Origin of the sequence: Streptomyces sp. NPDC000075 (assembly GCF_040301925.1) — a bacterium.
Lineage (GTDB): Bacteria > Actinomycetota > Actinomycetes > Streptomycetales > Streptomycetaceae > Streptomyces > Streptomyces polychromogenes.
In genome coordinates, this window is the sequence record NZ_JBEPFL010000003.1 from 110,501 (window position 1) to 166,691 (window position 56,191).

The 56,191-nt window shown below is 71.2% G+C and carries 52 protein-coding genes and 1 pseudogene (2 of these 53 cut by a window edge); 25 read left to right on the plus strand and 28 right to left on the minus strand.

Translation table 11 applies throughout. The annotated features are described in order from the left end of the window. The 4 genes in view from ABT403_RS04715 to ABT403_RS04730 are tightly spaced (at most 15 nt apart) and all read right to left on the minus strand, a layout consistent with a single transcriptional unit that may run on beyond the window. A protein-coding gene (locus tag ABT403_RS04715; RefSeq protein ID WP_344160483.1) for an ABC transporter permease crosses the window boundary here: on the minus strand, positions 1–487 show its 5' portion. It extends 233 nt beyond the left edge of the window; 487 of the gene's 720 nt are visible here — the first part of the coding sequence; its start codon is at positions 485–487; its stop codon lies beyond the left edge, outside the window. A 15-nt stretch (positions 488–502) separates the two neighbouring features. Further along, positions 503–1,414: an ABC transporter ATP-binding protein gene (locus ABT403_RS04720; RefSeq protein ID WP_344160480.1), complete on the minus strand. Its 912-nt coding sequence runs from the start codon at positions 1,412–1,414 to the stop codon at positions 503–505. Continuing rightward, positions 1,411–2,298, minus strand: a complete 888-nt coding sequence (locus ABT403_RS04725) for an ABC-2 transporter permease (protein ID WP_344160477.1) — start codon at positions 2,296–2,298, stop codon at positions 1,411–1,413. The genes ABT403_RS04720 and ABT403_RS04725 overlap by 4 nt, the downstream gene beginning before the upstream one ends. Beyond that, a complete protein-coding gene (locus tag ABT403_RS04730; RefSeq protein WP_344160474.1) occupies positions 2,288–3,283 on the minus strand; it encodes an ABC transporter ATP-binding protein in 996 nt (331 codons plus the stop codon). Before ABT403_RS04730 ends, ABT403_RS04725 begins: the two co-directional genes overlap by 11 nt. A gap of 223 nt (positions 3,284–3,506) precedes the next feature. Between ABT403_RS04730 and ABT403_RS04735 the strand changes: the two genes are divergently transcribed. The 4 genes and pseudogenes from ABT403_RS04735 (at position 3,507) to ABT403_RS04750 (ending at position 7,225) form a co-directional block, all read left to right on the plus strand. Next, positions 3,507–4,382: a M24 family metallopeptidase gene (locus ABT403_RS04735; RefSeq protein ID WP_344160471.1), complete on the plus strand. Its 876-nt coding sequence runs from the start codon at positions 3,507–3,509 to the stop codon at positions 4,380–4,382. 5 nt (positions 4,383–4,387) lie between these two features. Beyond that, positions 4,388–6,163, plus strand: coding sequence for an SDR family oxidoreductase (locus ABT403_RS04740; protein WP_344160877.1), 1,776 nt, complete (start codon positions 4,388–4,390; stop codon positions 6,161–6,163). After that, positions 6,139–6,300, plus strand: a pseudogene (locus tag ABT403_RS04745) (metal-dependent hydrolase); the annotation flags it as partial. The gene ABT403_RS04740 and the pseudogene ABT403_RS04745, both read left to right, overlap by 25 nt. 10 nt (positions 6,301–6,310) lie before the next feature. Next, positions 6,311–7,225: a MerR family transcriptional regulator gene (locus tag ABT403_RS04750; RefSeq protein WP_344160465.1), complete on the plus strand. Its 915-nt coding sequence runs from the start codon at positions 6,311–6,313 to the stop codon at positions 7,223–7,225. A 115-nt stretch (positions 7,226–7,340) separates the two neighbouring features. On the opposite strand, the gene ABT403_RS04755 is transcribed toward ABT403_RS04750, so the two are convergent. Beyond that, entirely contained in the window at positions 7,341–8,126 is a 786-nt protein-coding gene (locus ABT403_RS04755; protein ID WP_344160462.1) for an aquaporin, read from the minus strand. 144 nt (positions 8,127–8,270) lie between these two features. On the opposite strand from ABT403_RS04755, the gene ABT403_RS04760 reads away from it, so the two are divergent. After that, positions 8,271–8,810, plus strand: a complete 540-nt coding sequence (locus tag ABT403_RS04760; protein ID WP_344160459.1) for an RNA 2'-phosphotransferase — start codon at positions 8,271–8,273, stop codon at positions 8,808–8,810. Between the two features lie 54 nt (positions 8,811–8,864). On the opposite strand, the gene ABT403_RS04765 is transcribed toward ABT403_RS04760, so the two are convergent. Next, positions 8,865–9,767, minus strand: coding sequence for an LLM class flavin-dependent oxidoreductase (locus tag ABT403_RS04765; RefSeq protein WP_344160456.1), 903 nt, complete (start codon positions 9,765–9,767; stop codon positions 8,865–8,867). A gap of 93 nt (positions 9,768–9,860) precedes the next feature. Between ABT403_RS04765 and ABT403_RS04770 the strand changes: the two genes are divergently transcribed. Then, positions 9,861–10,751 carry a Cof-type HAD-IIB family hydrolase gene (locus ABT403_RS04770; protein ID WP_344160453.1) on the plus strand — a complete coding sequence of 297 codons (891 nt, stop codon included), beginning with the start codon at positions 9,861–9,863 and terminating at the stop codon, positions 10,749–10,751. A 7-nt stretch (positions 10,752–10,758) separates the two neighbouring features. On the opposite strand, the gene ABT403_RS04775 is transcribed toward ABT403_RS04770, so the two are convergent. The 4 genes from ABT403_RS04775 to ABT403_RS04790 are packed head-to-tail and all read right to left on the minus strand — an operon-like array spanning position 10,759 to position 18,654. Beyond that, a complete protein-coding gene (locus ABT403_RS04775) occupies positions 10,759–12,495 on the minus strand; it encodes a sensor histidine kinase (protein WP_344160450.1) in 1,737 nt (578 codons plus the stop codon). A 37-nt stretch (positions 12,496–12,532) separates the two neighbouring features. Next, on the minus strand, positions 12,533–16,084 hold the full coding sequence (gene cydD / locus ABT403_RS04780; protein WP_344160447.1) for a thiol reductant ABC exporter subunit CydD: 3,552 nt from the start codon (positions 16,082–16,084) through the stop codon (positions 12,533–12,535). A 44-nt stretch (positions 16,085–16,128) separates the two neighbouring features. Further along, entirely contained in the window at positions 16,129–17,130 is a 1,002-nt protein-coding gene (gene cydB / locus ABT403_RS04785; RefSeq protein WP_344160444.1) for a cytochrome d ubiquinol oxidase subunit II, read from the minus strand. Between the two features lie 18 nt (positions 17,131–17,148). After that, on the minus strand, positions 17,149–18,654 hold the full coding sequence (locus ABT403_RS04790) for a cytochrome ubiquinol oxidase subunit I (protein WP_344160441.1): 1,506 nt from the start codon (positions 18,652–18,654) through the stop codon (positions 17,149–17,151). 216 nt (positions 18,655–18,870) lie between these two features. On the opposite strand from ABT403_RS04790, the gene ABT403_RS04795 reads away from it, so the two are divergent. Further along, the gene (locus ABT403_RS04795) at positions 18,871–19,239 is read left to right on the plus strand and encodes a cyclophilin-like fold protein (protein ID WP_344160438.1); all 369 of its coding nucleotides are present in this window, start codon (positions 18,871–18,873) and stop codon (positions 19,237–19,239) included. Positions 19,240–19,260: 21 nt separating this feature from the next. Here ABT403_RS04795 and hisC read toward each other — a convergent pair whose 3' ends face one another. Then, complete coding sequence (hisC, locus tag ABT403_RS04800) at positions 19,261–20,340, minus strand: histidinol-phosphate transaminase (RefSeq protein WP_344160435.1); 1,080 nt, start codon at positions 20,338–20,340, stop codon at positions 19,261–19,263. A 362-nt stretch (positions 20,341–20,702) separates the two neighbouring features. Here hisC and ABT403_RS04805 point away from each other — a divergent pair, with 362 nt between their 5' ends. The 3 genes from ABT403_RS04805 to ABT403_RS04815 all read left to right on the plus strand — a co-directional run bounded on the left by ABT403_RS04805 (position 20,703) and on the right by ABT403_RS04815 (position 24,194). Next, positions 20,703–21,818 carry a LacI family DNA-binding transcriptional regulator gene (locus ABT403_RS04805; RefSeq protein WP_344160432.1) on the plus strand — a complete coding sequence of 372 codons (1,116 nt, stop codon included), beginning with the start codon at positions 20,703–20,705 and terminating at the stop codon, positions 21,816–21,818. A 217-nt stretch (positions 21,819–22,035) separates the two neighbouring features. Next, positions 22,036–23,214: a metallophosphoesterase gene (locus ABT403_RS04810; RefSeq protein WP_344160874.1), complete on the plus strand. Its 1,179-nt coding sequence runs from the start codon at positions 22,036–22,038 to the stop codon at positions 23,212–23,214. Positions 23,215–23,363: 149 nt separating this feature from the next. Next, positions 23,364–24,194 carry a hypothetical protein gene (locus ABT403_RS04815; RefSeq protein WP_344160429.1) on the plus strand — a complete coding sequence of 277 codons (831 nt, stop codon included), beginning with the start codon at positions 23,364–23,366 and terminating at the stop codon, positions 24,192–24,194. A 4-nt stretch (positions 24,195–24,198) separates the two neighbouring features. Here the strand turns inward: ABT403_RS04815 and ABT403_RS04820 are convergent, their stop codons facing one another. Next, a complete protein-coding gene (locus ABT403_RS04820; protein ID WP_344160426.1) occupies positions 24,199–25,254 on the minus strand; it encodes a hypothetical protein in 1,056 nt (351 codons plus the stop codon). 214 nt (positions 25,255–25,468) lie between these two features. Here ABT403_RS04820 and ABT403_RS04825 point away from each other — a divergent pair, with 214 nt between their 5' ends. After that, on the plus strand, positions 25,469–26,620 hold the full coding sequence (locus tag ABT403_RS04825) for a glycosyltransferase (protein WP_344160423.1): 1,152 nt from the start codon (positions 25,469–25,471) through the stop codon (positions 26,618–26,620). A 9-nt stretch (positions 26,621–26,629) separates the two neighbouring features. Here the strand turns inward: ABT403_RS04825 and ABT403_RS04830 are convergent, their stop codons facing one another. Both ABT403_RS04830 and thiC read right to left on the minus strand, forming a co-directional pair. Further along, positions 26,630–27,679, minus strand: coding sequence for an aldo/keto reductase (locus tag ABT403_RS04830; protein WP_344160871.1), 1,050 nt, complete (start codon positions 27,677–27,679; stop codon positions 26,630–26,632). Positions 27,680–27,800: 121 nt separating this feature from the next. Then, on the minus strand, positions 27,801–29,588 hold the full coding sequence (thiC, locus tag ABT403_RS04835; RefSeq protein WP_344160420.1) for a phosphomethylpyrimidine synthase ThiC: 1,788 nt from the start codon (positions 29,586–29,588) through the stop codon (positions 27,801–27,803). A gap of 210 nt (positions 29,589–29,798) precedes the next feature. Here thiC and ABT403_RS04840 point away from each other — a divergent pair, with 210 nt between their 5' ends. Beyond that, positions 29,799–31,220 carry a YibE/F family protein gene (locus ABT403_RS04840; RefSeq protein ID WP_344160417.1) on the plus strand — a complete coding sequence of 474 codons (1,422 nt, stop codon included), beginning with the start codon at positions 29,799–29,801 and terminating at the stop codon, positions 31,218–31,220. 34 nt (positions 31,221–31,254) lie between these two features. Here the strand turns inward: ABT403_RS04840 and ABT403_RS04845 are convergent, their stop codons facing one another. From ABT403_RS04845 to ABT403_RS04860, 4 genes are all read right to left on the minus strand, one after another. After that, a complete protein-coding gene (locus tag ABT403_RS04845) occupies positions 31,255–31,707 on the minus strand; it encodes an SsgA family sporulation/cell division regulator (RefSeq protein WP_344160414.1) in 453 nt (150 codons plus the stop codon). 95 nt (positions 31,708–31,802) lie between these two features. Further along, positions 31,803–32,549: an IclR family transcriptional regulator gene (locus ABT403_RS04850; protein ID WP_344160411.1), complete on the minus strand. Its 747-nt coding sequence runs from the start codon at positions 32,547–32,549 to the stop codon at positions 31,803–31,805. A gap of 181 nt (positions 32,550–32,730) precedes the next feature. Further along, positions 32,731–32,958 carry a DUF5326 family protein gene (locus tag ABT403_RS04855; protein WP_344160408.1) on the minus strand — a complete coding sequence of 76 codons (228 nt, stop codon included), beginning with the start codon at positions 32,956–32,958 and terminating at the stop codon, positions 32,731–32,733. A 179-nt stretch (positions 32,959–33,137) separates the two neighbouring features. Continuing rightward, positions 33,138–33,455, minus strand: coding sequence for a cupin domain-containing protein (locus ABT403_RS04860; protein ID WP_042810190.1), 318 nt, complete (start codon positions 33,453–33,455; stop codon positions 33,138–33,140). Positions 33,456–33,547: 92 nt separating this feature from the next. Here ABT403_RS04860 and ABT403_RS04865 point away from each other — a divergent pair, with 92 nt between their 5' ends. From ABT403_RS04865 to ABT403_RS04885, 5 genes are all read left to right on the plus strand, one after another. Next, entirely contained in the window at positions 33,548–33,928 is a 381-nt protein-coding gene (locus ABT403_RS04865; protein WP_344160404.1) for a phage holin family protein, read from the plus strand. A 59-nt stretch (positions 33,929–33,987) separates the two neighbouring features. After that, positions 33,988–34,449 carry a low molecular weight protein-tyrosine-phosphatase gene (locus ABT403_RS04870; RefSeq protein WP_425580209.1) on the plus strand — a complete coding sequence of 154 codons (462 nt, stop codon included), beginning with the start codon at positions 33,988–33,990 and terminating at the stop codon, positions 34,447–34,449. Continuing rightward, the gene (locus ABT403_RS04875; protein ID WP_344160401.1) at positions 34,446–35,612 is read left to right on the plus strand and encodes a cystathionine gamma-lyase; all 1,167 of its coding nucleotides are present in this window, start codon (positions 34,446–34,448) and stop codon (positions 35,610–35,612) included. The genes ABT403_RS04870 and ABT403_RS04875 overlap by 4 nt, the downstream gene beginning before the upstream one ends. A gap of 176 nt (positions 35,613–35,788) precedes the next feature. Further along, positions 35,789–36,697 carry a LysR family transcriptional regulator gene (locus ABT403_RS04880; protein WP_351647964.1) on the plus strand — a complete coding sequence of 303 codons (909 nt, stop codon included), beginning with the start codon at positions 35,789–35,791 and terminating at the stop codon, positions 36,695–36,697. 61 nt (positions 36,698–36,758) lie between these two features. Next, on the plus strand, positions 36,759–37,238 hold the full coding sequence (locus ABT403_RS04885) for an NUDIX domain-containing protein (RefSeq protein ID WP_344160395.1): 480 nt from the start codon (positions 36,759–36,761) through the stop codon (positions 37,236–37,238). Between the two features lie 33 nt (positions 37,239–37,271). Here the strand turns inward: ABT403_RS04885 and ABT403_RS04890 are convergent, their stop codons facing one another. After that, complete coding sequence (locus ABT403_RS04890; RefSeq protein WP_344160392.1) at positions 37,272–38,456, minus strand: globin domain-containing protein; 1,185 nt, start codon at positions 38,454–38,456, stop codon at positions 37,272–37,274. A 141-nt stretch (positions 38,457–38,597) separates the two neighbouring features. Beyond that, positions 38,598–39,248, minus strand: coding sequence for an HAD family hydrolase (locus ABT403_RS04895; protein ID WP_344160389.1), 651 nt, complete (start codon positions 39,246–39,248; stop codon positions 38,598–38,600). 149 nt (positions 39,249–39,397) lie between these two features. Between ABT403_RS04895 and ABT403_RS04900 the strand changes: the two genes are divergently transcribed. Genes ABT403_RS04900 through ABT403_RS04910 form a run of 3 tightly spaced genes read left to right on the plus strand, consistent with a single transcriptional unit; the run spans position 39,398 to position 41,998 of the window. Then, the gene (locus tag ABT403_RS04900; protein ID WP_344160386.1) at positions 39,398–40,285 is read left to right on the plus strand and encodes a GNAT family N-acetyltransferase; all 888 of its coding nucleotides are present in this window, start codon (positions 39,398–39,400) and stop codon (positions 40,283–40,285) included. Positions 40,286–40,301: 16 nt separating this feature from the next. After that, the gene (locus ABT403_RS04905; protein WP_425580208.1) at positions 40,302–40,763 is read left to right on the plus strand and encodes a GNAT family N-acetyltransferase; all 462 of its coding nucleotides are present in this window, start codon (positions 40,302–40,304) and stop codon (positions 40,761–40,763) included. A 56-nt stretch (positions 40,764–40,819) separates the two neighbouring features. Next, the gene (locus ABT403_RS04910; protein ID WP_344160383.1) at positions 40,820–41,998 is read left to right on the plus strand and encodes a winged helix DNA-binding domain-containing protein; all 1,179 of its coding nucleotides are present in this window, start codon (positions 40,820–40,822) and stop codon (positions 41,996–41,998) included. Positions 41,999–42,013: 15 nt separating this feature from the next. Here ABT403_RS04910 and ABT403_RS04915 read toward each other — a convergent pair whose 3' ends face one another. Next, the gene (locus tag ABT403_RS04915) at positions 42,014–43,399 is read right to left on the minus strand and encodes a serine hydrolase domain-containing protein (RefSeq protein WP_344160380.1); all 1,386 of its coding nucleotides are present in this window, start codon (positions 43,397–43,399) and stop codon (positions 42,014–42,016) included. Positions 43,400–43,556: 157 nt separating this feature from the next. After that, complete coding sequence (dnaB, locus tag ABT403_RS04920; protein WP_344160862.1) at positions 43,557–45,023, minus strand: replicative DNA helicase; 1,467 nt, start codon at positions 45,021–45,023, stop codon at positions 43,557–43,559. Between the two features lie 452 nt (positions 45,024–45,475). Here dnaB and ABT403_RS04925 point away from each other — a divergent pair, with 452 nt between their 5' ends. After that, positions 45,476–46,813 carry an MATE family efflux transporter gene (locus ABT403_RS04925; RefSeq protein WP_344160377.1) on the plus strand — a complete coding sequence of 446 codons (1,338 nt, stop codon included), beginning with the start codon at positions 45,476–45,478 and terminating at the stop codon, positions 46,811–46,813. 87 nt (positions 46,814–46,900) lie between these two features. On the opposite strand, the gene rplI is transcribed toward ABT403_RS04925, so the two are convergent. From rplI to rpsF, 4 genes are all read right to left on the minus strand, one after another. Continuing rightward, positions 46,901–47,347 carry a 50S ribosomal protein L9 gene (gene rplI / locus ABT403_RS04930; RefSeq protein ID WP_045945398.1) on the minus strand — a complete coding sequence of 149 codons (447 nt, stop codon included), beginning with the start codon at positions 47,345–47,347 and terminating at the stop codon, positions 46,901–46,903. Positions 47,348–47,365: 18 nt separating this feature from the next. After that, positions 47,366–47,602: a 30S ribosomal protein S18 gene (gene rpsR, locus ABT403_RS04935; protein WP_005315025.1), complete on the minus strand. Its 237-nt coding sequence runs from the start codon at positions 47,600–47,602 to the stop codon at positions 47,366–47,368. A gap of 43 nt (positions 47,603–47,645) precedes the next feature. Beyond that, on the minus strand, positions 47,646–48,236 hold the full coding sequence (locus tag ABT403_RS04940) for a single-stranded DNA-binding protein (RefSeq protein WP_060177162.1): 591 nt from the start codon (positions 48,234–48,236) through the stop codon (positions 47,646–47,648). 72 nt (positions 48,237–48,308) lie between these two features. Further along, on the minus strand, positions 48,309–48,599 hold the full coding sequence (gene rpsF, locus ABT403_RS04945; protein WP_007265254.1) for a 30S ribosomal protein S6: 291 nt from the start codon (positions 48,597–48,599) through the stop codon (positions 48,309–48,311). 252 nt (positions 48,600–48,851) lie between these two features. On the opposite strand from rpsF, the gene ABT403_RS04950 reads away from it, so the two are divergent. From ABT403_RS04950 to ABT403_RS04960, 3 genes are all read left to right on the plus strand, one after another. After that, positions 48,852–49,163 (plus strand): hypothetical protein, encoded by a 312-nt coding sequence (locus ABT403_RS04950; protein WP_344160370.1) that lies wholly within the window; start codon positions 48,852–48,854, stop codon positions 49,161–49,163. Between the two features lie 131 nt (positions 49,164–49,294). Next, positions 49,295–50,413 (plus strand): lipid II:glycine glycyltransferase FemX, encoded by a 1,119-nt coding sequence (locus ABT403_RS04955; RefSeq protein ID WP_045945395.1) that lies wholly within the window; start codon positions 49,295–49,297, stop codon positions 50,411–50,413. Between the two features lie 73 nt (positions 50,414–50,486). Further along, a complete protein-coding gene (locus ABT403_RS04960) occupies positions 50,487–51,518 on the plus strand; it encodes an alanine racemase (protein WP_344160365.1) in 1,032 nt (343 codons plus the stop codon). 41 nt (positions 51,519–51,559) lie between these two features. Here ABT403_RS04960 and ABT403_RS04965 read toward each other — a convergent pair whose 3' ends face one another. Next, a complete protein-coding gene (locus tag ABT403_RS04965) occupies positions 51,560–53,047 on the minus strand; it encodes a glycosyltransferase family 87 protein (RefSeq protein ID WP_344160362.1) in 1,488 nt (495 codons plus the stop codon). An 85-nt stretch (positions 53,048–53,132) separates the two neighbouring features. After that, positions 53,133–55,700, minus strand: coding sequence for a transglycosylase domain-containing protein (locus ABT403_RS04970; RefSeq protein ID WP_344160359.1), 2,568 nt, complete (start codon positions 55,698–55,700; stop codon positions 53,133–53,135). Between the two features lie 277 nt (positions 55,701–55,977). On the opposite strand from ABT403_RS04970, the gene ABT403_RS04975 reads away from it, so the two are divergent. Continuing rightward, positions 55,978–56,191, plus strand: partial view of a PadR family transcriptional regulator gene (locus ABT403_RS04975; protein WP_344160356.1) — the beginning only. It continues 386 nt past the right edge of the window; 214 of the gene's 600 nt are visible here — the first part of the coding sequence; it begins with the start codon at positions 55,978–55,980; its stop codon lies beyond the right edge, outside the window.

Here is a 56,191-nt window from a genome sequence, read left to right on the forward strand (position 1 = left end):
GGCCGAAGACGACCGCGTGCCGGCTGACGGTGCCCAGCAGCAGGAAGAGCGCGCTGTAGGCGATCGAGGCGACGAGCGCGGCGACGGTGTAGGCCACGGCGATCTGCTGGCCGTTGCCGTTGAGGATGAAGCCCGCGATCAGGGTGGGGACGGCCGAGAAGACCATGGTGACGGCGATGGCCACGATCAGCTTGGTCATGATGATCGTCGGGCGCTTCACCGGCTTGGAGAGCAGGTAGACGATCGAGCCGTCGTCGATCTCCGGTCCGATGGCTCCGGTGCCGGCGATGACGCCGATCAGCGGCACCATCGTGGCGAGGGCGAAGCCGCCGAGCAGCTCCGCGGCGACCTTGTCGTCCATGCCGGTGAAGAAGCGGACGACGGCGGAGATGACGATCAGCAGGGCGGGCAGCGCGAAGAGGATGGCCGCGCGGCGGCGGCCGAGGAGGGCCCGGTAGGTGAGCCGGGCGACGGTGGGGTTGTACATGGTTGCCAGCTCCTTTCAGGCCGCGACGAGGTAGGAGAAGACCGACTCGAGGGACTCGTCCGAGGGCGAGACCGTCAGCAGCCGGATGCCGTGCGCACGGGCGACCCGCGGCAGCAGCGCGGTGAAGCGTCCGAAGTCGACGGCCTGGATGCGCAGGGCGCCCTCCTTGAGGTCGACCTCGATGCCGGCGGTCGACGGGTCGGCGATCAGGGCCGCGGCGAGGGCCCGGTCGTCGGAGGAGCGGACGAGGTAGCGGTGCGGGCGGTCCGTCATCAGGCGGCGGATCTTGCGGAAGTCGCCCGACGCGGCGTGCCGGCCGGCGACGACCACCTCGATGTGGGAGGCCAGCTGTTCGACCTCCTCCAGGATGTGGGAGGAGAACAGCACGGTGCGGCCCTCGTCGCCCATGCGCCGCAGCAGGTCCATGAGCTGCATGCGCTGGCGCGGGTCCATACCGTTGAAGGGCTCGTCGAGCAGCAGCACCGACGGCTCGTGGACGAGCGCGGAGGCCATCTTCACGCGCTGGCGCATGCCCTTGGAGTACGTGGAGATCTTGCGGTCCTGGGCGTACTCCATCTCGACCGTGGCCAGCGCCCGCTGGGCCGCCGCGTCGTCGAGGCCGTGCAGCTCGGCGTTGGCGACGACGAACTCCCGGCCGGTGAGGAAGTCGTACATCGCCTCGCGCTCGGGCACGACGCCGACCTGCCGGTAGACCTGCTCGTTGCGCCAGATCGGCGCGCCGTCGAGGGTGACGGTGCCCGTGGAGGGGGCGAGGAAGCCGCCCATCATGTTGATGAGGGTGGACTTGCCCGCGCCGTTGGGGCCGAGGAGGCCGGTGACGCCGGGGCCGATGCGCATGGTCACGTCGTTGACGGCGACGACGTTCCCGAACCAGCGAGAGGCGTGGTCGATGTCGATGGTGGTCACAGCCCGGCCTTCCGGTAGCGGGCCATCAGGGCGGCGTAGGAGCCGGCGATGAGGCCGAGGATGACGAGCAGGTAGACGACGCCGGTGCCGGCCGAGGGGCCCTCACCGCCCGGGAAGGCGGAGGTCGCACCGAGGAAGGCGGTCTGCACGCCGTCGATCAGGGTGATCGGGGAGAAGAGGCCCAGCCACTCGATGGGGCCGGTGTTGCCGGTGCCGTAGGCGACGGCCTGCACGGTGGAGACGGCGCCGTAGGGGATGAGCAGCATGGCGATGACCGCGGCCACGCCGAACCCGCGGCGCGGGGTGAGGGCGGCCATGACCAGCCCGAGGCCCGCGAAGAGCAGCGACAGCAGAAGTACGGACACGAGTGCCTGCCCGAATCCCTTGGTCTGGTGACCGAAGTCGAACTTGGCCAGGAGCGAGCCGATCCACATGATCAGCAGGGGTGTGGCGGTGAGGATGAAGAGGGCCGAGGCCATCGCGGCGTACTTGGCCAGGACGTAGTCGACCCGCTCGATGGGCCGCGAGAAGTACAGCGGCACCGTCTTGAAGCGCAGGTCCCGCGAGACCGACTGGGGTGCCTGGGAGGCGAGGTAGAGCCCGATGACCACCTGCGTGGTCAGGGCGTACGTCGTGTACTTGATCGGCAGGTCGGTGGAGCCGGGCACCGCGATGGCGACCGCGACGATGATCAGCGCGGGGACGCACATCACCGCGAAGAGGATCATCGGCAGGACCTTGGACTTGGCGGAGCGGCCGAGCCCGTACGCCCCGCGCAGCGACTGCGAGAACAGTGAGGTGCGGGCGTAGGCGCGGCCGAGCCGGGGCCCGTCGTAGGACCGGTAGCCGATGTTGTGGATCTGGGTGGAGGTCTCAGGCGCCATCGGTACCGGCTCCCTTCTGCTGGATCTGGATCCGCTGCGCGGACTGGTCGCTCTCGCGGAAGACCTCCGCGATGTGGTGGCGGCGCTGTTCCATACGCACCAGGCCGACGCCGAGGTCGGCGACGGTGTCGCGGACGACGTCGTACGTGTCCTCGCCCGTCGCCTCGACGAGGAGGATGTGGCCGGCTCCGGGCAGGCCCTGTTCCTCGCCCGCGTGGAGGGTGATGCCCGCCTCGGTGAGCGCCTTGCGCAGGGCTGCCGTTCCGTCCGGGTGCGCGTCGGAGTCGGTGACCTCGACCGCGAGCGTGGTGGTGGTCTGGGTGAAGTCGCTGGTGGAGCTGGAGCGCAGCAGCTTGCCGCCGTCGATGACCACGACGTGGTCGCAGGTCCGCTCCAGCTCGCCGAGGAGGTGGGAGGTGACCAGCACCGAGATGCCGAAGTCGGTGTGGACGCGGCGGATCAGGCCGAGCATCTCGTCACGGCCCACCGGGTCGAGCCCGTTGGTCGGCTCGTCGAGGAGGACCAGTTGCGGGTCGTGGACGAGCGCCTGGGCCAGCTTGACGCGCTGCTTCATACCGGTGGAGTAGCCACCGATGGGACGGTAGCGCTCCTCGTACAGCCCGACGTGGCGCAGCGTGTCGGCGGTCCGCTCGCGGGCGGCCGTGGGCGGCAGTCCGGACATCCGCGCCATGTGGACGACGAACTCGGTGGCCGAGACGTCGGGCGGCAGGGCGTCGTGCTCGGGCATGTATCCGACGCGCTCGCGGATGGCGCTGCCGTGCGTGGCGACGTCCAGTCCGAGGACGGCGGCGCGCCCCTCGGTGGCCGGGGACAGCCCGAGCAGGATCTTGATGAGCGTGGACTTGCCGGCTCCGTTGGCGCCCACGAGCCCGGTCACTCCGGGTCCGATGTCCAGGGAGAGCCGGTCGAGGGCGGTCACTCGGGGGTACCGCTTGCTCAGGCTTTCGGTCGCGATGACAGTCACGGATTCGACGTTAGTGCCGGGGCCCGGGCGGATCGTCAGACCTGGAGCGGGATCCGGTATCCGTCTTGAGGACTACGGACCCTGACGGAAGGCTGACGCCGGCCGGGCGGGCCGGGGAGTTGTCCACAGGTCCGTGCACGACCCTTGACGTGATCTCCGGTCATTGTCACATTCATCAGTGTCAACTTTCGGCGCGTACGGCTAACAGGGACGGACGGCTGTCATGGCTGGGGACACGGACACCAGGGAACGCACCGCGCGGGGCTCGGCGCGGCGGACGGCCGAACTGAGCGGCTTCAGGGAGGTCCAGCGCCTCGCCTACGAGTGCGCCGAGACCGTGGCGGCGCAGTTGCGGGCCGGGGTGACCGAGCGCGAGGCGGCCCGGATGCAGCGCGAGTGGCTGCGCGAGCGCGGGGTGCGGGACTGGTTCCACCTGCCCTTCGCCTGGTTCGGGGACCGCACCGCCTTCGCGAACTTCAAGATCCCGCTCCAGTTCTTCCCGACCAACCGCAGGCTGGAGCCGGGGATGCCGTTCATCCTGGACATGGCGCCGGTCTACCGCGGTTTCGCCGCCGACATCGGCTACTCGGGGAGCCTGGGCCTCAATCCGGTGCAGGACCGGCTGATGTCCGACCTGCGGCCGCATCGCACGCTGATCCTGGAGCAGGTGCGCGAGCGCCGCCCGCTGCGCGAGATCTACGAGAACGTCGAACGGCTGATGACCCGCCAGGGGTACGCCAACCGGCACCGGGCCTATCCCTTCGGGGTCATCGCGCACAAGATAGACCGGGTCAAGGAGCGCCGCTGGTCCCCGACCGCGTTCGGGTTCGGCATCCAGTCCCTGAAGGGGCTGGCCTCCGACGCCCTGCACGGCCACCGCGAGGGCTGGTCCCCGCTGTGGAGCCCCTACCACTTCTCCGACCACCCGCCGCAGCCCGGCCTGTGGGCGGTGGAGCCGCACCTGGGCTTCCGCGGCACGGGTGCGAAGTTCGAGGAGATCCTGGTCGTCACCGACTCCCGGGATCCCGAGGAGAGCGCGTTCTGGCTGGACGACGACCTGCCGCACGTGCGGCGCTGGACCGAGGAGAAGGCGGCATGAGCGGGATGAGCGGCACGGCACTGGCGGGCGCGCGCGAGCGCTGGGTGAGCACGGGCGGGATCGAGCTGTGCGTCGTCGAGCTCGGTGAGGCGGACCGGCCCACCGTGCTGCTGGTGCACGGCTACCCGGACAGCAAGGAGGTCTGGTCGGAGGTCGCGGAGCGGCTCGCGGCCCGCTTCCACGTGGTGCTGTACGACGTGCGCGGGCACGGCCGGTCCTCGGCTCCGGTCCCGCTGCGAGGGGGCTTCACCCTGGAGAAGCTGACGGACGACTTCCTGGCCGTGGCGGACGCCGTCAGCCCGGACCGGCCCGTGCACCTGGTGGGCCACGACTGGGGCTCCGTCCAGGGCTGGGAGTTCGCCACGGTCGCCCGTACGGAGGGGCGGATCGCCTCCTTCACGTCCATGTCCGGCCCCTCCCTCGACCACTTCGGGCACTGGATCAAGAAGCGGATGACGCGTCCCACCCCGCGCCGCGCCGCCCAGCTGCTGAACCAGGGCGCGAAGTCCTGGTACGTCGGCATGCTGCACACGCCGGTGCTGCCGGAGCTCGCCTGGCGCGGCCCGCTGGGCAAGCGCTGGCCGAAGATCCTCGCGCGGCTGGAGGAGGTCCCGCCCGGCACCTCCTACCCGACGTCCTCGCTGCCGTCCGACGCGGCACACGGCGCCTGGCTCTACCGCGACAACGTCCGGCCGCGCCTGCGCCGGCCGCGCGCCGACGCGTACGCCCACGTACCGGTGCAGCTGATCACCCCGACCGGGGACGCCTTCCTCTCCGAGCGGCTCTACGACGACCTGGAGCGGTGGGCTCCGGACCTGGTGCGGCGCACCCTGCCCGCGAAGCACTGGATCCCCCGGACCCGCCCCGACCAGGTGGCCGCCTGGATCGGCGAGTTCGTCACCTCCCGGGAGGAGCCCACGGCGAAGGCCCCCGAGCAGAAGGCCCCGGGCAAGCACGCCGACCGGTTCGCGGGACAGCTGGTGCTCGTCACCGGCGCCGCCAGCGGCATCGGGCGGGCCACCGCCTTCGCGTTCGCCGAGGCCGGGGCCCGGGTCGTGGCCGTGGACCGGGACGGCGAGGGGGCGGCCCGCACCGCCGAGATGGCCCGGCTCGTCGGCGCCTGCGACGCGTGGGGCGAGTGCGTCGACGTCAGCGACGAGCAGGCGATGGAGAAGCTCGCGGCGAAGGTCGCAGCCGAGTACGGCATCGTCGACGTGCTGGTCAACAACGCCGGCATCGGGCTGTCGGGATCCTTCCTGGACACCTCGTCCGAGGACTGGAGGAAGGTCCTCGACGTGAACTTGTGGGGGGTCATCCACGGCTGCCGGATCTTCGGGAAGCAGATGGCCGAGCGCGGTCAGGGCGGACACATCGTCAACACCGCCTCCGCCGCCGCCTACCTGCCCTCGCGGACCCTGCCCGCGTACAGCACCTCCAAGGCCGCGGTGCTGATGCTGAGCGAATGCCTGCGGGCGGAGCTCGCCTCGAAGGCGATCGGGGTCTCGGCGATATGCCCGGGCATCGTGAACACCAACATCACCTCCACCTCCCGGTTCGCGGGGGTGGACGCCGCCGAGGAGAAGCGCCGCCAGGAGCGGTCCTCGCGGCTGTACGGGCTGCGGAACTTCCCGCCGGAGAAGGTCGCCGACGCCATCCTGCGGGCGGTGGTGGAGAACCGTGCGGTGGTGCCGGTGACCCCCGAGTCCAAGGGCGCCCTGTGGATGTCCCGGTTCATGCCGAACACGCTGCGCCGGATCGCGAGGCTGGAGCCGCGGCTGTGACGGACATACCCCGCTCGATGCGGCGGTCGTACCATCCCTCGCAGGAGGGCTCGCTGCTCACGGCGGTCGAGTACCTGGCGGCGTCTCCTGCCGCCCGGACCGCCGCGGGCGCGGTCGGCCGAGCCGCCATGTCGTAGGGAGCCGGGATTGTCCGATCAGGCGCCAGCCGAGTACCGGATCGAGGATCTGGCCCACCACAGCGGGGCTACCGTGCGCACGATCCGTGCGTACCAGGACCGCGGCCTGCTGCCGAAGCCGGAGCGGCGGGGCCGGTCCAACGTGTACCGGGACACGCACCTGGCGCGGCTGCGCCAGATCGCGGACCTGCTGGACCGCGGCTACACCCTGGCCTCCATCAAGGAGCTGCTGGAGGCCTGGGACGCGGGGCGCGGGCTGGGCGGGGTCCTCGGCCTGGTCGCGGAGGTGCACGGGCCGTGGACCGACGAGGAGGCCGACCGGATCAGCCGGGAGGACCTCAACACGCGGTTCGGCGGCCTGCCCGACGACGGTGCGGTGGACGAGGCCTGTGAGCTCGGGGTGCTGGAGCGCATCCCGGGCCGCCCGGACGAGTTCCTGGTGCCCTCCCCGCAGGAGCTGGCGGTCGCGGCCGAGCTGTACGCGGCCGGGGTGCCCCTCGCGGCGATCACCGGACATCTGCGGGAGCTGCGCGGGCAGGTGGAGCACATCGCCTCGCGCTTCCTGGAGTTCACCACCGAGCACGTCTTCGCCCGCTACCTCGGGCAGGTGCCGCCGACGGACTCGGACGCGGCGGAGGCGACGACGATGGTGCGCAGGCTCCGCCCTCTGGCCCAGCAGACGGTCGACGCCGAACTGGCGCGGGCGATGCGGCTGTTCGCGACCCGGCACCTCCAGCGGCACCTGGGCGCGCCGGGAGCGGTCCAGCCGGCGGGACCCGCGCCGGTGGCCCTGCCCGCCGGCACGGTGAGGGCGGTGCAGGAGCTGGTGGGTCCCGAGCACGTGGCGGAGTTCGTCCGGGCCGCGACGGAACGCGAGCTCCAGGCCCGGACGATGAACGATCTGGCCAGCAGGGGCGGCCGGTAATGCTCGATCGGTAGTCCACAGGCGATCCCCAGGGCGAATCGCTCAGATGGATCCGAAACCCGCCGAAACGGCTGTGGACAACTCCCTTCTTCCTGTGGGCAACACGGGCCGCAGGTCAGACGATCACCTCGAACCCGGTACCAGGGCGGGGCATATCGGCCAACGGAGTGGGCGCGTCCGGCTGCCCCGGGCGTTCGTGCCCGGCCTCCGTCCGTCCGCGCTCGGGCCCGTAGAGGAGGGTGGCCAGGGCGAGGCCGAGGACACCGCCGGCCAGCTGCGCCGCGACGAACCCGGGCAGCGACTGCGGCGCGATACCGGTGAAGGAGTCACTGAAGGCGCGGCCGATCGTGCCGGCCGGGTTGGCGAAGGAACCCGACGAGGTGAACCAGATCGCGGCGGCGATGTAGGCGGCGACGGCGACCGGGATGAGCCTGGGGCGGCCGATGCGGCCGAGGCCCTGGATGACCAGGACCAGTCCGGCGGTGGCGACGATCTCACCGATCAGCAGGTGCCCGCCGCCGCGGACCTGGGTGGAGAAGGTGCCGGGGGTGCGGCCGAACATCGTCTCGGCCAGCACGGCGCCGCCGATGGCCCCGGCGGTCTGCGCGGCCGCGTAGGCGACGGCCTCACGGGCGTCGAGCCCTTCGCCGCCCGTACGGCGGGCCCACCAGGCGGTGAGGGTGACGACGGGGTTGAGGTGGGCGCCGGACAAGGGCCCGAAGAGGGTGATGATCAGACCGAGGCCGATCGCGGACGCGAGCGAGTTGGCGACGAGGGCGACACCGGTGTCGCGGCTGAGGGACGCGGCCTGGATGCCGGACCCGATCACCACCACGAGCAGGCTCGCGGTGCCGATGAGCTCGGCAGCCGTGCGCCGCAGCAGTGAAGCCTTATTTGTCATAGTTTCTCCCTCTGAAATAAGCGTGTAGCGGAAAATATATTCCGTATCTTGGAACCTTGATAGAGGGAGTCCAGGAGCGCCCCGAGTCGGCCCGGGCGCGAAAAATCGCTGCTGACGGCGGGTCCGAGCCGTCAAGCTGGGGACATGGATGACCGACGCACCGTGAAGGTGTCCAAGTACGTCTCGAAACACCTGCGACATCAGCCGGAACGGATCGGACTGACACTCGACCCGCAGGGCTGGGTGGAGATCGACGATCTTCTACGCGCCGCGGCGGCGCACGGCTTTCCGTTCAGCCGTGCCGAGCTGGAACACGTGGTCGCCACCAACGACAAACAGCGGTTCGCCGTAGACGGCAACCGCATCAGGGCAAGTCAGGGCCACACCGTGGCGGTGGACCTGGGCCTGCCGGAAGCCGAACCGCCCGCGTACCTCTACCACGGCACCGTCGCCACCGCCCTCGGGGCGATCCGCTCCGAGGGGCTGCGCCCGATGGCCCGCAACCACGTGCACCTGTCGCCCGATCGGGAGACGGCGACCCGCGTGGGGGCGCGCCGGGGCCGACCGGTCGTCCTCGCGGTGGACGCCGGGGCGATGCGCGCGGCCGGGCACGTCTTCCTGCTCAGCGCCAACGGGGTATGGCTGACGGACGCCGTACCGCCGGAGTTCCTGCGCTTCTCGTAGCGGCTCGGGAACTCCGGCAGGCGGGACTTCGGCGGGCCGACCGGAGACCGGTCGTCAGGCGCCCAGCTGGGCGAGCGCCTCGGTGGCGATCCGCTCGAAGACGGCCTCGTCGGCCGCGAAGTCGGAGTCCGGGATCGGGGCGTGGACGACCAGTTCGGTGAAGCCCAGCTCGCGGTGGCGGCCGGCGAAGTCGACGAACGCGTCCACCGACTCCAGCATGGTGCCGCGCTCGGGGGTGAACCCGGTCAGCAGGACGCGTTCGATGGACCCGGGCTCCCGCCCGGACTCCGCCAGGGCCTTCTCCAGCTTGCCGACCTGCCCGCGCAGGGCCTCCAGGGACTGCTCGGGCGTCCCCTCGAAGACCTTGGGGTCACCCGCGGTCACCCAGGCCTGGCCGTACTTCGCCGCCAGCTTCACACCCCGGGGGCCGGTCGCGGCCACGGCGAACGGCAGGCGCGGACGCTGGACGCACCCGGGGATGTTGCGGGCCTCCTCGGCGGAGTAGAAGGCACCCCGGTGGGTCACCGCGCTCTCGGTGAGCAGCCGGTCCAGCAACGGGACGAACTCGGCGAAGCGGTCCGCCCGCTCACGCGGGCTCCACTCCTCCTGCCCCAGTGCGGTCGCGTCGAAGCCATTTCCGCCGGCGCCGATACCGAGGGTGATCCGCCCGCCGGAGATGTCGTCCAGGGACATCAGGTCCTTGGCCAGGGTCACCGGGTGCCGGAAGTTCGGCGAGGTGACCAGCGTGCCCAGGCGGAGCCGCTCGGTGACGGCCGCGGCGGCGGTCAGGGTGGGCACCGCACCGAACCACGGGCCGTCACGGAAGCTCCGCCAGGTCAGGTGGTCGTAGGTGTAGGCGGTGTGGAACCCGAGCCGCTCGGCCCGCTCCCACTGATCACGGCCCCCGTCGTGCCACGGGCGGACCGGCAGGATCACGGTGCTCAAGCGAAGACTCATGTCACCGAGCCTACGGTGCGAGCCGATTCTGCGCTGTGAGCCACGTTTCACGTGAAACATCTCTTCCCGATCATGGTGAACGGGTGGGAACCCATGGGCGAAGATGGAGCGGTGACCTCGGCTCCCCAGCGCCCGGAAGGGCCTTTCCCCGCACCCCGGCTCATCGCCACCGACCTCGACGGCACCCTGCTGCGCGACGACAAATCCGTCTCGCAGCGCACGGTGGCCGCGCTCGCCGCCGCCGAGGAGGCCGGGATCGAGGTCTTCTTCGTCACCGGCCGCCCGGCCCGCTGGATGGACGTGGTCAGCGATCACGTCCACGGGCACGGCCTGGCGATCTGCGCGAACGGGGCCGCCGTCGTCGACCTCCACGCCGGACGGGAATTCGTCCGGGTGCGGGCGCTGCCGCGGGCCACCGCGCTCACGGTCGTCGAGACCCTGCGGGCCTCCGTCCCCGGTACCTCCTTCGCGGTCGAGACGACCGACGGCATCAACTACGAGCCGGCCTACCCGCCCTTCTTCCAGGACCCGGGCGCCACGGTCGCCACCGCCGAGAAGCTGCTGCGCGAGGAAGAGGACGGCAGCGCCGCACCGGTGCTGAAACTGCTCGCGCACCACGCCGAGCTGTCCCCCGATGACTTCCTCGCCCTGGCCCGTGAGGCCGCCGGGGCCTACGCCTCGATCACCCGCTCCAGCCCCACCGCCCTGCTGGAGATCAGTGAGCTCGGGGTCTCCAAGGCCAGCACGCTGGAGCTGTGCTGCGCCGAGCGCGGCATCTCCCCGGCGGAGGTCGTCGCCTTCGGCGACATGCCGAACGACATCGAGATGCTCCGCTGGGCCGGGGCCTCGTACGCGATGGGCAACGCCCACGCGGACGTGATCGCGGCCGCCTCGGGCCGGACCGTGGCCAACGACGAGGACGGGGTCGCCGTCGTCATCGAGCGCATCCTCGCCGAACGCGCCGTCCGCAACGAATCCGTCTAGGGCCGGGCTAGAGCGGGGCCTCCCACACCAGGGCGGTCCCGCCGCCGCCCTCACCGAGGCCGGGGCCGTACCAGCTGGAGCCGCCGAGGGACTCGGCTCTGCGGCGCAGGTTCCGCAGGCCGCTGCGCCGTCCTCCCTCGGGAATGCCCACCCCGTCGTCGGCGACCTCCAGCCGCACTCCCGGCCGGCCGTCGGCCAGGCTGACGGTGGAGTCGACGACCACCTCGATCCGCGACGCGTCCGCGTGCCGGAAGGCGTTCGACAGGGCCTCGCGCAGAGCGGCGATCAGGTTCTTGCCGACCAGTTCGCCGACGGCCGCGTCGATGGGCCCGATGAACCGGTGCGCGGGCTTGAAGCCCAGCGGGACGGCGGCCATGTTGATCTCCCGCAGGACGCGGGTGCGCAGCCCCGAGGGGGCTTCGGCCGGGCCCTGCTGGAGCGCGAAGATCGCGGTGCGGATCTCCTGGATCGTCACGTCCAGCTCGTCCACGGCCTTCCCCACACCGTCGCGGACCTCCGGCACGATGGAGCGGCGCTGCGCGCCCTCCAGCATCATCCCGGTGGCGAACAGCCTCTGGATGACCAGGTCGTGCAGGTCCCGGGCGATCCGGTCACGGTCCTCGAACACCGCGAGCCGCTCCCGGTCCCGCTGGGCCTCGGCCATCATCAGCGCGAGGGCGGCCTGCGAGGCGAACTGCGTGGCCAGGGTGCGCTCGGCCTCGGTGAAGGGCCGCTTGCCCCGGGCGCGCGGGGTGACGAGCGCCCCCAGTACGCGCCCGCCGCTGTGCAGAGGCAGCATCATGCAGGGCCCGTACTGGCTCGTGAGCCTGCTGATCATGCGGGGGTCCGAGGAGGCGTCGTCCACGAAGACCGGTTCGCCCTGGAGGAGTCTGACCACCACCGGGCTCTCGGCGGGGACCACCACGCCCAGCGAGGTGGCCGGGTCGTCGGCGGAGACGGCGACGATCTCCATCCCGCCCTCCTCCGCCGGCAGCATCACGATCCCGGCCGCCGAATCGGCCAGGTGGCGGGCCTGCTCGGCGACCACCGCGAGGGCGTCGTCCGCGTCGCCGCCCGACAGCAGCGCGGTGGTGACCGCCACCGAGCCGTCGATCCAGCGCTCCCGCTGGGTGGCCGCCTCGTACAGCCGGGCGTTGCCGATGGCGATGCCCGCCTCCGTGGCCAGCACGCGGACCATGTGGACGTCGTAGTCGTTGAACTCGCCGCCGCCGTTCTTCTCGGCCAGGTAGAGGTTGCCGAAGATCTCCCCCTGCACCCTGATGGGGACGCCGAGGAAGGTCTTCATGGGCGGGTGGTGCGCGGGGAAGCCGGACGAGCGCGGATCCTTCGTCAGATCGGCGAGGCGAACCGTGTCGGGGTGGGAGATCAGCGCGCCGAGCAGCCCCCGCTTCCCGTCCGGACGATGGCCGATCCGCTCCGCCTCCTCGGGGCCGAGACCGAAGGTCACGAAGTCCGACAGTCCGGGGCCGTCCGTGTCGACGACGCCGATCGCCGCGTAGCGGGCGTCCGCGAGCTCGGCGGCCGTCTCGCAGATGCGGTCCAGCGTGGAGTGCAGTTCGAGACCCGTCCCGACGGAGCGCATGGCCTCCAGCAGTTGCGGCACCCTCGCGGTCAGCTCGGTGGACAGCCCCTGGAGGCCGCGGGTGGCCTGGGTGGCGGCCTCCACCGGGTCCTGTGCTTCCCGGGCGGGCTCCGGCGGTTCCTGGGACTCCTGCACTGACATGCCCTTGAGCCTAGTAAGTCCCGTTTAGGAGGGAAAGTCAGCTCGTGGAGTCGGCCGTGGACTCGGCCGGAATCGCACCTGCCCGACGTTCCCGCTCCAGCAGACTGCGCAGCGGACCCTCGACGGAGGCCAGATCCGCGTACGTACCCCGCTGCACGACCGCGCCCCGGTCCAGTACGAGCACCTCGTCGACCGCCTCCAGCCCGGCGAGCCGGTGCGTGATGAGCACGGTCGCCCGGCCCTCGGTCGCCTCCAGCAGGTCCGCCGTCAGCGCGTCGGCGGTCGCCAGGTCCAGGTGCTCGGCCGGCTCGTCGAGAACGAGGACGGGGAAGTCCGCGAGCAGGGCGCGGGCCAGGGCCAGCCGCTGGCGCTGGCCTCCCGAGAGCCGCTGCCCGTGCTCGCCGACCAGGGTGTCGAGCCCGTCCGGGAGTCCGTCGGCCCACTCCAGCAGACGCGCCGCGGCGAGCGCCCCCCGCAGTTCTTCCTCGCTCGCGCCGGTGCGGGCCAGGCGCAGGTTCTCGCGGACCGAGCTGTCGAAGATGTGGGCGTCCTGGGCGCACAGGCCGACGAAACGGCGGACCGCGTCACCCTCCAGGGTGCGCGCGTCCGTCCCGCCCAGGGAGTACGTCCCCTCGCGCGGGTCGAGGAAGCGGAGCAGGACCTGGGCCAGGGTGGTCTTGCCGGAGCCCGAGGGACCGACGACCGCTATGCGCCGACCCGCCTCCAGGGTCAGGTCCAGCCCGCGCAGCGCGTCCCGCTCCTGACCGCCGTGGCGGGCGGCGAGTCCGCTGAGCTTCAGCGGGAACGGCGAGGAAGGCAGCTCGCGGGGCTCGGCCGGATCGGCGACGGGCACGGGCGCGTCGATGACCTCGTACACGCGCTCGGCGCTGCGGCGTACCCGCTGCCGGTACTGGACCGCCATCGGGAGCCCGCTGACCGCCTCGAACGCGGCGAGCGGGGTCAGGACCACCACCGCCATGGCCACCCCGGACAGCCGTCCGTCCGCGACGGCGCCCGCACCGGCGAACGCGGCGCACACCACGGTGAGCCCGCACACCAGGGCGGACAGCCCGCCGCCCAGTCCGGCGGCCGCGGCCCCGCGCGAGGCGATCCGGGTGAGCACCCCGTCGGCGTCCCGCGCCCGGGCCTTCCGGTCGGTGAGGGCGCCGGCGACGGTGAGTTCCGCGGTACCCGTCAGCAGGTCGGCCACCCGGGTGGCGAGCTCGCCCCGGGCGGGCGCGAGCCGCCGCTCGGCGCTGCGCGCGCACGCCCCGCTGACCAGCGGAACCCCGATCCCGGCCACGAGCAGGCCCGCCGCCAGCGCCGCGCCCGCACCGGGCAGCAGCCAGGCCGTGAACGCCACCGATCCGGTGCCGACCAGGAGTGCGGTGCCCACCGGCAGCAGCCAGCGCAGCCAGTAGTCCTGGAGGGCGTCGGCGTCGGCCACCAGACGGGACAGCAGGTCCCCGTGCCGCTGCCCGCGCAGTCCGGCCGGCGCGATCCGCTCCAGCCGCCGGTACACGGCGACCCGCAGGTCGGCGAGCATCCGCAGGACGGCGTCGTGCGACACCAGGCGCTCGGTGTAGCGGAAGACGGCCCGCCCGAGGCCGAAGGCGCGGGTGGCCGTGACGGCCACCATCAGGTACAGCACCGGCGGCTGCTCGGACGCCCGGGAGATCAGCCACCCGGACACGGCCATCAGGCCGACGCTGCACCCGACGGCCAGCGCCCCGAGCAGCAGCCCGAGCCGGAAGCGGCCCTGCCAGGCCGAGGCCACGGCCCGCACGCGCCGCAGCGGATCTCCGCCACCCGAGTCCACGCCCCCGCCGCCGGCCCGTTCCCGCGAGGCGCCGAGGATCCACTCCCCGGGGTCGGACATGCCCGCGGCGGTACGCGGGGCGGCGCCGGCGGCCGGGAGCGGCGCCGCATCCCGCGCGGCCCCGTCCTGCTCGCCCTCGCCCACCGCCACCACCCGGTCGGCGACGGCCAGCAGCGCCGGGCGGTGCACCACGAGGAGGACGGTACGCCCGGCCGCGAGACGCCGTACGGCGTCCACGACCGCCGCCTCGGTCTCCCCGTCCAGGGCGGCCGTCGGCTCGTCCAGCAGCAGCACCGGCCGGTCCGCGAGGAAGGCCCGCGCCAGGGCCAGCCGCTGACGCTGGCCTGCGGACAGGCCGGTGCCGCCTTCGCCCAGCAGTGTCCGCGTCCCGCGCGGCAGGGCCGCGACGAACTCCCAGGCCCCGGCGTCCCGCAGCGCCGCCTCCACCGCTTCGTCACCGGCGCCGGGCCGGGCCAGGCGGACGTTCTCGGCGATGGTTCCGGCGAACAGGTGCGGCCGCTGGGGCACCCAGGCGATCCGCTCCCGCCACTGTTCGAGAGAAAGCCCGGCGAGGTCCGTACCACCGATCCGGACCTGTCCGGCCGTGGGCGTGACGAAGCCGAGCAGCACGTTCAGCAGGGTGGATTTGCCCGCCCCGCTCGGGCCGGTGAGCGCCACGCACTCGCCCGGACCGACCATGAGCGACACCGGCCCGGGGGAGGAGACGGCGCGCCCTTCGTGGCGGACCTCGACCGCGTCGAACTCGATGACCGGTCCACCGGCCGGGACGGGGGCCCCGGCGCCCGGACCGGGGGCCGGGGTCTCCAGGACGGCGAAGATCTCTTCCGCGGCCGCGAGCCCCTCGGCGGCCGCGTGGTACTGGGCGCCGACCTGACGCAGCGGCAGGTAGGCCTCGGGCGCGAGGATCAGGATGACCAGGCCGGTGTAGAGGTCCAGGTCCCCGTGCACGAGCCGCATGCCGATGGTCACCGCGACCAGCGCCACCGACAGGGTGGCGAGGAGTTCGAGGGCGAAGGAGGACAGGAAGGCGATGCGCAGCGTGCGCATCGTGGCCTGGCGATAGTCGTCGGTGATCTTGCGGATGGATTCGGCCTGCGCCTTGGCACGGCCGAAGACCTTCAGCGTCGGAAGCCCCGCCACCACGTCGAGGAAGTGCCCCGACAGCCGGGACAGCAGCCGCCACTGGCGGTCCATCCGGCTCTGGGTGGCCATCCCGATGAGGATCATGAACAGCGGGATGAGCGGCAGGGTGACGACGATGATGGCCGCCGACACCCAGTCCTCGGTGACGATCCGGGCGAGGACCGCCACCGGCACCACCACCGCGAGCCCCAGCTGGGGCAGGTAGCGGGAGAAGTAGTCGTCGAGCGCGTCCACTCCCCGGGTGGCCAGGGAGACCAGGGAACCGGTTCGCTGCCCGCCGAGCCAGCCGGGCCCGAGGTCCGCGGCTCGTTCGAGCAGCCGGCCGCGCAGCTCCGACTTGACCGCCGCGCCGGCCCGGTGCGCGGCCAGCTCGGTGAGCCAGGCGACCAGGGCGCGCCCGAGCGCCACCGCCGCGAGCAGCAGCAGTGGCGTTCGGAGCGCCCCCGCGTCGAGTCCCCGCTCGAAGGTTCCGACCACGATGTCGGCGATCAGCATCGCCTGGCCGACGACCAGCCCCGCCCCGGCGAGCCCGAGTGCCACCACCGCCCCCAGGAAGAGGCGCGTGGAGCGGGCGTACCGGAGCAGACGCGGGTCGATCGGTTTCACGTGAAACATCCCCTCGGCAGGGTCGGGCGGGGTGACGCGCGCGGTCAGTGCGCGTCGGCGATGTGCTGCGTACCGATCCGCTTGCGGAACACCCAGTACGTCCAGCCCTGGTAGAGCATCACGAGCGGAGCGGCCACACCGGCGCACCAGGTCATGATCTTCAGGGTGTACGGGGTGGACGAGGCGTTGGTGACCGTGAGGTTCCACGCCTCGTTCAGCGAGGACGGCATGACGTTCGGGAACAGCGTCAGGAAGAGCATCGCGACGGCGGCCGCGATGGTGATCCCGGACAGGGCGAACGACCAGCCCTCACGGCCCGCCAGGTTGAAGCCGATGGCGGCGACCAGGGCGGCCACGGCGACGGCCATGGCGATCAGGCTCCGGCCGTCACCGCGCGAGACCTGGGTCCAGATGAGGAAGGCCAGGGCCAGCACGGCCGTCACCACGCCCAGCCGGGTCGCCAGCACCCGCGCACGGTCCCGGATGTCCCCGACCGTCTTGAGTGAGGCGAACACCGCGCCGTGGAAGGTGAACAGGGTGAGGGTGACCAGGCCGCCCAGGAGCGAGTACACGTTGAGCAGGTCGAAGAGGTTTCCGACGTACTCCATGTGCTGGTCGATCTTCACCCCGCGCACGATGTTGGCGAAGGCCACGCCCCACAGGAAGGCGGGGATCAGCGAGGTCCAGAAGATGGCGTGTTCCCAGTTGGTCTGCCATCTGTCCTCGGACCGCTTGTGCCGGTACTCGAAGGCGACGCCCCGGACGATCAGGCAGACCAGGATGAGCAGCAGCGGCAGGTAGAACCCGGAGAACAGGGTGGCGTACCACTCGGGGAAGGCGGCGAAGGTGGCACCGCCCGCCGTGAGCAGCCAGACCTCGTTGCCGTCCCAGACGGGGCCGATCGTGTTGATCAGGACCCGCTTCTCGGCACGGTCGCGGGCGAGGAGCTTGGTGAGTACGCCGATACCGAAGTCGAAGCCCTCCAGGAAGAAGTAGCCGATCCACAGGACGGCGATGAGTACGAACCAGACGTCGTGAAGCTGCATGGTGTGCTCCTTCCTGCCTCAGTACGAGAAGGCCATCGGCCGGTCGGCGTTCGCGTCGTCCCCGCCGATCCGGGCGGGCGGGTTGAGATCGGCCTCCGTCAGCTCGGGCGGGCCGGCCTTGACGTACTTCACGAGGAGCCTGACCTCGATCACGGCGAGGACGGCGTAGAGCAGCGTGAAGCCGATCATCGAGGTGAGGACCTCACCCTGCGAGACGTTCGGCGAGACCGCGTCCCTCGTGCGCAGCACCCCGTAGACCACCCAGGGCTGGCGGCCCATCTCGGTGAAGATCCAGCCCCAGGAGTTGGCGAGCAGCGGGAAGCACATGGTCCAGAGCGCGACGAGCCAGTACAGCTGCGAGAACCTCGGGCTGAGCGCCTTCTTGAAGAGGACGAGATGGGGGACCTCGTCCTCCCCGGTGCGCAGCGCGGGCGGAAGCAGGAAGCGCTTGCGGGTCAGCCACAGCCCCAGCACGCCGATGCCGAGGGAGGCCATACCGAAGCCGATCATCCAGCGGAAGCCCCAGTAGGCGACGGGGATGTTCGGCCGGTAGTCACCGGGGCCGAACTTCTCCTGCTCGGCCTTGTTGACGTCGTTGATGCCCGGGACGAAGGAGTCGAAGTCGTTGTTGGCGAGGAACGACAGCACACCCGGGATCTCTATGGCCACCTTGTTGTGGCCCTTGTCGACGTCGCCATAGGCGAAGACGGAGAAGGGCGCGGGGGCCTCGCCGTCCCAGAGGGCCTCGGCGGCGGCCATCTTCATCGGCTGCTGCTTGAACATCACCTTGCCGAGCATGTCTCCGCTGATGGCGGTGCCCATACCAGCGATGATCATGACGACCAGACCGAGCCGCAGCGAGCTGCGCATCACGGGGACGTGCTTCTTGCGCGCGAGGTGGAAGGCGGAGATGCCGACCATGAAGGCACCGCCGACCAGGAAGGCGGCCGTGATGGTGTGGAAGAACTGGGTGAGGGCCGTGTCCTGGGTGAGCACGCGCCAGAAGTCGGTCAGCTCGGCCCGGCCCCGCTCCTCGTTCATGCGGTAGCCCACCGGGTGCTGCATCCAGGAGTTCGCCGCGAGGATGAAGTACGCGGACAGGACGGTCCCGAGCGAGACCATCCAGATGCAGGCCAGGTGGATCTTCTTCGGCAGCTTGTCCCAGCCGAAGATCCACAGACCGATGAAGGTCGACTCGAAGAAGAAGGCGATCAGCGCCTCGAAGGCCAGGGGAGCCCCGAAGATGTCGCCGACGAATCGCGAGTAGTCGGACCAGTTCATGCCGAACTGGAACTCCTGGACGATGCCGGTGACGACACCCATCGCGATATTGATCAAGAAAAGCTTGCCCCAGAACTTCGTGGCCCTGAGGTATTTCTCCTTCTCGGTGCGCACCCACGCGGTCTGCAGGCCGGCGGTCAGCGCGGCGAGCGAGATCGTGAGCGGAACGAAGAGGAAGTGGTAGACGGTGGTGATGCCGAACTGCCAGCGCGCCAATGTCTCAGGCGCCAAAGCTAGGTCCACGTCGTCTGCTCCTTGTCGTCGCCGTGGTCACAGCGGGCAGTCTGCCTGGCGGGTTCCCCCCATAACGGGAGGAAGCAGGACACGCTTGTGAACGCGTTCACATTCACAAGCATTATGTCCTACACGCTCTGACCGGAAACAGGCGGGGGTCCCCTTCAGCGGCATCACCGTGCCGGACCCCTAGCCAAGAAATTCAACAGATTGTTGAATGTGGCCATGCAGATTCGAATCTCATGGCCTGCGGGCCTGCTCACCGCGACCCTCGACCCCACTCCGACCAGCAAGGCACTGGCCGCCGCCCTCCCGATCTCCGCCTCCGCGAACACCTGGGGCGAGGAGGTCTACTTCGACACGGGCGTCTCCGTGGACCTGGAGCACGACGCCCGCCAGGTCGTGGAGCCCGGCACGGTCGCCTTCTGGACCGAGGGCAACGCGCTCGCACTGCCCTACGGCCCCACGCCCATCTCGCGCGGGGGCGAGAGCCGCCTGGCGAGCCCCTGCAACGTGCTCGGCTCGTTCGACGGCGACCCCCGCCTGCTGGCCACCGTGCGCGACGGCGACCCCATCCGCGTGGAACTGGTCTGACGACTACAGCTCCTGCACCTCCTACAGCTCCTTGAAGAAGGCCTCCGCCGTGTGCAGGAAGAGGTCATTGGCCTCGGTCTCACCGATCGTGACCCGAAGGCCCTCGCCCGCGAAGGGCCGGACCACCACACCGGCCTTCTCGCAGGCCGCCGCGAACTCGGCGGTCCGCTCCCCCAGCCGCATCCAGACGAAGTTGGCCTGCGTGTCCGGGACCGTCCACCCCTGGGCGAGCAGCGTCTCGTGCACCCGGTTGCGCTCGCACACCAGCGCGCCGACCCGGCCCATCAGCTCGTCCTCGGCGCGCAGCGAGGCGACCGCCGCGTCCTGTGCCAGCTGGCTGACACCGAAGGGCACCGCCGTCTTGCGCAGCGCCGCCGCGACCGGCTCGTGCGCCACGGCGAAGCCGACGCGCAGGCCGGCCAGGCCGTAGGCCTTGGAGAACGTACGCAGCACGGCGACGTTCGGGCGGTCGCGGTAGAGCTCGATGCCGTCCGGCACGTCGGTGTCGCGGACGAACTCGCGGTAGGCCTCGTCGAGCACCACCAGGACGTCCGAGGGCACGCGGTCGAGGAACCGTTCCAGCTCGGCGCGGCGCACCGCGGTGCCGGTCGGGTTGTTCGGATTGCAAACGAAGATAAGCCGCGTGCGGTCGGTGATCGCGGCGGCCATCGCGTCGAGGTCGTGGACGTCCCCGTCGGTCAGCGGGACCCGGACCGACGTCGCACCCGAGATCTGCGTGATGATCGGGTACGCCTCGAAGGACCGCCACGCGTACATGACCTCGTCGCCCGGGCCGGCCGTCGACTGGATCAGCGACTGGGCCACACCCACCGAACCGGTGCCGGTGGCGATGTGCTCGGCGGGCACGCCGAAGCGGTCCGCCAGCTCGTTCACGAGGCCGGTGCACGCCATGTCCGGGTAGCGGTTGAAGCGGCCGGCGGCCGCGACCGCGGTCTCCAGGACCCCCGGCAGCGGCGGGTACGGGTTCTCGTTCGAGGACAGCTTGAAAGCGACGGCCCCGCCCTCGGCGGCGGGCTTGCCGGGCTTGTAGGTGGGGATGCCGTCCAGCTCGGCGCGCAGCTTCGGGCTCTTCTCGCTCACCGCAGGTCCTCCTCGACCGTCCCGTCGACGTCTCCGTCGACTCAATACTGCTCACCTTATGAGGATTCCGCCGATCCGAGAATGGCGGGCGCCAGGAACACAGGGGGAGCGCGCGCATATATGCGCGCGCCGGTGGCCCGCGCCGTGGCGCGCGTCCCTCGTGCAGGTGAGTTGCGACCGGCCGGGGGCCACCGCGTTTTGGCATGCCCGTACCCGCCGACAGGCCCCACCTTTGGCTCAAATCACCAAATACCTTCAATTCCAAGGTCATTGGGGGTGGCGAACCAAGCAGAATCGTGCCTGTCAACCCGTGCATATGCACCTGAACCACTCTCCCCTCCGAGCCCTACTATCGGCTCGCCATGACAGCAGCAGGGAAGCATCACGTGAGCCGGGCCGAGACCACCCGGCGGGTCGGCGGCCGACAGGGCCGGGCCGGTATCAGGGATGTGGCCGCCGCCGCGGGCGTGTCCATCACCACCGTGTCCGACGCGCTCAATGGCAAGGGGCGGCTGCCGGACGCCACCCGTCGCCACGTCCGCGAGGTCGCCGACCGACTGGGCTACCGCCCGTCAGCCGCCGCCCGCACGCTCCGTACCGGAAAGTCGGGCCTCATCGGCCTGACCGTGACGACGTACGGGGATGAACCTTTCACCTTCACCGAATTCGCGTACTTCGCCGAGATGGCGCGGGCCGCCACCTCGGCCGCGCTCGCCCGCGGCTACGCCCTCGTCATCCTCCCGGCCACCTCGCGGCACGACGTCTGGTCCAACGTGGCCCTCGACGGCACGGTCGTCATCGACCCCTCCGACCACGACCCCGTCGTCAGCGAGCTCGTGCGCCAGGGCCTGCCCGTGGTCTCCGACGGCCGGCCCGCCGGCACCCTCCCCGTCACCGCCTGGGTCGACAACGACCACGAGGCCGCCGTCCTGGGCCTGCTCGACCACCTGGCCGCCGCCGGAGCCCGCCGTATCGGGCTGCTGACCGGCACCACCACCGACACCTACACCCGGCTCTCCACGACCGCCTACCTCCACTGGTGCGAGCGCGTCGGCCAGGACCCCGTCTACGAGTCCTATCCCGCCCACGACCCCTGCGCGGGCGCCGTCGCCGCCGACCGCCTCCTCGCCCGGCCCGACCGCCCCGACGCCGTCTACGGACTCTTCGACCCGAACGGCACCGACCTCCTCGCCGCCGCCCGGCGCTACGGGCTGCGGGTCCCCGAGGACCTGCTCCTCGTCTGCTGCAGCGAGTCCACCGTTTACGCGAACACCGAGCCGCCCATCACCACGCTCTCCCTCAAGCCGCGCCGCATCGGAACCGCCGTCGTGCAGCTGCTGATCGACGCGATCGAGGGGGTCGACACGGGCCGCCCGGTCGAACAGGTGGTCCCGACCGAGTTGATCATCCGTACCTCCTCGCAGCGCAGAACCCCCCGCACCACCGTCAGTCCGCCACGCTCACCGTCTCAGGACTGACCGCCGGACCGCCGTATCGGCGGGGCCCGAAGGCCCCGCCGAGGATTTCGACAAGCCTCATATCGGTCGAAAACGGCAGGAAGGTTTGGCTCCGCCCAGGATTCACCACCCCTGGTGCGTCACAGAGCGCGAGCCGCATTCCTATGATGGGCGCACGACATCACGGACCCTCCGCCCCGGAGGTGAGCAGGGTCCGCAGGTGTACGGCAGCGCGACGGTGGTGGAGGGGTCGATGACTCAGGGGGCCGGTCAGGGACCCGCGATGCGGACGGACACGCTGCGGGACTTCCGGGTGCCGGTCAACGAACCCGCACCGTACGCCGCGTCCGCCGGCCTGCCCGGGGAGCCGCCCGCGTACGGGGGGTACCCCGCGTACTACGCACCGGAGGCCGTCCCGCAGCAGCGGACCGCCTCCGCGCACGCGGAGTTCCCCGCCGCCGGCTCCGAGGACGACCTCGACGGCTACACCCCCACCCAGCGCGACCTGCCCGTCATCGGGCGCGGAGCGACGGGCGGGCCCGGCGACACCGTCCAGGTCCAGTACGTCCCGCAGGAGGCCCCGGCCGCCGGCTCCGGACCGCTCTACGTCGTGGGCGACGTACACGGCTACCTGGACGAGCTCATCCGCGAACTCCAGGCGCAGCACCTCATCGACGCCGACTGCCGCTGGTCGGCGGGCAACGCCCGGATCTGGTTCCTCGGCGACTTCACCGACCGAGGCCCGGACGGCATCGGCGTCATCGACCTCGTCATGCGGCTGTCCGCCGAGGCCGCGGCCGCCGGGGGCTACTGCAAGGCCCTGATGGGCAATCACGAACTGCTGCTCATCGGCGCCAAGCGGTTCGGGGACACCCCCGTGAACTCCGGCGCCGGCACCGCCACCTTCCAGGCCGCCTGGCTGCTCAACGGGGGCCAGCGCACCGACATGGAGCGGCTGGAGGACGTCCACCTCCAGTGGATGTCCCGGCTGGACGCGGCCACGCTGGCGGACGGACACCTGCTGCTGCACTCCGACACCACGGCGTACCTGGACTACGGCGACTCCATCGAGGACGTCAACGACACCATCCACGAGCTGCTCAACCGCCACGACGCCGACATCACCTGGGACCTGTTCCGCAAGTTCACCAAGCGGTTCGCCTTCCGTGACGAGGAGACGGGCCCGCAGGCCGTGCGCGAGCTCCTCGGCACGTACGGCGGCAGCCGCGTCGTCCACGGCCACAGCCCCATCCCGTACCTCCTCGGAGAGGTGGGCACCGAGGACGGCGACGACGGGCACGGGCCGGAGGACGTCCACGGACCGCACGTGTACGCGGACGGACTGGCCATCGCGATGGACGGCGGCGTCACCATGGCAGGCAAACTGCTGGTCCAACAACTGCCGCTGAGCGACTGAGCGTTCACCCAGCGGGGTATTTCCCGAAAGTCCCTGTCACCCCATGGCCGGGGCGCTCTACCATCGCCCTGTCCGTAGCAGGCTCTCCTCCGTTTTGCGCCGGCGCCCGGTTCCATGCGGGCGTACCGGCTCGTACGGAGCATCGGGGGATGCACATGACCAGCGGTCCGCACCTGCTCATCGAAGACCGACCCGAGTTCGACCGGCTCCTAGACGAGGCGCTGCGCACGGCGGACGAACGGCCCGAACTCGCCGCCCTCGGCGAACGGCTGAACGCCGAACAGCTGCGCACCATGGCCCTGAGCGCCATCGCGCTGCTGACCGCCGCGGCCGCCGCCGAGTACGCCCACTACGTGAAGGTCCGGGAGGAACTGCGCGACGAGGCCCTGTCGGGACGGGGCAACACCGACGGGGACACCACCGAGGACGGTGACGGGCCGGGCGACGGCGGCGGCGCGGGCGTGAGCGCCGTGGTGGCCGTCCTCGCACCGGTCCTGGCCGGCACCGCCATGCTGATCTTCCTGCTGGTGGGGTACTGCCTGAAGGCGATCGATCCCGAACCCGCCTTCGCACGGACGATGCTGACGGCCGGTTGGCTCTTCGGCGGGCTCACCGTGGTGGCGCTCGTCTTCGCGGTGGTCTCGCTGCTGGTGGCGGCCCTGCGCAACAGCTCGACGGAGGTGGCCGCGGAGGAGAGCGTGCCGATACCCGACGTGCTCGCGCGGGCCCGGGAGGCCTGGCGCAACGCGCTGCTGGAGCGGGGCATCATGCCGTTCCTGCGCGACGCGCTGGCCGATCCGACCGCCGGGACGGGCTACCCGGTGCCCCGTACGCCGGGGGCCGGGCGCATCCCCCACCTGGGATACACCCGGCCCGACTTCAGCAGCCCGTCCGACGGGGCCGCCGGGCCACGGCCCGGCTACTCCAGCCCGGATTTCACGAGCCCGGACTTCGGCGGCCCGGAACACCGGCCGGACTGAGCGCCTACTTCATGCCCTTGGGGCGGTGGTTGGGGTCCCCCATCGGAACTGTGCCGCGCCGCAGGGGCGGGTGGTCCACGGGAGCCGGGACGGAAGTCCACGCCTGGTTGCACGTGAGACCGAAGTCGCTGGCCGGGTTCTCGGTGCAGTCGGTCTCGTAGATCCGCCCGTCGGAGCCGACGGACTCGACGTGCACCAGTCCGGCGTGGTCGCTGACGGCGATGCCGCACAGGCTCACTCCGGTCGGGATGCCTCCGTTGTCACCCAGGTTGTTCCATTCGAAGTCCCGGTTCGTGATGCCGGTGAGCCTCCGGATACCGACCCAGGGAGTGCCGCTGAGCAGGACGGCCTTGACCTCTTCGGCCGAGTTGGGCTTGTACTGGGCGACATCGGTGCACGGACCGGTGGCACCCGTCGCACCGGTCGCGCCCGTGGCACCGGTCGCGCCCGTCGCGCCGGTGGCGCCCGTCGCACCAGTGGCGCCCGTCGCGCCGGTGGCTCCGGTGGCACCCGTCGGCCCAGTGCCGCCCGTGGCACCCGTGCCGCCCGTGGCACCCGTCGCGCCGGTGGCGCCGGTGGCGCCGGTGGCACCCGTCGCACCCGTCGGGCCGGTCGGCCCCGTGCCGCCCGTCGCGCCCGTCGCGCCCGTCGCGCCCGTCGCGCCGGTGGCGCCCGTCGAGCCGGTGGGTCCGGTGGGTCCGGTGGGTCCGGTCGGGCCGGTGGCGCCCTTCGGGCCCCGCGGGCCCCGTGGACCGCGGCAATCATCGTCGTCGTGGCCACCACCTCCGGGTGCCCGGTCGGACAGCCGGGCCTCAGGGCGGTCGTCGCCGTCCCCGTGGTGGTGCGGTTTCTGCTTGCAGTGGTCCTCGCCGCCACCGCCGCCGACCGCCGGGCGGGCTGCTACCGCCGTCGACCCGGTCTGCTGCGCCACGGCGACGACAGGCCCGACGACACCCACCATGACGAGGGAGAGCGAGGCCAGGGTGCCTCCTGCCAGCCAGGTCCTGCCCCTCGGAAGAGGACCGAGGGGAACGGCCTTGGACCAGTGCTCACGACTCATGGAGCGCTCCTTCAGCAGAGACTCGAACCGGAACCATCGGGCTCCGATGGCGGGTAGAGCCTCTCTCGCCGGGCGCGGATCGCCTCGTGACGCCCTCGGTGCCGCTCCGTCTATCAGCGCACCGGCTGACTCGATGCCGCCAATCGGGCCAACTCGGACTTTTCCGGCGTGCCAGCCGCGGGCACCCCGCGCCCGCTTCCTAGAGTCCCCGAGGATGAGACCAAAAGTCTGCCTGAACATGATCGTCAAGGACGAGGCCCCCACCATCCGGAAGTGCCTCGACTCGGTGCGTCCTCTGATCGACACCTGGGTGATCGTCGACACCGGCTCGACCGACGGTACCCAGGACGTCATCCGGGACTGCTTCGGCGATATCCCCGGGACCCTCCACGAACGTCCCTGGAAGGGCTTCGACGGGAGCCGGACCGAGGCCATCGAGCTCGCCCGCGACCAGGCCGACTACCTCCTGTTCATCGACGCCGACGACGCGATGGAGGTGGAGCCGGGGTTCCGGATGCCGGAGCTGACCCTCGACGCCTACCGGATCGCCCTGCACGACGGGCCGATCGTCCACTACCGGCCGGCGCTCGTCTCCACGCGGCTGCCCTGGCGGTACGTCGGCGTGCTCCACGAGTACATCGACTGCGGCGGCGCGTACAGCCTGGGGACGCTCCGAGGAGCCCACATCCTCAGCATCGGCGGGGGCGCCCGGCTCCGGGAGGGCGGCCAGCGGCAGAAGTACCTGCGCGACGCGGCGGTCCTCGAACAGGGCCTGGCCAAGGAACCCGGGAACGCCCGCTACATGTTCTACCTCGGCCAGAGCTGGCGGGACGCGGGAGAGCAGGAGAAGTCCCTGGCCGCCTACGACCGCCGGGCGGCCATGGTCGGCTTCTACGAGGAGACGTACCTCGCCCGGGTCTACGCCGCACGGGCCGCCGCGAGCCTGGGCCGTCCGGCGGCCGAGGTGATGGACCGCTACCTCCGCGCGTTCGAGAGCCGGCCCTCGCGCGCCGAGGCGATCGGGGACCTCGCGGGCATCTGCCGCGTGGAGGAGCGCTGGCCGCTGGCCTACATGTTCGCCAAGGAGGCCGTCCGCATCCCGTACCCGAAGGACGTCCTGTTCGTGGAGTACTCCTGGCACGAGTGGCGGGCCCTCGACGAACTCGCCATCGCCGCCTACTGGGTCGGCGAATACCGTGAGTCGCTGGAGCTCTGCGAGCGTCTGCTCAACGAGGGCAAGCTCCCCGATGAGCACCGTGAACGCGTCAGCGCGAATCTCGACTTCGCCCGCGCCAAGCTGGGCACGGGGACGTTTCACGTGAAACACCCCGCCGTTTCACGTGAAACATCCCCCGCACCTGCCTAGCCCGCCTGGCTAGCCCGCGGCCCGGTCGCCGAGCGGGCGCCGCCGCTGGGTGGCGTCCGTCAGCGCCGGCGGGAGCCAGACACCATCGGGGTGGTAGAGATTCGCACCCGGGGCGACGATCTCGTCGATCCGGTCGAGCACCTCGTCGTCGAGGACCAGCCCGGCCCCCTTGGACAGCGACTGGAACTGCTCCATGGTGCGGGGCCCGATGATCACCGAGGTGACCGCCGGGTGCGCGAGGGGAAAGGCCACCGCCAGCTCCGGCAGGGTGCAGCCCAGGTCATCAGCGATCCCGAGGAGCTTCTCCACCGCCTCCAGCTTGGCCACGTTGCCCGGGAGGGCCGGGTCGAAGCGGGCCGGGTGGAGCTTCGCCCGCCCCGTGGTCAGGTCGACCGGCCCGCCGAGCCGGTGCTTGCCGCTCAGGAATCCGGAGGCGAGGGGGCTCCAGGTCAGCACGCCCATCCCGTAGCGCCGGGCGACCGGCAGCACATCGGCCTCGATGCCTCGCGCGAGGATCGAGTACGGCGGCTGCTCGGTCCGGAACCGGGGCAGCGCCCGCCGCTCGGCGACGTGATGGGCTTCGACCAGTTCCTCGGCGGGAAAGGTCGAACAGCCGAAGGACCGGATCTTCCCGGCCCTGACGAGATCCCCGAGGACGGACAGGGTCTCCTCGACGTCGGTCGAATGGTCGGGCCGGTGCACCTGGTAGAGGTCGATCCAGTCGGTGTCCAGCCGGCGCAGGCTGTCCTCGACGGCCCGCACGATCCAGCGGCGCGAGTTCCCGCTGCGGTTGCGGCCCTCTCCCATCTGGAAGTGGACCTTGGTGGCGAGCACGACGTCGTCACGCCGCCCCTTGAGCGCCTTGCCGACGATCACCTCGGACTCGCCCGCCGAGTACATGTCCGCGGTGTCCACGAAGTTGACGCCCTGGTCGAGGGCGGCGTGGACGATCCGCACGCAGTCCTCGTGGTCCGGGTTACCCACCGCCCCGAACATCATCGTGCCGAGGCAGTGGGCACTCACCTCTATGCCGGTCCCGCCCAAATTCCGGTATCGCATGGTCATGCGGCCGCACTCTAGGAGCTGGAGCGCACTCCAGCGCAAGACCCTTTGACGCAGTCCGGACCCGGCCGTCCCGCGACTCCCCCCATGAGGTCGCGGGACGGTCCGTCCGGCCGGATCAGTCCGCCAGCGGCAGGTAGACGCGGTTACCGGACGCGGCGAACTCGGCGGACTTCTCCGCCATGCCCGCCTCGATCTCCTCGGCCTTCAAGTCACCGCCGTGCTCGCGACGGATGTCCTGGGAGATCTTCATCGAGCAGAACTTCGGACCGCACATGGAGCAGAAGTGCGCGGTCTTCGCGGGCTCGGCCGGGAGCGTCTCGTCGTGGAACTCGCGGGCCGTGTCCGGGTCGAGGGCCAGGTTGAACTGGTCCTCCCAGCGGAACTCGAACCGCGCGTCCGACAGGGCGTCGTCCCACTCCTGGGCACCCGGGTGGCCCTTGGCCAGGTCGGCCGCGTGGGCCGCGATCTTGTACGTGATGACGCCGGTCTTCACGTCGTCGCGGTTGGGCAGGCCCAGGTGCTCCTTGGGCGTCACGTAGCAGAGCATCGCGGTGCCCCACCAGGCGATCATCGCGGCGCCGATGCCGGAGGTGATGTGGTCGTACGCGGGCGCGACGTCCGTGGTCAGCGGGCCGAGCGTGTAGAACGGCGCCTCCTCGCAGATCTCCTGCTGGAGGTCGATGTTCTCCTTGATCTTGTGCATCGGGACGTGGCCCGGTCCCTCGATCATCGTCTGCACGTTGTGCCGCTTGGCGATCGTGTTCAGCTCGCCCAGCGTCTTCAGCTCCGCGAACTGCGCCGCGTCGTTGGCGTCCGCGATGGAGCCGGGGCGCAGGCCGTCACCCAGCGAGTACGTGACGTCGTACGCCGCGAGGATCTCGCAGAGCTCCTCGAAGTTCGTGTAGAGGAAGTTCTCCTTGTGGTGCGCCAGGCACCAGGCCGCCATGATCGAGCCGCCGCGCGAGACGATGCCGGTCTTGCGGCGGGCCGTCAGCGGCACGTACGGCAGCAGCACGCCGGCGTGGACCGTCATGTAGTCGACGCCCTGCTCGGCCTGCTCGATGACCGTGTCCTTGTAGATCTCCCAGGTCAGGTCCTCGGCGCGGCCGTCGACCTTCTCCAGCGCCTGGTAGAGCGGCACGGTGCCGATCGGGACGGGGGAGTTGCGCAGGACCCACTCGCGCGTGGTGTGGATGTTGCGGCCGGTCGAGAGGTCCATGACCGTGTCCGCGCCCCACTTGGTGGCCCAGGTCATCTTGTCGACCTCCTCCTCGATGGAGGAGGTGACGGCCGAGTTGCCGATGTTGGCGTTGACCTTCACCAGGAACCGCTTGCCGATGATCATCGGCTCGATCTCCGGGTGGTTCACGTTGGCCGGAAGAACCGCGCGGCCGGCGGCGATCTCCTCGCGGACGACCTCGGGGGAGACGTTCTCGCGGAGCGCGACGTACTCCATCTCCGGGGTGATCTCGCCCCGGCGGGCATACGCGAGCTGCGTCACGGCCTGGCCGCCACGGCCCCGGCGCGGCAGGCGCGGGCGGCCGGGGAAGACGGCGTCGAGGTTCTTGAGGCCGCCGCGGGGCGAGGTGTGCTTGATGCCGTCGTCCTCGGGGCGCACGGGGCGGCCCGCGTACTCCTCGGTGTCACCACGGCCGATGATCCAGTTCTCGCGCAGCGGCGGCAGGCCGCGGCGCACGTCGGTCTCGATCTGCGGGTCGGTGTACGGACCGGACGTGTCGTAGAGCGTGACGTCCTTGCCGTTGGTGAGGTGGACCTGGCGGACCGGCACCCGGATGTCCGGGCGGGAACCCGCCAGGTATCCCTTGTGCCAGCCGGGCTGGCGCTCGGTCTGGCCGTCGGCGTTCTCGCCGGCGGCAGGCGTGCGTGCGTCCTGAATGGTCATGAGACCTGATCTCCCTACGCCGGCATTACCCGGTAACAGGTTCGGCGGTCGACGCAGCCTCCTCCCGTACGCATCTCCTGCGCGTACGGTGATCAGCGCCCTCTCAGCCCGGTGCTCCGAGCTCCCGCGTTGTGCAAAGTAGCCCCCACGCTAGCGTCATCTGTGGCGTGCTGAACAGTGGGCCCCCTCATCTGTTGCGATGATCTGCCGGTGACGACCTCGCCGCAGCCCCCACACGAGCCCACTGACCCCTTGGGCCACACCGGCCACGAGCATGCGTCCCACGGGCATGCGGCCGGCGGTGCACAGGGTCCTTCGCACAGCCACGGATCCCCGGGGCACGGGCCCGGGCACGGCCACGGCCACAGTCACGGCCACGGGCCGGCGGCCCCCGTCTCCAAACACCTGCGCAAGGTGATCTCCGCCGTCCTGATCCCCTTCGCCGTCGCCGTCTTCGTCGGCATGGTCGTGCTGTGGCCCGGCGGCGCCCCCGCCCACGAGCGCACCGGGGTGGGTTTCGACCGCCAGACGCAGCAGGGCAAGGTGGTCGCCCTCTCCGACGTCGACTGCAAGTCGGTGAACGCCTCCCAGGTGCCCGCCACCGGCAACACGCCCGCTCCCGAGGGGCGCGGGGCGCAGACCGGGTCGTGCAAGCGGGCCACCGTCGAGGTGGGCACCGGAGCCGACAAGGGCCGCGTCTTCTTCGAGATCGTCCAGCCGGGTGCGCCGAGACAGCTGGAGAAGGGCCAGGAGGTGGTGGTCGCCTACGCGCCGGACGCCCCGCGCGACCTCCAGTACTCGGTGATCGACCTGAACCGGAAGTTCCCGATGGCCCTGCTGGCGGCCGTCTTCGCGGTCGCGGTGGTCGTCGTCGGCCGGATGCGCGGGCTGTTCGCGCTCATCGCGCTCGTGGTCAGCTTCGGGGTGCTGACCCTCTTCATCCTCCCCGCGATCCTTCAGGGTTCGAACCCCCTGGTCGTCGCGGTGGTCGGAGCCAGCGCGATCATGCTGATCGCCCTCTACATGTGCCACGGGCTGACCGCCCGCACCTCGGTGGCCGTCCTCGGCACCCTGGTCTCGCTGCTGCTGATCGGGCTGCTGGGCTCGTTGTTCATCGGCTGGGCGTTCCTGAGCGGGAACACGGACGACAACACCGGGCTGATCCACGGGCTCTACCCGAACATCGACATGAGCGGTCTGCTGCTCGCGGGCGTGATCATCGGATCGCTCGGCGTCCTCGACGACGTGACGGTCACTCAGACCTCGGCCGTCTGGGAACTCCACCAGGCGGACCCGAACATGGGCCCGCGGGCCCTGTACCGCGCGGCCATCCGGATCGGCCGCGACCACATCGCGTCGGTGGTGAACACGCTCGTACTGGCGTACGCGGGCGCGGCGTTGCCCCTGCTGCTGCTGTTCTCCATCGCGAACAGCAGCATGGGCACCGTGGCCAACAGCGAGCTGGTGGCGGAGGAGATCGTACGGACCCTGGTGGGCTCGATCGGGCTCGTGGCCTCGGTCCCGGTGACCACGGCGCTGGCCGCGCTGGTGGTGTCCGCGGACCGGCCCGGTCCCGCCGGCAGCCCTGCGGCGCCGGCCCGTGGCGGGCGGGGCCGGCGGCGCAAGCGCTGACGGGGCGGGACGGGCCCCGAGGGGGCCGGGGGCGTCAGCCCGCGTTCTGCTCGTTCTGCTGCTGGGCCTCGGCGAGGATCCTGCCGAGTTCCTCGTCGAGGGTCTCCTCGAAGTCACCGAGGCTGCGCTCCTGACCGAGCGGAACGAGCCGGTCGGTGCGGTCGAGGAAGGCGACGAGCGGGGCGGCGCCGGCGCGGAACAGGGCCCGGTCGCCGCCGACCTGAAGGCGGATGTGGACGTCGCAGAGCGCTCCCGGATCGGTGGGGGCGATGTGCACGTCCCCGTCGCCGCACGGCCTGTTGATGCCGTCGAGGAGCAGCTCCCGGCCGAACGCCCAGGTCACCGGGGCGTCTCCGGGAAGGTGGAAGGTCAGGCGTACGGCGTAGGGGTCCCGGGCCTCGTACCGGAGCTCCACCGGAATACGGAAGGCGAGCTCCTCGGAAACGAGGAAGCTCATCATGACCTCTGCCTGTACCGACTCGCGCATTGCCTACCCCTGTAGTGGAAGTGGCCAGGAATGAACCCTCAGGGCCCTCTTGACAAGGGTGGTGGAAGCGCAAGCAGATCACAAGGAGTGAGTTTTCAGATACTGATAGAGAACGAGAGGGTGCTCAACAGCGCGCCTACTTCACTCCGTAGTCGATCGACTACACAGAGCAAACGTGATTCCTGGTGCACAGGTAGAGAAATGGCCATGGTCGCGGCGGTGTCCCCGGCGGTGATCGGGATGGCCGCGCAGACCGTCCCCAGGGCGTACTCCTGACGCTCGGTCACCGGCTGCATCCGCTCCAGGGAGCCGATCCGCTCCTCCAGCGTGCGCATGTCGCGCACGGTGTACGGCGTGATGCCCTCGACCGGATGACGGTCGTAGTAGTCCCTGCGCGTCTTCTCGTCCAACTGCCCCAGCAGGCACTGGCCGATGGCGTGCGCGTGCGCCGTGGCGCGGAAGTCGGCCCATTCCTCGCAGGCGGGGTTCGCCGGGGTGTCCGAGACGCCCACGACCTCGATCTCGCCCTCGCGGTAGACCGCGAAGTAGACGGGGGCCCCGACCACGTCGCGGAAGTGCGCGAGGGAGTCGAGGATCATGCTGCGACGTTTCTGCTGAAGTCCCCCGTGCCCCAGCCTGGCGGCCGCTTCGCCGAGGACGAACACCCCGCCCTCGCGGCGCAGATAGCCTTCGTGCGTCAGGGTGCGAAGCAGGTGGTACGCGGTGGGGAGCGGGAGCCCGGCCTCGCGCGCCAGCTGTTTCGCCGGGGCTCCCCCGCTATGGGACGCCGCCGCTTCCAGCAGCCGGAGCGCCCTCTGCACCGAACCGATCAGCGTCGGCACACCGGCATTGTGAACCGGAGACAAAGCTCACCCCCAGGCGTGGCGGCGGGCCCGGGGGCCCGCCGGCGCCCAGGGATCGGCACGGAATGCCAGCCTATCCACCGATTGCCACGGGATGAGAGGTTTGGCAGGCCATGTTCGCCCGCCTGGCGCAATGCCCGTACCCCTCGGGCGGGGCGGCCTACCAGCCGTCGGAGGAGCTCTTCGCCCCGTTGCCCGTGAACTTCTTGACCACGAAGACCAGACCGCCGACCAGCGCCGCGAACAGCAGCACCTTGAAGGCGAAGCCGATCAGCGTGCCGATGATCGTGGTGATGATGCCGCCGAAGACGAAGAGGGCCAGCAGCGGAACGGCGACCCACTTGACCCACCACGGCGTGCCCGCGAACATCGCTCGGATCCCGTCCATGTCCCTACCTCTTCCTCGTCCTCGCCGGTGTCCCTGGCTCTTCTTCCTTGGTCACGAGCTTAGGAGCGCGAGGCACCGGCCGGGGGCCCGTGAGCCCCCGGAACCCCCTGACCCGCCCCCTAGGGGGATCAGGGGGACGACCCTCACTCCGCCGGGTCCTCAGGCCTCCGGCAGCGTCCTCAGGCCTCCGGCGGGGAGAAGACGACCATCACCTTCAGCGGCTCGGTGATGTGGTGGAACTTGTGCGGCACCCCCGCCGGGACGTAGACGACGCTGCCGTTGGCCACCGTCGTCGTCTCCTCCCCGACCGTGATCGAGGCACGGCCGCTCACGACGAAGTACACCTCGTCCTGACGGTGCGGCTGCTGCGGGTCGCTCTGTCCCGCATCGAGCGAGTAGAGCCCGACCGACATGTTCCGCTCACGCAGGAACTGCAGGTAGGCGCCGTCGTTGGCGGCTCGTTCCGCTTCGAGCTCGTCCAGCCGGAAGGCCTTCATGTTCGCTGTGCCCCTTGCCCTTGCCCGGTGGTGCCGGGAATCCGCTGATCTGCCGATGCCCGACCCGTGTGTTCTCTGCCACGATCAGACACATGACGAATTTCGTAGTCAAGACGCTCGCCAACGCGGGGGCCCTGGCCGTCGCCATCTGGCTGCTCTCCGGCATCACCCTCGACGACGGCAGCAGCCTGGGCCGCCGCACTCTGACGCTGATCCTGGTCGCGCTCGTCTTCGGCCTGGTCAACCTCATCGTCAAGCCCGTGGTGAAGCTGCTGTCCATCCCCCTCTTCATCCTCACCCTGGGCCTGTTCACCCTCGTGGTGAACGCGCTGATGCTGCTGCTGACCTCCTGGGTGGCCAAGCAGCTCGAGCTCAGCTTCCACGTCGACGGCTTCTGGACCGCCGTCCTCGGGGGCCTGATCATCTCCGTCGTCTCCTGGGCCCTGAACCTGGCCCTGCCCGACAAGAACTGAGCGGGCCACCCGTGTACCGCGTGTGCTTCGTCTGCACCGGCAACATATGCCGGTCCCCCATGGCCGAGTCCGTCTTCCGCTCGCACGTCGCCGAGGCCGGACTGGAGGACCTGGTCGAGGTCGACAGCGCCGGCACCGGCGGCTGGCACGAGGGCGACGGCGCCGACCCGCGCACCGTGGCCGTGCTGGAGGCCGCCGGCTACGCACAGGACCACCGCGCCCGGCGGTTCCGGGCCTCCTGGTTCGACCGGCTCGACCTCGTCATCGCACTCGACGCCGGCCACCTGCGCGACCTGCGCGCCCTCGCCCCCACACCGGAGGCGGCCGCCAAGGTCCGGCTGCTGCGCTCGTACGACCCGGCGGGCACGTCCGTACGCGGCTCCGGATCCGGCTCCCTGGACGTACCCGACCCCTACTACGGCTCCTTCGACGGGTTCGAGGAGTGCCTGGAGCTGGTCGAGGCCGCCAGCACCGGCCTGCTGGAGGCCGTACGCGCAGCCGTGAAGGAGCACACCCCGTGACCGCCCACCCCACCGGCGGACCGGACGCGCCGGTCCCCTACGGCGACGGGACCCGGGCCGTGCGCGCCGGGCTGCCCGAGCCCGTCAAGAACGAGCCGCCGCTGCCCGGCCCCGTGTTCGCGGCCCACTTCCACCTCCCCGGCGAGGTGGCCGGCCCGTACACCTACGGCCGCGACACCAACCCCACCTGGACCCTGCTGGAACGGGCGATCGGCGAGCTGGAGGCGCCCGGCCGTACGGACGTGGACACGATCGTCTTCGCATCCGGCATGGCCGCGGTCTCCGCCGTCCTGCTCTCGCAGGCCCGCGCCGGGGACACCGTCGTCCTGCCCGACGACGGCTACCAGGCACTGCCCCTGGTCCGCGAGCAGCTGGAGGCGTACGGGGTCCACGTGCGCACCGCGCCGACCGGCGGGGACGCCCAGCTCACGGCCCTCGACGGGGCCCGGTTGCTCTGGATCGAGACCCCCTCCAACCCCGGGCTCGACGTGTGCGACGTACGCCGCCTCGTGGCGGCCGCGCACACCGCCGGCGCCCTGGTCGCCGTCGACAACACCCTCGCCACCCCGCTCGGACAGCGGCCGCTGGAGCTGGGCGCGGACTTCTCCGTGGCCAGCGGCACCAAGGGCCTGACCGGCCACGGCGACCTGCTGCTCGGCTACGTCGTCTGCCACGACCCGGAGCTCGCCGCGGCCGTCCGGCGCTGGCGCAAGATCGTCGGCGCGATCCCCGGGCCCATGGAGGCCTGGCTCGCCCACCGCTCCCTGGCCACCATCCAGCTGCGGACCGAGCGCCAGTGGGCCAACGCGCTGGCCGTCGCCGAGGCCCTCGCCGACCGCACCGAGGTGACCGGGCTGCGCTACCCGGGCCTCACCTCGGACCCCTCCCACAAGACGGCGGCCCGGCAGATGAGCGGCTTCGGGTCGGTGGTCTCCTTCACCCTGCCCGACCGGGCGCACGCGGAACGCTTCATGTCCGCCCTGCGCCTGGTCGAGGACGCCACGAGTTTCGGCGGGGTGCGCTCCACCGCGGAGCGGCGCGGGCGCTGGGGCGGCGACGCCGTGCCCGACGGTTTCATCCGCTTCTCGGCAGGCGCGGAGGACCCCCGGGATCTGGTCGCGGACGTGCTCAGGGCCTTGGAGCGAGCGGATTCCGGCGCCTGAACACCGGTGGGAAAGCGGTCCGAGCCTCCCCCCTGGTGGCTCGGACCGCATCGGGTTCCTGCCCACAAGAACCACGTCGACAAGGCTAGTTGACTCTGCGTCAGAGTCCAATCACGGTAACGACAGGAACCTATCGGCATATTTATAGTTGAAGGCCCCCACCGAGAGGGGCCGCCATGGACCTGGCCCTGCTGCGCACCTTCGTCGCCGTGCACCGGGCCGGCTCGTTCACCCGGGCCGCCACGCTCCTCGGGCTGTCCCAGCCCGCGGTGACCTCCCAGATCCGCACCCTGGAGCGCCAGCTCGGCCGCCCCCTGTTCCACCGCCGCGCCCGCGGCGTCACCCCCACCGCCGTCGGCGACGAGCTCGCCCACCAGGCCGCCCCGCACCTGGACGCCCTGCTGCGGATCGCCGAGACCGAGCGGCAGGCCGCCGGGGCCCTGCGCACCCTGCACCTCGCCGGTCCGCCCGAGTTCCTGAGCCTGCGGGTGCTCCCCGCCCTCGCACCCCTCGTCGGCCACGGCCAGACCCTGCGCACGGTCTTCACGGCCGACGCGGAGGAGAACCTCGCCGGGCTCGCCACCGGGCAGCACGACCTCGTCGTCACCACCGCCCGGCCGCGCGGCGGCCCCTTCTCGGCCGGTGCCCTCTGCGACGAGGAGCAGGTCCTGGTCGCGGCGCCCTACTGGGCCGCCCTCGCCGGCCCCGGCGAACTGCTGGCCAAGGGCCCCGAGGCCCTCGACGGGATCCCGGTCGTCGAGGTCCACGAGAGCCTGCCGCTCGTCACCCGCTACTGGGCCGCCGTGTTCGACGCCGTACCCGGCTCCGCGTTCGGCACCGCCGCCACCGTCGTCGCACCCGACCTGCGGGCCGTGCTGGAGTGCGTCAGGGCCGGCGCCGGGCTCGCCGTCCTGCCCCGCTACCTCTGCCAGGACGCCCTCGACCACGGCCAGGTCGTCGCCCTGCTGGAGCCCGCCGTACCCCCGCTGCGCACCTGGTTCCTCGTCGTACGCACCGGCAGTCTGGCCCTCGCCCACCTGGCCCGCGCGCATGACCGGCTGCTGCGCGCCGCCGCGCACTGGTGAGCCACTGGTGTTTCGGACGATGGCGAGTTTCAGATGCCCGGGCGCGGGCCACTCTTCTCCCATGACCGAACGTCCCGTGGTCAAACGCACCGCCCGAGCGATCCTGCTCGACGGTGACGACCTGATCCTCATCAAGCGCACCAAGCCCGGCGTCGATCCGTACTGGCTCACCCCGGGCGGCGGTGTGGAACCCTCCGACGCCACCGTCGTGGACGCCCTCCACAGAGAACTCGACGAGGAACTCGGCGCCAAGATCACCGACGTGGTGCCCTGTTTCGTCGACACCGTCGAGCACATCGGCTCGGGCGGGGTGACCGGGGTGAAGGTGCAGCACTTCTTCGTCTGCCACCTCGAGTCGATGGACCCCGGCCGGAGGCACGGCCCCGAAGTCGACGAGCCCCAGGGCGAGTACGAGATCGTCCGCGTGCCCTTCAGCCGGGTCGGGATCGCCGCCGTCCACCTCGTCCCGCTCTCGCTGCGTCACTACCTCGACGGCAACATCGAGGGTGTGCGCGCCATGCACGCCCCGGACCTGGGCTGAGGACGCTGAGGAGCGGGCGGGTGTGCGCCGGTCTCAGCCGGCCACGCCCACCAGCTCCTCCAGCGCGTCGTAGCGGATGCGCTCCCCGGGGATCCCGATCCGCTTGAGCGCGTCCACACCGCTGCGGATCATCGCGGGCGGCCCGGAGATGAAGGCGTCGTACGAGCTCCAGGGCCCGTGCTCACCGACCGCGTGCGGGAGCTGGCCGGCCATGCCCTCACCGATCACCGGGCGCACCGACAGCCACGGGTGGGAGCGCTGCAGGCCCAGCAGGGTGTCCTTGTCGTAGAGGTCGTCGTCGCTGCGCGCCCCGACGAAGACCTCCACGGGCCGGCGTTCGCCGTGCTCGGCCACGTCCTCGATCAGCGCCTTGATCGGGGCGATGCCGGTCCCCCCGCCCAGGCACAGCATCCCGTTGTCGGTGCTGTGGTCCACCACCATCGAACCGGCCGGCGGGCCCAGCCGCAGCACGTCGCCCGGGCGGGCGTGCCGCACCAGGGCGTTGGAGACCCACCCGGCCGGAACGGCCTTCACGTGGAAGGACAGCAGGCCGTCGGCGCGCGGGGCCGAGGCGAAGGAGTAGTGCCGCCACACCCGCGGCCACCACGGGGTCTCCAGACTCGTGTACTGGCCCGCGAGGAAGGGGTACGGCTGGTCGGGGCGGACGGTCAGCACGGCGATGTCAGGGGTGCGCAGGTCGTGGGAGACCACCTCGGCGTGCCACCACGCCGGGGCCCGCACCTCGTCCTCCGCCGCCGCGTCGATCATGATCTGTGAGATCGCGGTGTACGCGCGCACCCAGGCGGCCTCGGCCTCCGGGCCCCAGGTGAGCTCGGCGTACCGGGCCAGCGCCCCGAGCAGCGCCTCGCCGACCGCCGGATAGTGCCCGGCCAGGGTGCCGTACTTACGGTGCCCGGTGCCGAGCCGTCGCAGGTACGGGGTGAGCACCGCCGGGTCGTCGATGTGCTCCGCCGCGGTCAGCAGTGCCTTCAGCAGCCGGTCGCGCTGGACGTCCATGGCCGCGGGGAACATCTCCCGCACCTCGGGGTGCCCTGTGAAGACCAGGGCGTAGAAGTACGAGGTGACCTTGTCGGCGATGGGTGCGATCTCGGCAAGGGTCCGGCGGATGAGGACGGCGTCGGGGGAGGGTTCGGCGGCACCGCCCCCGGAAGGTATCCAGCCCGTCGGTCTCGCCGATCTGGTGGGCGGAAGGTCCATGCGGTGCCTCGCTTCGAGCATCTCGGTCGGGTCTCACACGCCACGGCCTCGAATCCGTGGTTCCGGGTTTCACAGCGTGCCAGCCGACCGGGGGCCCTGCGGGGGAATGGGGAAAAACCGGGTGTCGAACCCACGATCCCCTTAAGATGCCGCGACTTCCGGGCGCGCCTCCTCCAGGAGCTGGTATGCCTCCCGAAGGTCACGGCCCTCGTAGACGTGGGTGGCCCGCTCCACCAGGTGCGGGCGGGCGTTCACCGCCACCGACCGGGGGAGGGCCCCGAAGAGGACCGCGTCGGTCATCGAGTCCCCGTACGCGACGCAGTCGGCCCGGGTCACCCCGAACCGCTCGCACAGCCGGTCCGCGACCGTCAGCTTGCCCTCGGGCGTCAGGATCCCCGCCACGTCGACGGGGCGGGTGAAGGGCACCTCGGGGAAGACCGAGCCGTGAGCGGCGTGCGCGCCCCACTCCAGCAGGAGCTCGACGAAGAACGACGGGGACAGGGAGATCACCGCGCAGTAGTCCCCGCGCTCGCGGATCTCCTGCCAGACGTCCCGGATGCCGAGCAGCCACGGGGCCCCGTCGAAGGCCGCCCGGACGTGTTCGGGCGTCAGGTCGGCCCACATCTCGCGGGCCGCCTTCGAGAAGTCCTGCGGGCCGATCTCCCGGGCCCCGAAGGCCCGCTCCAGCTCGGCGATCTCGGACTCCAGGCCGAGCTGCCGGGAGATCTCGACCGGGGCGGCCGAGCCGTACATCAGGGTTCCGTCGAGATCGAACAGGTGCAGCATCGTCATAGCGGTCGAGGCTAATCCCTGCGTTCGGCGCGAAGCGCCCTGTTTCACGTGAAACACGGCGCGAAGCATCGTGTTTCACGTGAAACATCGGCCGGCCGGATCCCGGAATCCCCTGGACGCCCCACGAGGCGATGATCCACTCTGGGCCGGTGACACCACCTCTGCTCACCGATCTGCCGATTCGCGCGCTGACCCCGGACGACCTCCGCCACTGCGCCGACCTGTCCCAGGACCGCGGCTGGCCGCGCGAGGACCACAAGTGGGGGCTGCTCCTCACCGCCGGCACCGGGTACGGCGTCGACGCTCCCGACGGACGGGGGCTCGCCGCGGCCTGCGTCGTCACCGCCTACGGGGACACCCGGGCCAAGCCGGACCTCGCCGCCATCGGGATGGTCCTCGTCGCCGACCGCTTCGCCCGCCGGGGCCTGGGCCGCCACCTGATGCGGTACGTCTGCGACGACGTCCTGGCCGGGGTACCGCTCACCCTGCACGCCACCCCCTACGGCCGCCCCCTCTACGAAGAGCTCGGCTTCGACACCACGGGCCGGGCGGAGATGCTCCGCGGCGCCTTCCTCCCGGAGCCCGCGCGGAAGGGTTCCGGCGGCATCCCGGTCCGGCCGGCCACCGCCGAGGACCTCGCCGGGATCATCCGGCTGGACACCGAGGTGTTCGGTACCGACCGGACCCACATGATCACGCGTCTGCCGGCTTTCACGGACCGGCTGCTCGTCGCCGAGGACGGATCCGGGGCGCTCATCGGTTACGCCGCCCTCTGGCCCAACATGGAGACCCATGTCATCGGCCCCCTGATCGCCCGGGACCGCGCCACCGCGCAGGCTCTGGTGACGGCCCTGGCCGCGACCACCGACCGGCCCCTGCGCACGGACGTCGACGTACGCCACGAGGAGCTCGTCTCCTGGCTCAAGGAACGCGGCCTGCAGTCCCTGGCCTTCAACGCCGTGATGACCAGGGACATCCCCGGCCCGCCCGGTGACTGGACCCGCCGCTGGGCCCCCCTCACCGTCGCCGCCGGCTGAGGAGAGGACACCGACCGTGCACGAGACCGCCGATCTGGTCATCCGCCCCGCCACCGGGGCCGACCTGCCCGCCATCGTGGCCATGCTGGCCGACGACCCGCTGGGGGCCACCCGCGAGTCCCCGGACGACCTGACCCCGTACGTCGCCGCCTTCAAGCGGCTGACCGAGGATCCTCACCAGCACGTCATGGTCGCCGTCCGCGGCGAGCGGGTCGTGGGCACCCTCCAGCTGACGTTCGTGCCGGGCCTGTCCCGCCGGGGATCGACCCGCTCGATCATCGAAGGGGTCCGCGTCCACGCCGACGAACGCGGCGGTGGCCTGGGCACCCGCTTCATCGAGTGGGCCGTCGAGCGGTCCCGCGAGGAGGGCTGCCGACTGGTACAGCTCACCTCGGACGTGAGCCGCACCGACGCCCACCGCTTCTACGAGCGGCTCGGCTTCACCGCCTCCCACGTGGGGTTCAAGCTCCAGCTCTGATCCCGGGCCCCCGCCGGGCCGGGCCGCTCTCCGCGGCCCGGCCTACGATCGGGAGGATGAGCACCGGCCTGCCCCTCGTCACCACCGCCGACCGCCGCAACCGGCTCGGCCGCCGGCACCGCCTGGCCCCCTCGGCCCGCGCCGCCACCCTGGGCGAAGTCGCGGACGCGGTCGTCGCCCTGCACGCCACGGACGCGGCGACCGTCTACCTCTCCGCCCGCGCCCGCCTCGCCGAGGGCTACGGGCCCCCGGCGATCGAACGCGCGCTGTACGAGGACATGAGCGTCGTCCGGCTGCTCAGCATGCGCAACACGCTCTTCGCCGTGTCCGCCGAGTTCGCGCCCTACGTGGACTCCTCCACCGCACGCGCGATCGCGGCGAAGGAGCGCCGGACCTTCCTGAAGCACCTCGCGGAGGACGGCCAGGGTCTCGGCGCCGACTGGCTGGCGGCCGCCGAGACCGCCGCCCTCGACGCGCTCGACGCCCGGGGCCCCTTGACCGGCAGCCAGCTCTCGGCGGCGGTGCCCGTGCTCCAGCAGAAGATCACCATCGGCCGGGGCAAGAAGTACGAGGCCGAGACGGGCGTCGCCACCCGCGTCATCCGCCTGCTCGCGGCCGACGGCCGCATCCGCCGGGACCGGCCGCGCGGCTCGTGGACCTCCAGCCAGTTCCGGTGGCGGCACACGCAGCCCTGGCCGGCCGTGCCCGCCGCCGAGGCCCGCGCCGAGATCGCCCGCCGCTGGCTGCGCGCCTACGGCCCGGCCACCGAGGCCGACCTCAAGTGGTGGACCGGCTGGACCCTCACCGACGTGCGCAAGGCCCTGGCCGCCGTGGGCCCCGAGCAGGTCCGCCTGGACGACGGGGGCGCCGCGCTCGTCTGTCCCGGCGACACCGGGCCCGAACCCGCCACCGAGCCCTGGGCCGCCCTGCTGCCGGGGCTCGACCCCAGCGCCATGGGCTGGGCGGACCGGAGCTTCCACCTCGATCCGGCCCACCGGCCCGCCCTGTTCGACTACGCGGGCAACATCGGCCCGACCGTGTGGTGGAACGGCGAGATCGTCGGCGGCTGGGCCCAGCGGCAGGACGGAGAGATCGTCTGGCGGCTCCTGGCCGCCCCCGGGCGTGACGCCGAGGAGGCGATCGGGACCGAGGCCGCCCGGCTGGGAGCCTGGGTGGGCGACGCCCGGATCACTCCGCGCTTCCGCACCCCCCTGGAGCGCGAACTCGTCTCCTGACCGGGGCGCGGAGCGTCAGCCGATGCCCCGCCAGCCCTGCGGGTCCACCCCGCCGGGCACCGGTGCCTGCGGATCGTAGGGCTCGCGCGTGAAGACGAACGAGCCCAGGTCGAGGTGGCTCAGGGAGCCGTCCTCACGCCGGACGGCCCGCAGGGTCTCACCGGCGTAGTAGCCCGTCACGCCCGTCCACGTGCCGTCGTGCTCCGCGCGGAACCGCGCCGACCGGCCCGTCACGCCCACGGGGCCCATCTCCAGCGACCCGTCCGACTTCAGCCGCAGGGCGTGCGGGGCGGTGCCCCAGTACCAGACGCCGCAGAGCTCCAGCGGAACCCGGTCCGCCTCCGCGAACGGCCGCCACGGGGCGGAGAACCGGGGCTCCGCGTCCGCCACGATGGCGAGCAGGTCGGTGGCCACGGTCGAGGCGGCCAGGCCCGACGTGCAGTTCGACAGCACCACGGCCGCCACGTCGTCCGCCTCGCTCAGCCAGAGCCCGGCGACGAAGCCGGGGAGCGAACCACCGTGCCCGACGAGCCGGCGCCCGCGCTGGTCCGCCAGCTGGAGCCCCAGCCCGTAGCCGAGTTCGGCCAGCCCAGGCTCCGGGGGCGCCGCCGGGGCCCGCATCTCCCGTGCGCTCTCCGCGCTCAGCACCCGCTCGTCGCCGCGCGCCAGCAGCACCGCGAACCGTGCCAGGTCGCGGGTGGTCGACCACAGCTGGCCGGCCGCGGCCATCAGCCCGAGGTCCTCCGCCGGCTCCGGCATCATCACGTCGGCCCACGGGTGCACCGCCCAGCCGCCCGCGTGCGGGGCCTGCGGCCGCGCGCTCGTACGGTGCAGTCCCAGCGGCTCCAGCACCTCGGCCCGCAGGACGTCCTCCCACGGCTTCCCGCGCAGCGCCTCGACCAGTGACCCCAGCAGGGTGTAACCCGGGTTGGAGTAGTGGTGGCGGCTGCCCGGGGTGTGCTTGAACGGCTCCTCGCCCAGCACCTCGGCGAGCCCCGGGCGCTGTGCGCCGGGGGTGCGCTCCCACCATTCACCGGGCGTCTCGGCGGCCAGTCCCGCGCTGTGGCACAGCAGCTGGGCGATGGTCACCTCGTCGGCGCCGGTCCCGGGCAGGTGCTTGCCCAGCGGGTCCGAGAGCGCGAGCAGCCCCTCGTCCCGCAGCCGCATCACCAGGACCGCCGTGAAGGTCTTGGTGATCGAGCCGATCCGGTACTGCACGTCCCCGTCGGGGCCGTGGCCCTCGACGGAGGTCCGCGAGCCCTCCCAGACCACCTCCCCGCCGCGCACGACGGCCGCCACCACGGACGGGGCCCGGCCCTCGCTCTGCGCGACGGCGATCCGGTGGTTCAGCGCACGCCGGGTGGAGGGCAGCAGTTCCAGGTCTTCAGAGAGCGCGTCCATGATCGAGTGGGCCCCGTTTCCTTGATCGTCGCCGCGACTCTACCCCGGCGGGTCAGCCCTTGGCCGGGATCGGACGCAGCCAGTCCGCCGGATCGGGCGCGTGACCGTGCTGGACGTCGAAGAGGGCGCGCCGGATCGCCAGGGTGACCTCGCCGGCCTAGGTGTTGGCCATGTCCACGAACCGCGAGTAGTGGCCCTGGAAGGCCACGGTGATGGTGGCCGTCGGACCGTTTCGGTGCTTGGCCACGATCAGGTCCGCCTCGCCCGCGCGGGGGGACTCCTTCTCGTACGCGTCCTCGCGGTGCAGCAGGATCACCATGTCGGCGTCCTGCTCGATGGAGCCGGACTCACGCAGGTCGGAGACCATCGGCTTCTTGTCGGTGCGCTGCTCGGGGCCACGGTTCAGCTGGGAGAGCGCGATCACCGGCACCTCGAGCTCCTTCGCCAGCAGCTTGAGGTTTCGGGACATGTCCGAGACCTCCTGCTGGCGGCTCTCGGGACGGCGCGAGCCGCCCGACTGCATCAGCTGGAGGTAGTCGATGACCACGAGCGAGAGGTCGTTGCGCTGCTTGAGCCGGCGGCACTTGGCGCGGATCTCCATCATCGACAGGTTCGGGGAGTCGTCGATGTACAGCGGGGCGGCCGAGACGTCGGGCATCCGGCGGGCGAGCCGGGTCCAGTCGTCGTCGGTCATGGTGCCCGAGCGCATGTGGTGCAGGGCCACCCGGGCCTCCGCCGACAGCAGGCGCATGGCGATCTCGTTGCGGCCCATTTCGAGGGAGAAGATGACGCTCGGCAGGTTGCTCTTGATGGAGCAGGCGCGGGCGAAGTCCAGCGCGAGCGTCGACTTGCCCATGGCCGGTCGGGCCGCGATGACGATCATCTGGCCGGGGTGCAGGCCGTTGGTCAGGGAGTCCAGGTCGGTGAACCCGGTCGGGACGCCCGACATCTGGCCGGAGCGCGATCCGATGGCCTCGATCTCGTCGAGCGCGCCCTCCATGATGTCGCCGAGCGGCAGGTAGTCCTCGGAGGTCCGCTGCTCGGTGACGGCGTAGATCTCGGCCTGGGCGCTGTTGACGATCTCGTCGACGTCGCCGTCCGCCGCGTATCCCATCTGTGTGATCTTCGTACCGGCCGCGACGAGGCGGCGCAGGACGGCCCGCTCGTGGACGATCTCCGCGTAGTACTCGGCGTTCGCCGCGGTCGGCACCGACTGCACCAGGGTGTGCAGGTACGAGGCCCCGCCGACCTTGCTGATCTCGCCGCGCCGGGTCAGCTCCGCGCCGACGGTGATGGGGTCGGCCGGCTCGCCCTTCGCGTACAGGTCGAGGATGGCCTGGTAGATCGTCTCGTGCGACGGGCGGTAGAAGTCGTGGCCCTTGAGGACCTCGACCACGTCGGCGATGGCGTCCTTGGACAGCAGCATGCCGCCCAGCACGGACTGCTCGGCGTCGAGGTCCTGGGGCGGGACGCGCTCGAAGCCGCCGCCCCCGCCGTCCCAGGAGCCGCCCTCGCGGCCTCTGTCGCGCTCCTCGCCGTCACCGCGGCCACGGCCCTCGCCGCTCCGGCGCGGACGGGCGGGCAGACGGTCTCCGGGACCGCTGTCGGCCCAGGGGTCGTCCATGGGCTCGGGCATGCTCACCGGGCCGCCTCCTCCCGTCCGCAACGCGGACCTCGCCGTGTCACTCTTTCTACGACACGGCTCTGACATTCGGGACACCCGGATCGGCTCTCGGCGCGTCGGGCAACGCACAACGGTAGGGCCGCGGGCGACGTCAGCCAATCTTGTTATCCACAGGCTGTGTGGATGACATGTGGACGACGGACCCAATGCTGTGGGTAAGTCGCCCGAAGCTGTGCACAGACCGGGGGACGACGCTGTGGACAAAATCACCTGACACGCCCAGACACCGCCTCTGACCTGCGATTTTATCGTCCACGGGGAGCCGCGCGGAAAATTCTTGGCCCCTGCCCCAAGATCGCCCCCAACGGTCCGCCGCGAACGTCCAAGTCAGCGCCGTGGTAATGATCCATGGACCCTTGCACCCATTACCTGTGGAAGATTAGATTGGGCACATGACACAGGCCCCCACAGCAGAGAAGGCCGCCCCGAGACGGCACGACCGCGAGATCCTCGCGCTGGCCCTGCCCGCCTTCGGCGCTCTCGTGGCCGAGCCCCTCTTCGTGATGGCCGACAGCGCCATCGTGGGCCACCTCGGCACCCCTCAGCTGGCCGGCCTCGGCGTCGCCGCCGCGCTCCTCACCACCGCCGTGAGCGTCTTCGTCTTCCTCGCCTACGCCACCACCGCCGCCGTCGCCCGCAGGGTGGGCGCCGGCGACCTCCGGGCGGCCATCCGGCAGGGCATGGACGGCATCTGGCTCGCCCTCCTGCTCGGCGCGGCCGTCGTCGCCGTCGTCCTGCCCACCGCGCCCTGGCTGATCTCCCTCTTCGGCGCCTCGGACACCGTCGCCCCCTACGCCGTCACCTACCTGCGCGTCTCCGCACTCGGCATCCCGGCCATGCTCATGGTGCTGGCCGCCACCGGGGTCATCCGCGGGCTCCAGGACACCCGGACCCCGCTCTACGTGGCCATCGGCGGCTTCGCCCTCAACGGCGCCCTGAACGTGGCCCTGGTCTACGGAGCCGGGCTCGGCATCGCGGGATCGGCCTGGGGCACGGTCATCGCCCAGTGCGCCATGGCCGCCGCCTACCTCTGGGTGGTGGTCCGGGGCGCCCGCCGGCACGGAGTCTCCCTGCGGCCCGACGCGGCCGGCATCCGGGCCTGTGCCCAGGCGGGCGTACCGCTGCTGGTCCGCACCCTGTCGCTGCGCGCCATCCTGATGATCGCGACCGCCGTCGCGGCCCGGCTGGGGGACGCCGACATCGCCGCCCACCAGATCGTGCTGTCCCTGTGGAGCCTGCTCGCCTTCGCCCTGGACGCCATCGCCATCGCCGGGCAGGCCATCATCGGCCGTTACCTGGGCGCCGGCGACACCGAGGGGGCCCGGGCCGTCTGCCGCCGCATGGTGCGGTGGGGCATCGGCTCCGGTGTCGTGCTGGGCCTGCTGGTCGTCCTGGCGCGCCCGGTGTTCATTCCGCTGTTCACCGCGGACCCCGTGGTCGAGGACGCCCTGCTCCCCGCACTGCTGGTCGTGGCCCTGGCCCAGCCCGTCTGCGGGGTCGTGTTCGTCCTCGACGGAGTACTGATGGGCGCCGGTGACGGCCCCTACCTCGCCCGGGCCATGCTGCTGACCCTCGCCGTGTTCGCCCCGGCGGCCCTGCTCGTCCCCGTCGTCGGCGGCGGACTGACGACGCTCTGGTGGGCCATGACGCTGATGATGCTGGTCAGGATGGCCACCCTCCAGCTGCGCGCCCGCTCGGGCCGCTGGCTGGTGGCGGGCGCCACCCGCTGACCGGAGGCGATGTTTCACGTGAAACGTCGCCCCGGAGACGACGAAGGGCCGCACCCCCGGAGGGGTGCGGCCCTTCATGCGCTGCCCTTAGGCGGCGACGACCTCGATGCCCACGTTCGCGGCGACCTCGGCGTGCAGACGCACGGAGACCTGGTACGAACCGAGGGTCTTGATCGGGGAGCCCAGCTCCACGCGGCGCTTGTCGACCTTCGGGCCACCGGAAGCCTCGATCGCCGTGGCGATGTCGGCCGGGGTGACGGAACCGAAGAGACGACCGGCGTCACCCGCGCGGGTGGCCAGACGGACCTTCACGCCCTCGAGCTGGGCCTTGACCTCGTTGGCCTGCTCGATGGTCGCGATCTCGTGGATCTTGCGGGCGCGGCGGATCTGCGCCACGTCCTTCTCGCCACCCTTGGTCCAGCGGATCGCGAAACCACGCGGGACCAGGTAGTTGCGAGCGTAACCGTCCTTGACGTCGACGACATCGCCGGCGGTACCGAGGCCAGAGACCTCGTGGGTCAGGATGATCTTCATTAGTCGGTCACCCTTTCCTTAGCGCGCGGTGGACGTGTAGGGCAGCAGCGCCATCTCACGGCTGTTCTTCACGGCCGTGGCGACGTCACGCTGGTGCTGCGTGCAGTTGCCGGTAACGCGGCGGGCACGGATCTTGCCGCGGTCGGAAATGAACTTCCGCAGCATGTTCGTGTCCTTGTAGTCCACGTACGCGGTCTTGTCCTTGCAGAACGCGCAGACCTTCTTCTTAGGCTTGCGCACAGGCGGCTTCGCCATTGTGTCTCTCCTGTGTGATCAAGAAGTGGGGGTGGAGCTGCCCTTAGAAGGGCGGCTCGTCCGAGTAGCCACCGCCGGAGCCGCCGGAGCTTCCGCCCCAGCCGCCCCCGCCGCCGCCCTGCTGCTGGCCACCGGCCGGCGCGCTGGACGCCCACGGGTCGTCGGAGGGAGCTCCGCCGCCCTGCTGGCCGCCGCTGGGGGCTCCGCCCCAGCCACCGCCGCCGCCCTGCTGCTGACCGCCGCCGCCGTATCCACCCTGGCCACCGCGACCGGTGGTCTTGGCGACCTTGGCCGTGGCGTTCTTCAGGCTGGGGCCGACTTCCTCGACGTCCAGCTCGTAGACCGTGCGCTTGACACCCTCACGGTCCTCGTACGACCGCTGCCTCAGCCGGCCCTGCACGATGACGCGCATGCCCCGCTGGAGGGACTCGGCGACGTTCTCGGCCGCCTGCCGCCACACCGAGCAGGTCAGGAACAGGCTCTCGCCGTCCTTCCACTCGTTGGTCTGACGGTCGAAGGTGCGGGGGGTGGACGCGACACGGAACTTCGCGACCGCCGCACCCGAGGGGGTGAAGCGCAGCTCGGGGTCGTCGACGAGATTGCCGACGACCGTGATGACGGTCTCGCCTGCCATGGATGAACCTCTCGGCGGGGATTGCTGCTGGGCTGCTGTGCTACTCGGTCCCGATTACCGCTGAACCGGAGTTCAGTGGGTCTCGGGGCGAAGGACCTTGGTCCGGAGAACCGACTCGTTCAGGTTCATCTGGCGGTCGAGCTCCTTGACGACCGCAGGCTCGGCCTGCAGGTCGAGGACCGAGTAGATGCCCTCGGGCTTCTTCTTGATCTCGTAAGCGAGACGACGACGGCCCCAGGTGTCGACCTTCTCGACCTTTCCGTTGCCCTCACGGACGACGGAGAGGAAGTTCTCGATCAGGGGGGCGACGGCGCGCTCCTCGAGATCGGGGTCGAGGATGACCATCACTTCGTAGTGACGCATGTGGAACCCACCTCCTTTGGACTCAGCGGCCACGGTCGTTCCGTGGCAGGAGGGTCGTGATGCGTGCCGCACGGCGTCCGAGAGCAGACACCGCGCAGACCGTACAGACTACCTGCTCGACTCCTTCCGGTTGAAATCCGGCGGGAGGGGGCCACAATCTGTAGGCACCGGGTGTGCTCGGTGCTATGCCCTCGGCCCAGGCCGGAGGCGGCGTCGCCGCACCGCTCTGCTCCAGCCAGGAGGTGCCTTCCGATGGCACAGGCAATGGATCGTCCGCCCATCTCCCTGCTCGCGACCGACGGCAAGCCCCACCCCCTCCAGGACACCCTGGTGGCGGTCACCCTGATCCTCGGCGCCGTGGCGTTCGTCACTGCGTTCTTCCACAATCTGCACCTGCTCAGCTCCTGGACGGGGCTGATCGGGATCGTGACCGGCGCGTACGGCCAGTTCATCTCCGCGACGACGCGCGAGCGCTTCGCACTGATCATCGGCCTTGGCGCGGCTGGGATCGGCTTCTTCCTCGGAATGGCGCACGGCGGCCTCTTCGGCGGCTGGCTGGGCTGACCGGGGGACCTCCTCGGCGGGGCGCCGGCCGGACACCGGCCCGGGCTACGGCCCGTCCCCCAGATGGGTGGCGCCCCCGTCGCAGTAGGCTTCGCGCCATAGCAGCGAAGCCGCCCGAGGAGACAACCCGCATGAGCCTGTCCCTGCGCACCATCAGCCGAGAGCAGCATCTGGCGTACCTCCAGAGCCTGCCCTCGGCTAGCCACTGCCAGGTCCCGGCGTGGGCCGACGTCAAGAACGAGTGGCGCTCGGAGAACCTGGGATGGTTCGACAAGTCCGGTGAACTCGTCGGCGCCGCCCTCGTCCTGTACCGCCAGCTGCCCAAGGTGAAGCGGTACCTCGCCTACCTCCCCGAGGGCCCGGTCATCAACTGGTACGCCCCCAACCTGGAGGAATGGCTCCAGCCGATGCTGGCGCACCTCAAGCAGCAGGGCGCCTTCACCGTGAAGATGGGCCCGCCCGTCGTCATCCGCCGCTGGAACTCCGCCGCCATCAAGGCCGGCATCCAGGACCCCGAGGTCAAGCGCCTGCGTGACGTGGAGGCCTCGTACATCGAGCCCCGCGCCTTCGAGGTGTCCGACAAGCTGCGCCGCATGGGCTGGCAGCAGGGCGAGGACGGCGGCGCCGGCTTCGGCGACGTCCAGCCCCGCTACGTCTTCCAGGTGCCGCTGGCGAACCGTTCGCTGGACGACGTCCTCAAGGGCTTCAACCAGCTGTGGCGCCGCAACATCAAGAAGGCCGAGAAGGCCGGAGTCGAGGTCGTCCAGGGCGGCTACGAGGACCTGCCGACCTGGCAGTACCTCTACGAGATCACCGCCGAGCGCGACAAGTTCCGCCCGCGCCCGCTCAGCTACTTCCAGCGCCAGTGGACGGCCCTCAACTCCGAGGACCCCAACCGCATGCGCCTGTACATCGCCAAGCACGAGGGCGAACCGCTCGCGGCCGCCACGATGCTGACGGTCGGCCAGCACGTCTGGTACTCCTACGGCGCCTCCGCCAACCACAAGCGCGAGGTCCGGCCCTCGAACGCCATGCAGTGGCGCATGCTGCGCGACTCGTACGCGCTCGGCGCCAGCGTCTACGACCTGCGCGGCATCAGTGACACCCTGGACGAGAACGACCACCTGTTCGGCCTGATCCAGTTCAAGGTCGGTACGGGCGGCGAGGCCGTCGAGTACGTCGGCGAGTGGGACTTCCCGCTCAACAAGATGCTGCACAAGGCGCTCGACATCTACATGTCGCGCCGCTGACCCCCACCCCGCCCCTTCCACACACACCGCACCGCTGCACCTCGCAGCTATCCGAGAGAGGCTCCGGACGGGCATGGCGCTCACGCTCTACGTCGACACCGCGCGCTGGCGTGCGCACCAGAAGACGATCATCGACCAGTTCCCCGGTCTGATCCCCGTCTGCAAGGGCAACGGCTACGGCTTCGGCCACGAGCGGCTGTGCGAGGAGGCGACCCGGATGGGCGCCGACATCCTGGCCGTCGGGACCACGTACGAGGCCGCGAGCATCAAGGACCGGTTCGGCGGCGACCTGCTCGTCCTCACCCCCTTCCGGCGGGGCGAGGAGCCGGTGCCGCTGCCGGACCGGGTGATCCGCTCGGTGGCCTCGGTGGACGGGGTCCGCGGCCTGGTCGGCGCCCGCGTGGTCATCGAGTGCATGAGCTCGATGCGCCGCCACGGCATCTCGGAGCAGGACCTCGGGATGCTCCAGTCGGCGATCGAGGACGTCCGGCTGGAGGGCTTCGCCCTGCACCTGCCGCTGGACCGCCCCGACGGCTCGGACGCCGTCGAGGAGGTCATCGGCTGGATGGACCGGCTGCGCGCGGCCCGGCTGCCGCTGCACACCATGTTCGTCAGCCACCTGCGGGCCGAGGAGCTGGCCCGGCTCCAGCAGCAGTTCCCGCAGACCCGCTTCCGCGCCCGCATCGGCACCCGGCTGTGGCTGGGCGACCACGACGCCACCCAGTACCGGGGGGCCGTCCTGGACGTCACGCGCGTGGTCAAGGGCGACCGGTTCGGCTACCGCCAGCAGAAGGCCGCCTCCGACGGCTGGCTGGTCGTCGTCGCCGGCGGCACCTCGCACGGCGTGGGCCTGGAGGCTCCCAAGGCCCTCCACGGGATGATGCCGCGCGCCAAGGGCGTCGCCCGGGCGGGCCTGGCCACCGTCAACCGCAATCTCTCGCCCTTCGTCTGGGCGGGCAAGCAGCGCTGGTTCGCCGAGCCCCCGCACATGCAGGTGTCGATCCTGTTCGTGCCCTCGGACGCGACCGAGCCGAAGGTGGGCGACGAGCTGGTGGCCCACCTGCGCCACACCACGACGCAGTTCGACCGGGTGCTCGACGCCTGAGCCCGGTCCCGCCGGGCCGGGAGCGTCCGGCCCGGCCCCGGTCAGTCCCGGGGCTCCACGCCCCAGTCGACCCGCCGTCCCTCCGAAGGCGCCGCGTACCGCGGCGCCTTCGCCTTGTCCCCGAGCACGAAGACGTCCTCGGCCCCGTCGAGGACCCCGCCGGACGGGTCGTCCGAGCCGTCGCGCCGTACGACGTCCCGCTCGGGGAGCAGGATGTCCCGTACGACGACCCCGCACAGGTAGAGCGTGGCCAGCAGGTGGATCGCGATGGCCAGCTGGTAGCCCTCCAGCGGCAGCCCCTGGTGCTTGTCCCCGCTGGTCGTGTAGGCGAGGTAGAACCAGATCCCCAGGAAGTAGGCGACCTCGCCGGCCTGCCAGATCAGGAAGTCGCGCCAGCGCGGCCGGGCCAGCGCCGCGAGCGGGACGAGCCACAGCACGTACTGCGGTGAGTAGACCTTGTTGGCCAGGATGAAGGCGGCAACGACCAGGAAGGCCAGCTGGGCGAAGCGGGGCCGCCGGGGGGCCGTCAGCGTCAGCACGCCGATGCCCAGGCACAGCAGCAGGGTCAGCCCGGTCGCGTAGGTGTTGGCCCCGTCCAGGGGGTTGCCGGAGCGCTGGGAGATCAGCAGCCAGACGGAGCCGAAGTCGATCGGCCGGTCCTGGCTGAAGACGTAGAACCGCTTCCAGCCGTCCCAGGCGTAGAGCATCACCGGCAGGTTGACCACGAGCCAGGAGACGACCGCGCCGCCGGCGGCGGCCCCGAAGGCCCGCCACTTCCCGGCCCGCCAGCACAGGACGAACAGCACGCCGAGCAGCAGCACGGGGTAGAGCTTGGCCGCGGTCGCCAGGCCGATGAGGACGCCGGCGGCCAGCGGGCGGCTCCGCGACCACATCAGCATCGCGGCGGCGGCGAGGGCGACGGCCGGGAGGTCCCAGTTGATGGTCGCGTTGAGCGCGAAGGCCGGGGCCAGGGCGAGGAGCAGGGCGTCCCACGGGCGGCGGCGGTGGGTCCGGGTCACGCAGACGGCGATGACGGCGGCGCAGGCCATCAGCATGCCCGCGTTGACCATCCAGTACATCTGCTCGCGGTGCTGGATGGCCCCGGACGAGGGGGTCAGCCAGGAGGCGGCCTGCATGAAGGCGCCGGTGAGGACCGGGTACTCCAGGTACTGCATGCCCCCGTACTTCGGGTCGACCGCCAGGTCCGGGAACTTGTCGCGGTAGGGCACGAGGCCGTCGGCGAAGCCCCGGGCGGAGTACAGGTGGGGGATGTCTGAGTAGCAGGCGTGCGTGTACTGCGAGCCCGCCCCCTGGAACCAGGCCCAGTCGTAGCACGGCAGCTTCTGCACCATGCCCAGCGCGAACATGCCGAGGGCCACGAGGACCACGACGCGGACGGGGGTCAGCCAGTGGCCGCCGGGCCGGACGTGCCGGCCGGCCGGCCCGCCGATGAGCTCGCTGCCGGCGGCGGCGACCTCGTCCTGCCCCGTGGGCGATACGGGCGGCCGGTCCTCGTGCACCTTGGTCATGGGCTCATCCTGCCGTACCGGCCCGGCCACGGGGGAGGGCCGCCGCACGGTGTGCGACGGCCCTCGGTGGTGCGGGCGGGGCGGGTCAGCCCTGGGTGCCCATGATGCTGCCCCAGTTGGTCGTACCGCCCTGGTTGCGGCCCGGGCGGCCGGTGGCGGGCGGGGAGGGCACGTCGGTGCTCCCGCCGGTGCCGCCGCCGGCTCCGGTGCTCGTACCGGCCGCGGTCTGCGGGTCGCACAGGTTCCACGGCTTGGGTTTGCACGGCTTCCCCTGCGAGGGGGAGGGCGACACGGACGTGGACGGCGAGGGCGACACGGACGTCGACGGCGAGGGCGACACGGACGCCGAGGCCGAGGGGCTCGGCGAGGGGGCGCCGGCGGCGTCGGCGACGACGCCGGTGTCCTCGGCCTCCGGGAAGTCCTTGACCGGGCTGCCCTTGAGGGCCTCGCGCATGTACTCGGTCCAGATCACGGCGGGGATGTCACCACCGTGGATGGAGTCGACACCGCCCACGTGGTTCATGGACATGAGCTTCTTGTCCTTGGAGTTCGGGTCGTTGCGGAAGAGGGTGACCGAGGTCGACAGCTCCGGGGTGTAGCCGACGAACCAGGCCGACTTGTTCTGGTCCGTGGTACCGGTCTTGCCCGCGGCGGGCCGGCCCAGCTTCTTCGCCTTGGTGCCGGTGCCGTTCTCCACGACGTTGCGCAGCACCTTGGTGATGTTGTCCGCGACCGAGTTGTCCATGGCCCGGGACTCCTTGGGGGCCTGGAACCCCGGCACCTCCTTGCCGTCCTTCTTGACCTGGAGCACGGAGAAGGGCTCGTGGTGCGTGCCGGACGCCGCGAAGGTGGCGTAGGAGTCGGCCATGCGGATCGCGCTGGGCGTCGAGGTGCCGAGGGCGAACGAGGCGTTGTTGTTCTCGTCCATCGACTCCTCCAGGATGCCGGTGGACTTCGCGACCTGGCGGACCTTGCTGTGGCCGACGTCGAAGACGAGCTGGGCGAAGGGGACGTTGATGGACTTCTCCATCGCCTCGTTCAGCGTCACGTAGCCGTACGGGTACTCGCTCTCGTTCTTCTGCTTGAACGGCTGGCCGTCGGGGCCGAGCAGCGGCTTGCCCGAGCGGTCGTTGATCACCGTGAGGTCGTTGGCGTTGTACTTGCTGGCGGCCGAGATGCCCGAGCCCTTGGAGTTCTGCGTGCCGTACTCCATGGCCGCCGCCAGCACGTACGGCTTCCAGGTCGAGCCGACCGGGACGCCGGAGGTGTTGGCGTTGTTGGCGAAGTACTTGTGGTCCCAGCCGGGCCCGCCGTACAGGGCGACGATCGCCCCGGTCTTCACGTCGACGGAGGCGGCCCCGAACTGCACGAAGGTGTCGTACTCGGGCCGCTTCTTCTCGTCGAGGAAGTCGTTGCGGGTGTCCTCGACCGCCTTGGACAGGGCGTCCACCCTGGGCTTCTGGAAGGTGGTCCGGATCGTGTAGCCGCCGAGGGCCATCCGCTCGGCGCTGATGTCGGCCGTCTTCATGACGTACGCCTTGGCCACCTCGACGAGGTAGCCGGTCTGGCCGGACATGCCGCTCGCCTGGGCGAGGTCGACCCGGGCGGGGAACTCCTTGTACTTGTCCCGCTCGGACTGCTCCATGCGGTGCACGGCGACCTCACGGTCGAGCACCCACGCCCAGCGGGCCCGGGCGCGCTTCTCGTTGGCCTCGGGAGTGGCCGCGGAGCCGACGCCGCCGTCGGGGTTGTAGAGGTTGGGGCCCTTGAGCAGGGAGGCGAGGAAGGCGCTCTCGGACGGGTTGAGGTCCTTGGCGTCCTTGCCGAAGTAGGCGCGGGCCGCGGCCTGGATGCCGTAGGCGTCACGGCCGAAGTAGGCGGTGTTCAGGTACCCCGCGAGGACCGTGTCCTTCTCCTCGGTGGCACCCAGTTTGATCGCGATGAAGAGCTCGGTGACCTTGCGCTTGAGCGTCTGCTCGGAGTCGAGGTAGGTGTTCTTGACGTACTGCTGAGTGATGGTGGAGCCACCCTGGGTCGAACCGCCCGTGGCCATGTTCACCACGGCGCGGGCGATACCCATGGGATCGACGCCTTTGTCCGTCTCGAAGGACTCGTTCTCGGCCGCGATCACCGCATTCCGCATGGAGATCGGAATCTGGTCGATCGGGACGATCTGGCGGTTCGTGGACCCGCCGGTGGCCACCATCTGGGTGCCGTCGGCCCACTGGAAGACGTTGTTCTGCGCCTTGGCCGCCTTGTTGGCGTCCGGGGTGCCGACCATGGCGATACCGACGCCGGCCCCGGCGATGATGAAGGCGAAGAAGCCGAGTACGGTACCGCCGACCAGCTTCCAGGAGGGCACGAACCGCTTCCAGCCGGCCTTCCCGGCACGGGGGTAGTCGATGAACCGCTTGCGACCGCCACCACCCTTCCCACCTGGGCGTCCTCGTCCGGCGGCGGGGCGCTGGGCGGCCCGGCGGGCGTCGGCGCGGCTGCCGTGGGCGCCGCGGTCCGCGGAGGGTCCGCCGGGCGGTGCGGCAGGGGTCTCCCGTCCGGGCGCGGAGCCCCGTCCGGGGCGCTGCGGGGCAGCGCGGCGTGACGCGGCGCGGCCGCCGCCTTCGGGCTGCGACGGTTTGCGGCGGTGCTCGCTCATCGAACGACTACTCCTCGGGCAGGCGAGTGGCCTGGAAGCGGCAGGTGATTCCGGTTCCCCCCGGTGGTCCTGCCGCACAGCCTACGCACGGTCAAAACCCAACCAGTGCCGAAGTTCACCCCAAATCAGGCAACTTGCGTCGTACGAATTGGTGATGTGACGCCGGTCACCATGTCTCGGCTTGTCGCCGGAAGCGGCCCGATCTATGGTCTGGATGTATCGAGCCGATACATCAGCTCGGCATAAAACTCAGAGGCAGGCGGAGAGGGGCAGGCGGATGAGCAGGCGCTCAGGCATCCTCGAGTTCGCCGTCCTCGGCCTGCTTCGCGAATCCCCCATGCACGGCTACGAGCTTCGCAAGCGGCTCAACACCTCGCTGGGGGTATTCAGGGCGTTCAGCTACGGGACTCTCTATCCCTGCCTCAAGACGCTGGTCGCCAACGGCTGGTTGATCGAAGAACCGGGAAACGCCCCGGAAGACGCTCTCGCCG

Coding starts and splice junctions, on each gene's coding strand:
- ABT403_RS04885 (WP_344160395.1), top strand. CDS start 36,759: ATGACCGAACGTCCCGTGGTCAAACGCACCGCCCGAGCGATCCTGCTC.
- ABT403_RS04795 (WP_344160438.1), top strand. CDS start 18,871: ATGCAGATTCGAATCTCATGGCCTGCGGGCCTGCTCACCGCGACCCTC.
- rpsR (WP_005315025.1), bottom strand. CDS start 47,602: ATGGCGAAGCCGCCTGTGCGCAAGCCTAAGAAGAAGGTCTGCGCGTTC.
- ABT403_RS04775 (WP_344160450.1), bottom strand. CDS start 12,495: ATGTCAGTGCAGGAGTCCCAGGAACCGCCGGAGCCCGCCCGGGAAGCA.
- rplI (WP_045945398.1), bottom strand. CDS start 47,347: ATGAAGATCATCCTGACCCACGAGGTCTCTGGCCTCGGTACCGCCGGC.
- ABT403_RS04890 (WP_344160392.1), bottom strand. CDS start 38,456: ATGGACCTTCCGCCCACCAGATCGGCGAGACCGACGGGCTGGATACCT.
- ABT403_RS04895 (WP_344160389.1), bottom strand. CDS start 39,248: ATGACGATGCTGCACCTGTTCGATCTCGACGGAACCCTGATGTACGGC.
- ABT403_RS04845 (WP_344160414.1), bottom strand. CDS start 31,707: ATGCGCGAGTCGGTACAGGCAGAGGTCATGATGAGCTTCCTCGTTTCC.
- ABT403_RS04965 (WP_344160362.1), bottom strand. CDS start 53,047: ATGACCAAGGTGCACGAGGACCGGCCGCCCGTATCGCCCACGGGGCAG.
- ABT403_RS04910 (WP_344160383.1), top strand. CDS start 40,820: ATGAGCACCGGCCTGCCCCTCGTCACCACCGCCGACCGCCGCAACCGG.
- ABT403_RS04860 (WP_042810190.1), bottom strand. CDS start 33,455: ATGAAGGCCTTCCGGCTGGACGAGCTCGAAGCGGAACGAGCCGCCAAC.
- ABT403_RS04735 (WP_344160471.1), top strand. CDS start 3,507: ATGGCTGGGGACACGGACACCAGGGAACGCACCGCGCGGGGCTCGGCG.
- ABT403_RS04855 (WP_344160408.1), bottom strand. CDS start 32,958: ATGGACGGGATCCGAGCGATGTTCGCGGGCACGCCGTGGTGGGTCAAG.
- dnaB (WP_344160862.1), bottom strand. CDS start 45,023: ATGGACGACCCCTGGGCCGACAGCGGTCCCGGAGACCGTCTGCCCGCC.
- ABT403_RS04880 (WP_351647964.1), top strand. CDS start 35,789: ATGGACCTGGCCCTGCTGCGCACCTTCGTCGCCGTGCACCGGGCCGGC.
- ABT403_RS04805 (WP_344160432.1), top strand. CDS start 20,703: ATGACAGCAGCAGGGAAGCATCACGTGAGCCGGGCCGAGACCACCCGG.
- ABT403_RS04830 (WP_344160871.1), bottom strand. CDS start 27,679: ATGCGATACCGGAATTTGGGCGGGACCGGCATAGAGGTGAGTGCCCAC.
- ABT403_RS04755 (WP_344160462.1), bottom strand. CDS start 8,126: ATGACAAATAAGGCTTCACTGCTGCGGCGCACGGCTGCCGAGCTCATC.
- ABT403_RS04725 (WP_344160477.1), bottom strand. CDS start 2,298: ATGGCGCCTGAGACCTCCACCCAGATCCACAACATCGGCTACCGGTCC.
- rpsF (WP_007265254.1), bottom strand. CDS start 48,599: ATGCGTCACTACGAAGTGATGGTCATCCTCGACCCCGATCTCGAGGAG.
- ABT403_RS04925 (WP_344160377.1), top strand. CDS start 45,476: ATGACACAGGCCCCCACAGCAGAGAAGGCCGCCCCGAGACGGCACGAC.
- ABT403_RS04955 (WP_045945395.1), top strand. CDS start 49,295: ATGAGCCTGTCCCTGCGCACCATCAGCCGAGAGCAGCATCTGGCGTAC.
- ABT403_RS04940 (WP_060177162.1), bottom strand. CDS start 48,236: ATGGCAGGCGAGACCGTCATCACGGTCGTCGGCAATCTCGTCGACGAC.
- ABT403_RS04760 (WP_344160459.1), top strand. CDS start 8,271: ATGGATGACCGACGCACCGTGAAGGTGTCCAAGTACGTCTCGAAACAC.
- ABT403_RS04740 (WP_344160877.1), top strand. CDS start 4,388: ATGAGCGGCACGGCACTGGCGGGCGCGCGCGAGCGCTGGGTGAGCACG.
- ABT403_RS04970 (WP_344160359.1), bottom strand. CDS start 55,700: ATGAGCGAGCACCGCCGCAAACCGTCGCAGCCCGAAGGCGGCGGCCGC.
- ABT403_RS04770 (WP_344160453.1), top strand. CDS start 9,861: ATGGGCGAAGATGGAGCGGTGACCTCGGCTCCCCAGCGCCCGGAAGGG.
- ABT403_RS04870 (WP_425580209.1), top strand. CDS start 33,988: ATGGCCGAGTCCGTCTTCCGCTCGCACGTCGCCGAGGCCGGACTGGAG.
- ABT403_RS04815 (WP_344160429.1), top strand. CDS start 23,364: ATGCACATGACCAGCGGTCCGCACCTGCTCATCGAAGACCGACCCGAG.
- thiC (WP_344160420.1), bottom strand. CDS start 29,588: ATGACCATTCAGGACGCACGCACGCCTGCCGCCGGCGAGAACGCCGAC.
- ABT403_RS04825 (WP_344160423.1), top strand. CDS start 25,469: ATGAGACCAAAAGTCTGCCTGAACATGATCGTCAAGGACGAGGCCCCC.
- ABT403_RS04865 (WP_344160404.1), top strand. CDS start 33,548: ATGACGAATTTCGTAGTCAAGACGCTCGCCAACGCGGGGGCCCTGGCC.
- ABT403_RS04950 (WP_344160370.1), top strand. CDS start 48,852: ATGGCACAGGCAATGGATCGTCCGCCCATCTCCCTGCTCGCGACCGAC.
- ABT403_RS04820 (WP_344160426.1), bottom strand. CDS start 25,254: ATGAGTCGTGAGCACTGGTCCAAGGCCGTTCCCCTCGGTCCTCTTCCG.
- ABT403_RS04765 (WP_344160456.1), bottom strand. CDS start 9,767: ATGAGTCTTCGCTTGAGCACCGTGATCCTGCCGGTCCGCCCGTGGCAC.
- cydB (WP_344160444.1), bottom strand. CDS start 17,130: ATGCAGCTTCACGACGTCTGGTTCGTACTCATCGCCGTCCTGTGGATC.
- ABT403_RS04960 (WP_344160365.1), top strand. CDS start 50,487: ATGGCGCTCACGCTCTACGTCGACACCGCGCGCTGGCGTGCGCACCAG.
- ABT403_RS04915 (WP_344160380.1), bottom strand. CDS start 43,399: ATGGACGCGCTCTCTGAAGACCTGGAACTGCTGCCCTCCACCCGGCGT.